46 protein-coding genes and 1 pseudogene (1 of these 47 cut by a window edge) are annotated in these 57,286 nt (G+C 66.6%); 22 read left to right on the top strand and 25 right to left on the bottom strand.

The window, feature by feature from the left end:
• Positions 1-3,197, bottom strand: the start of a protein-coding gene (locus M2395_RS00235) for a non-ribosomal peptide synthetase (RefSeq protein ID WP_123472546.1). The gene continues 7,951 nt to the left of window position 1, outside the view; 3,197 of the gene's 11,148 nt are visible here — the first part of the coding sequence; its start codon is at positions 3,195-3,197; the stop codon falls past the left edge of the window.
• A gap of 212 nt (positions 3,198-3,409) precedes the next feature.
• Here M2395_RS00235 and M2395_RS00230 point away from each other — a divergent pair, with 212 nt between their 5' ends.
• On the top strand, positions 3,410-4,378 hold the full coding sequence (locus tag M2395_RS00230) for a siderophore-interacting protein (RefSeq protein WP_041119262.1): 969 nt from the start codon (positions 3,410-3,412) through the stop codon (positions 4,376-4,378).
• A gap of 181 nt (positions 4,379-4,559) precedes the next feature.
• Here M2395_RS00230 and M2395_RS00225 read toward each other — a convergent pair whose 3' ends face one another.
• Positions 4,560-5,300, bottom strand: a complete 741-nt coding sequence (locus M2395_RS00225; RefSeq protein WP_015636428.1) for a thioesterase II family protein — start codon at positions 5,298-5,300, stop codon at positions 4,560-4,562.
• Between the two features lie 70 nt (positions 5,301-5,370).
• Positions 5,371-6,543 carry an MFS transporter gene (locus M2395_RS00220; RefSeq protein ID WP_011062379.1) on the bottom strand — a complete coding sequence of 391 codons (1,173 nt, stop codon included), beginning with the start codon at positions 6,541-6,543 and terminating at the stop codon, positions 5,371-5,373.
• 135 nt (positions 6,544-6,678) lie between these two features.
• Between M2395_RS00220 and M2395_RS00215 the strand changes: the two genes are divergently transcribed.
• From M2395_RS00215 to M2395_RS00175, 9 genes are all read left to right on the top strand, one after another.
• Positions 6,679-7,266 carry a TetR/AcrR family transcriptional regulator gene (locus M2395_RS00215; RefSeq protein WP_011062380.1) on the top strand — a complete coding sequence of 196 codons (588 nt, stop codon included), beginning with the start codon at positions 6,679-6,681 and terminating at the stop codon, positions 7,264-7,266.
• 112 nt (positions 7,267-7,378) lie between these two features.
• Positions 7,379-8,179 carry a glucose 1-dehydrogenase gene (locus M2395_RS00210; RefSeq protein WP_011062381.1) on the top strand — a complete coding sequence of 267 codons (801 nt, stop codon included), beginning with the start codon at positions 7,379-7,381 and terminating at the stop codon, positions 8,177-8,179.
• Positions 8,172-9,998, top strand: a complete 1,827-nt coding sequence (locus tag M2395_RS00205; protein ID WP_041119264.1) for a glycoside hydrolase family 15 protein — start codon at positions 8,172-8,174, stop codon at positions 9,996-9,998. The genes M2395_RS00210 and M2395_RS00205 overlap by 8 nt, the downstream gene beginning before the upstream one ends.
• A 66-nt stretch (positions 9,999-10,064) precedes the next feature.
• On the top strand, positions 10,065-10,442 hold the full coding sequence (locus M2395_RS00200) for a VOC family protein (protein WP_011062383.1): 378 nt from the start codon (positions 10,065-10,067) through the stop codon (positions 10,440-10,442).
• On the top strand, positions 10,439-10,900 hold the full coding sequence (locus tag M2395_RS00195; protein WP_041119266.1) for a cysteine hydrolase family protein: 462 nt from the start codon (positions 10,439-10,441) through the stop codon (positions 10,898-10,900). The genes M2395_RS00200 and M2395_RS00195 overlap by 4 nt, the downstream gene beginning before the upstream one ends.
• A 426-nt stretch (positions 10,901-11,326) precedes the next feature.
• Positions 11,327-12,232 carry an alpha/beta fold hydrolase gene (locus M2395_RS00190; RefSeq protein WP_015636430.1) on the top strand — a complete coding sequence of 302 codons (906 nt, stop codon included), beginning with the start codon at positions 11,327-11,329 and terminating at the stop codon, positions 12,230-12,232.
• A gap of 76 nt (positions 12,233-12,308) precedes the next feature.
• Positions 12,309-12,782, top strand: coding sequence for a hypothetical protein (locus M2395_RS00185; protein WP_015636431.1), 474 nt, complete (start codon positions 12,309-12,311; stop codon positions 12,780-12,782).
• A 15-nt stretch (positions 12,783-12,797) separates the two neighbouring features.
• Positions 12,798-14,240, top strand: a complete 1,443-nt coding sequence (locus tag M2395_RS00180) for a TIGR01777 family oxidoreductase (RefSeq protein WP_011062387.1) — start codon at positions 12,798-12,800, stop codon at positions 14,238-14,240.
• Positions 14,241-14,254: 14 nt separating this feature from the next.
• Positions 14,255-16,693: an alpha/beta fold hydrolase gene (locus M2395_RS00175; protein ID WP_123431497.1), complete on the top strand. Its 2,439-nt coding sequence runs from the start codon at positions 14,255-14,257 to the stop codon at positions 16,691-16,693.
• A 9-nt stretch (positions 16,694-16,702) separates the two neighbouring features.
• Here the strand turns inward: M2395_RS00175 and M2395_RS00170 are convergent, their stop codons facing one another.
• Positions 16,703-17,686 (bottom strand): GlxA family transcriptional regulator, encoded by a 984-nt coding sequence (locus M2395_RS00170; RefSeq protein WP_019094099.1) that lies wholly within the window; start codon positions 17,684-17,686, stop codon positions 16,703-16,705.
• A gap of 92 nt (positions 17,687-17,778) precedes the next feature.
• On the opposite strand from M2395_RS00170, the gene inhA reads away from it, so the two are divergent.
• A complete protein-coding gene (inhA, locus tag M2395_RS00165; protein ID WP_011062390.1) occupies positions 17,779-18,465 on the top strand; it encodes an isonitrile hydratase in 687 nt (228 codons plus the stop codon).
• Between the two features lie 4 nt (positions 18,466-18,469).
• Here the strand turns inward: inhA and M2395_RS00160 are convergent, their stop codons facing one another.
• A complete protein-coding gene (locus M2395_RS00160) occupies positions 18,470-18,814 on the bottom strand; it encodes an antibiotic biosynthesis monooxygenase (RefSeq protein ID WP_011062391.1) in 345 nt (114 codons plus the stop codon).
• Between the two features lie 24 nt (positions 18,815-18,838).
• Positions 18,839-19,471, bottom strand: a complete 633-nt coding sequence (locus M2395_RS00155) for a LysE family translocator (protein WP_011062392.1) — start codon at positions 19,469-19,471, stop codon at positions 18,839-18,841.
• 87 nt (positions 19,472-19,558) lie between these two features.
• Between M2395_RS00155 and M2395_RS00150 the strand changes: the two genes are divergently transcribed.
• The gene (locus tag M2395_RS00150) at positions 19,559-20,884 is read left to right on the top strand and encodes a PLP-dependent aminotransferase family protein (protein ID WP_015636436.1); all 1,326 of its coding nucleotides are present in this window, start codon (positions 19,559-19,561) and stop codon (positions 20,882-20,884) included.
• A 50-nt stretch (positions 20,885-20,934) separates the two neighbouring features.
• Here the strand turns inward: M2395_RS00150 and M2395_RS00145 are convergent, their stop codons facing one another.
• From M2395_RS00145 to M2395_RS00135, 3 genes are all read right to left on the bottom strand, one after another.
• Positions 20,935-21,252, bottom strand: coding sequence for a hypothetical protein (locus M2395_RS00145; RefSeq protein WP_053152913.1), 318 nt, complete (start codon positions 21,250-21,252; stop codon positions 20,935-20,937).
• 277 nt (positions 21,253-21,529) lie between these two features.
• Positions 21,530-22,333 (bottom strand): aminoglycoside phosphotransferase family protein, encoded by an 804-nt coding sequence (locus M2395_RS00140; RefSeq protein WP_123431496.1) that lies wholly within the window; start codon positions 22,331-22,333, stop codon positions 21,530-21,532.
• A gap of 78 nt (positions 22,334-22,411) precedes the next feature.
• Positions 22,412-22,870: an SRPBCC family protein gene (locus M2395_RS00135; protein ID WP_011062395.1), complete on the bottom strand. Its 459-nt coding sequence runs from the start codon at positions 22,868-22,870 to the stop codon at positions 22,412-22,414.
• Positions 22,871-23,003: 133 nt separating this feature from the next.
• Between M2395_RS00135 and M2395_RS00130 the strand changes: the two are divergent.
• The 3 genes and pseudogenes from M2395_RS00130 to M2395_RS00120 all read left to right on the top strand — a co-directional run.
• Positions 23,004-23,903, top strand: a pseudogene (locus M2395_RS00130) (ADP-ribosylglycohydrolase family protein); the annotation flags it as partial.
• Entirely contained in the window at positions 23,877-24,326 is a 450-nt protein-coding gene (locus M2395_RS00125; RefSeq protein ID WP_225368814.1) for a GFA family protein, read from the top strand. The pseudogene M2395_RS00130 and the gene M2395_RS00125, both read left to right, overlap by 27 nt.
• A gap of 37 nt (positions 24,327-24,363) precedes the next feature.
• On the top strand, positions 24,364-24,765 hold the full coding sequence (locus M2395_RS00120) for a lysozyme inhibitor LprI family protein (protein WP_011062397.1): 402 nt from the start codon (positions 24,364-24,366) through the stop codon (positions 24,763-24,765).
• A 102-nt stretch (positions 24,766-24,867) separates the two neighbouring features.
• Here M2395_RS00120 and peaD read toward each other — a convergent pair whose 3' ends face one another.
• The 4 genes from peaD to peaA all read right to left on the bottom strand — a co-directional run bounded on the left by peaD (position 24,868) and on the right by peaA (position 29,428).
• Entirely contained in the window at positions 24,868-25,986 is a 1,119-nt protein-coding gene (gene peaD, locus M2395_RS00115; protein WP_123431495.1) for a quinohemoprotein amine dehydrogenase subunit beta, read from the bottom strand.
• A gap of 23 nt (positions 25,987-26,009) precedes the next feature.
• Positions 26,010-26,333: a quinohemoprotein amine dehydrogenase subunit gamma gene (gene qhpC / locus M2395_RS00110; RefSeq protein WP_011062399.1), complete on the bottom strand. Its 324-nt coding sequence runs from the start codon at positions 26,331-26,333 to the stop codon at positions 26,010-26,012.
• Position 26,334: 1 nt separating this feature from the next.
• Positions 26,335-27,768, bottom strand: coding sequence for a quinohemoprotein amine dehydrogenase maturation protein (gene peaB, locus M2395_RS00105; RefSeq protein WP_015636440.1), 1,434 nt, complete (start codon positions 27,766-27,768; stop codon positions 26,335-26,337).
• Positions 27,769-27,847: 79 nt separating this feature from the next.
• The gene (peaA, locus tag M2395_RS00100) at positions 27,848-29,428 is read right to left on the bottom strand and encodes a quinohemoprotein amine dehydrogenase subunit alpha (RefSeq protein ID WP_011062401.1); all 1,581 of its coding nucleotides are present in this window, start codon (positions 29,426-29,428) and stop codon (positions 27,848-27,850) included.
• Positions 29,429-29,840: 412 nt separating this feature from the next.
• Here peaA and M2395_RS00095 point away from each other — a divergent pair, with 412 nt between their 5' ends.
• Both M2395_RS00095 and M2395_RS00090 read left to right on the top strand, forming a co-directional pair.
• Positions 29,841-31,496, top strand: a complete 1,656-nt coding sequence (locus M2395_RS00095; RefSeq protein WP_015636442.1) for a WG repeat-containing protein — start codon at positions 29,841-29,843, stop codon at positions 31,494-31,496.
• Positions 31,497-31,597: 101 nt separating this feature from the next.
• Positions 31,598-32,263, top strand: a complete 666-nt coding sequence (locus tag M2395_RS00090) for an HAD family phosphatase (protein WP_077934554.1) — start codon at positions 31,598-31,600, stop codon at positions 32,261-32,263.
• 386 nt (positions 32,264-32,649) lie between these two features.
• On the opposite strand, the gene M2395_RS00085 is transcribed toward M2395_RS00090, so the two are convergent.
• Positions 32,650-34,365, bottom strand: coding sequence for a 2-isopropylmalate synthase (locus tag M2395_RS00085; RefSeq protein ID WP_015636444.1), 1,716 nt, complete (start codon positions 34,363-34,365; stop codon positions 32,650-32,652).
• A 275-nt stretch (positions 34,366-34,640) separates the two neighbouring features.
• On the opposite strand from M2395_RS00085, the gene M2395_RS00080 reads away from it, so the two are divergent.
• Entirely contained in the window at positions 34,641-35,471 is an 831-nt protein-coding gene (locus M2395_RS00080; RefSeq protein ID WP_041119278.1) for a helix-turn-helix transcriptional regulator, read from the top strand.
• A 4-nt stretch (positions 35,472-35,475) separates the two neighbouring features.
• On the opposite strand, the gene M2395_RS00075 is transcribed toward M2395_RS00080, so the two are convergent.
• From M2395_RS00075 to M2395_RS00065, 3 genes are read right to left on the bottom strand one after another with little or no spacing between them, the layout of a single operon-like run.
• Entirely contained in the window at positions 35,476-37,065 is a 1,590-nt protein-coding gene (locus M2395_RS00075) for a DHA2 family efflux MFS transporter permease subunit (protein ID WP_011062406.1), read from the bottom strand.
• Positions 37,058-38,167, bottom strand: coding sequence for an HlyD family secretion protein (locus M2395_RS00070; protein ID WP_077934556.1), 1,110 nt, complete (start codon positions 38,165-38,167; stop codon positions 37,058-37,060). The genes M2395_RS00075 and M2395_RS00070 overlap by 8 nt, the downstream gene beginning before the upstream one ends.
• Positions 38,164-39,642, bottom strand: a complete 1,479-nt coding sequence (locus M2395_RS00065; protein WP_123431494.1) for an efflux transporter outer membrane subunit — start codon at positions 39,640-39,642, stop codon at positions 38,164-38,166. The genes M2395_RS00070 and M2395_RS00065 overlap by 4 nt, the downstream gene beginning before the upstream one ends.
• A 236-nt stretch (positions 39,643-39,878) precedes the next feature.
• On the opposite strand from M2395_RS00065, the gene M2395_RS00060 reads away from it, so the two are divergent.
• The 3 genes from M2395_RS00060 (at position 39,879) to M2395_RS00050 (ending at position 44,252) form a co-directional block, all read left to right on the top strand.
• Entirely contained in the window at positions 39,879-40,457 is a 579-nt protein-coding gene (locus M2395_RS00060; protein WP_015636450.1) for a DUF4337 domain-containing protein, read from the top strand.
• 200 nt (positions 40,458-40,657) lie between these two features.
• Positions 40,658-42,148, top strand: a complete 1,491-nt coding sequence (locus tag M2395_RS00055) for an aldehyde dehydrogenase (protein WP_015636451.1) — start codon at positions 40,658-40,660, stop codon at positions 42,146-42,148.
• A gap of 184 nt (positions 42,149-42,332) precedes the next feature.
• Positions 42,333-44,252 carry an amidohydrolase gene (locus M2395_RS00050; protein ID WP_077934559.1) on the top strand — a complete coding sequence of 640 codons (1,920 nt, stop codon included), beginning with the start codon at positions 42,333-42,335 and terminating at the stop codon, positions 44,250-44,252.
• A 137-nt stretch (positions 44,253-44,389) separates the two neighbouring features.
• On the opposite strand, the gene M2395_RS00045 is transcribed toward M2395_RS00050, so the two are convergent.
• The 7 genes from M2395_RS00045 to M2395_RS00015 form a co-directional block, all read right to left on the bottom strand.
• Positions 44,390-45,709 (bottom strand): NAD(P)/FAD-dependent oxidoreductase, encoded by a 1,320-nt coding sequence (locus M2395_RS00045; protein ID WP_123431493.1) that lies wholly within the window; start codon positions 45,707-45,709, stop codon positions 44,390-44,392.
• Positions 45,694-46,377: a S8 family serine peptidase gene (locus M2395_RS00040; RefSeq protein ID WP_123431492.1), complete on the bottom strand. Its 684-nt coding sequence runs from the start codon at positions 46,375-46,377 to the stop codon at positions 45,694-45,696. The genes M2395_RS00045 and M2395_RS00040 overlap by 16 nt, the downstream gene beginning before the upstream one ends.
• On the bottom strand, positions 46,367-48,085 hold the full coding sequence (locus M2395_RS00035; RefSeq protein ID WP_011062415.1) for an ABC transporter ATP-binding protein: 1,719 nt from the start codon (positions 48,083-48,085) through the stop codon (positions 46,367-46,369). The genes M2395_RS00040 and M2395_RS00035 overlap by 11 nt, the downstream gene beginning before the upstream one ends.
• Positions 48,085-49,989: a sigma-54-dependent Fis family transcriptional regulator gene (locus M2395_RS00030; protein ID WP_053152959.1), complete on the bottom strand. Its 1,905-nt coding sequence runs from the start codon at positions 49,987-49,989 to the stop codon at positions 48,085-48,087. Before M2395_RS00030 ends, M2395_RS00035 begins: the two co-directional genes overlap by 1 nt.
• Positions 49,990-50,357: 368 nt before the next feature.
• Positions 50,358-51,383, bottom strand: coding sequence for a histone deacetylase family protein (locus tag M2395_RS00025; RefSeq protein WP_015636457.1), 1,026 nt, complete (start codon positions 51,381-51,383; stop codon positions 50,358-50,360).
• Positions 51,384-51,393: 10 nt separating this feature from the next.
• Entirely contained in the window at positions 51,394-52,623 is a 1,230-nt protein-coding gene (locus tag M2395_RS00020) for a Zn-dependent hydrolase (protein WP_123431491.1), read from the bottom strand.
• Positions 52,624-52,642: 19 nt separating this feature from the next.
• Positions 52,643-53,956 (bottom strand): MFS transporter, encoded by a 1,314-nt coding sequence (locus tag M2395_RS00015; protein WP_053159600.1) that lies wholly within the window; start codon positions 53,954-53,956, stop codon positions 52,643-52,645.
• Positions 53,957-54,134: 178 nt separating this feature from the next.
• Here M2395_RS00015 and M2395_RS00010 point away from each other — a divergent pair, with 178 nt between their 5' ends.
• Positions 54,135-55,100 (top strand): LysR family transcriptional regulator, encoded by a 966-nt coding sequence (locus M2395_RS00010; RefSeq protein WP_015636460.1) that lies wholly within the window; start codon positions 54,135-54,137, stop codon positions 55,098-55,100.
• Position 55,101: 1 nt separating this feature from the next.
• On the opposite strand, the gene mrdA is transcribed toward M2395_RS00010, so the two are convergent.
• Positions 55,102-56,994 carry a penicillin-binding protein 2 gene (gene mrdA, locus M2395_RS00005; protein WP_011062421.1) on the bottom strand — a complete coding sequence of 631 codons (1,893 nt, stop codon included), beginning with the start codon at positions 56,992-56,994 and terminating at the stop codon, positions 55,102-55,104.
• Positions 56,995-57,286 lie beyond the last annotated feature (292 nt).

Genomic DNA, 57,286 nt, shown 5'->3' with positions numbered 1-57,286 from the left:
CGCACCCGGGACATGATCTGGGTTGCCAGCAATGAATGGCCACCCAGGGCGAAGAAGTTGTCGCCCAGGCCCACCCGCTCGACCTTGAGCACCGCCTGCCAGATCGCCGCGATGCCCTGCTGCAGCTCGCTGACCGGGGCCACAAAGGCTTCCACCGGCGCCTGCTGCTGCAATGGCGGCAGGGCCCGCAGGTCGAGCTTGCCGTTGGGGGTCAAGGGCATGCCGGCCAACGCCAGGAAATGCATGGGCAGCATGTAGTCGGGCAAGGCCACCGCCAGTTGCCGGCGGATCTCCTGCCACGCCGCCTCCGGTTCCTGAGCCTTGGCCAGTACCACATAGGCCGCCACTTGCGACTCGCCCGCCACACTGACCACCTGTGCCACGGCGTCTTCGACCTGGGGCAACTGCTTGAGGGCCGCGGTGATTTCCCCCAGCTCGATACGGTAACCGCGGATCTTCACCTGATGGTCGATGCGGCCCAGGTAGTCGATAACCCCGCCGTCCAGATAGCGCGCCAGGTCACCGGTGCGGTACAGGCGCTGCCCGTCGCCGCTGAAGGGGTCCGGCACAAAGCGCTCGGCGGTCAAGGCCGCGCGCTGGTGGTAACCCCGCGCCAGGCCGGCGCCACCCAGGTACAGCTCGGCCGGAGTGCCGGGCGCCACCGGTTGCAAGGATGCATCCAGCACCCGCGCACGGACGTTGGCCAGCGGCAGGCCCAGGGGCACCACCGCCCGCTCGTCCGCCAGCGTGGCGGCGGCCATGGTCAGGGCGCCGACCGTGGTTTCCGTGGGGCCGTAGTGGTTGAACACCGCGCACTCCGGTGCCAGGGTCGCGATCCTGCGGACCAGAGCCGCCGGGCAGGCCTCGCCGCCCAGCACCAGGCACTGGCGCGGCAGGGAACGGGCCGGTTCTTCGCCACTCATCAGCGCCTGCAAATGCGACGGGACGATCTTCAATACATCAATCTGGTGGGTGTGCAGGTAGGCGCCGAAGGCGTCGGCGTCCAACCCGGTATCCAGGTCGATCACGTGCAGGCAACTGCCGGAGCACAGGGCGCCGAACAGCGTGGTGTGCCCAAGATCCGCGGCGATGGTCGAGACCACGGCCATAGTGCGCGCAGCCCCCAGTGGCAGGCGCTGGATGATCGCCTGCACATAGTTGGCCAGGGCTCCGTGGGTGATGCTCACGCCTTTGGCGGCACCAGTGGAGCCGGAGGTGTAGATCGAATAGGCCAGGTTCCCGGCAGCCATCCCGGGCAAGGCTGCCAGCGGATCGCTGTCCGGCGCCCAGGCCTGTGCCTGATCCAGCAACAGCACCTCGACCCGGGCCGTCACCGGCAGCCGCGGCTGCACCGCCGTCTCGCTCAGCAGCAGGCGTACGCCGCTGTCTTCAAGCATGTAGCTCAAGCGCTGTTCGGGGTATTGCGGGTCCAGGGGCACATAGGCACCGCCGGCCTTGAGCACCGCCAACAGGCCCAGCACCATCTCCAGGGAACGCTCCACAGCGATACCCACCGGCACTTCCGGCCCCACGCCACGCGCCACCAGCGCTGCGGCCAGACGGCTGGCACGCAGGTCCAGCTCGCGGTAGCTCAGGCACTGCCCGGCGAATACCAGGGCCGGTGCTTCGGGCTGCGTGGCGACCTGGCGGGCAAAGAGTTCGAGCACCGATTCGGCGCTGAACACCTCTTCTGCGCCAGCCCCCTGGGCCAGGAAGCCCCGGTGCTGCTGGGCACTGAGCAGCGGCAGTTCGGCAAGCGCCGACTGCGGCTCGCGCACCATCGCCCACAACAGGTTCTGCCAGTGGCCGGCCATGCGCTCGATGGTCTGCGCTTCGAACAACTGGCAGTCGTAGGTGAAGGCGGCCTGCAACTGGCCACCGCGTTCGAAAGTGTCCAGGGTCAAGTCGAACTGCACCGTGCGCTCGTTGCGCGGCAAGGCCTGCACTTGCAGCCCGGAGCGGCTGTGCAAGGTGGTCAGTTCGGTGACCTGGGGCTGGTGGTTGTACAGCACCTGGAACAGCGGGCTGTGGCTCAGGCTGCGCTCCAGGTGCAGGGCTTCCACCAGACGCTCGAAGGGCAGGTCCTGATGGGCCTGGGCGCCCAGGGTAGTCTCGCGGATATCGGCCAGCAGTTGCTGCACTGTCAATTGCGGGCTCAGTTCGGTACGCAGTACCTGGGTGTTGACGAAGAAACCGATCAGCCCCTCGGCTTCCTGGCGCGTGCGGTTGGCGATGGGCACGCCGACCCGGATGTCCTGCTGGCCGCTGTAGCGCGATAGCAGCAGCTTGAAGCCGGCCAACAGCACGGCAAACAGGGTCACCCCCTGCTGGCGCGCCAGGGCGCCCAGTTGCTGGGCCAGGGGTTGTTCCAGGGCAAAATCCAGGCGGCGCCCCTGGCGGCTGGAATGGGCCGGCCGCGGATGGTCGGTGGGCAGTTTCAGCGGCGGATGCTCGTCACCCAGCTTGGCCCGCCAGTAGTCCAGTTGCCGCTCCTGCTCCCCTGCCTCCAGCCAGCTGCGCTGCCACAGTGCGTAGTCGCGGTACTGGATCGGCAGCGCCGGGACGTTCGGCACCTCACCCTGGAGCAGGCTGTCGTAGGCGTGCAGGAATTCTTCGATCAAGACCCCCATCGACCAGCCATCCGCGACGATATGGTGCAGGGTCAGCAGCATCACGTGCTCCTGTTCGCCCAGGCCCAGTACGCAGACCCGCAGCAACGGCCCCTGTTGCAGATCGAAGGGCCGGCGCGCTTCGGCGTCGGCCAGCTGTTGCACCCTGGTTTCGCGCTGCGCCGGGTCGAGGTCGCAGAGCTCCCGATAATCGATGTCGACCCGCGCCTCCTGGATCACCTGCCGAGGCTCATCGTCCTCCAGGGCAAAGACCGTGCGCAGGCTCTCATGCCGCTCCAGCAGCCAGTCGAAGGCCTGCGCCAGCACTGCCCGGTCCAGCGGCCCGCTCAGGCGGACCGCGTTGGGCAGGTTGTAGGCCGCGCTCTGCGGGTCCAGTTGCCAGAGAAACCACATGCGCTGCTGCGCATAGGACAGGGCCTGGCGATCAGGCACCGCAACCCCCGCCGGAATCGGCAGCAGAGAGAAGTCGACGCCTTCCTTGTCCAGAGCCTTCAAGAACAGCCGGCGCTTTTCCAGCGGCAGTTCAATGAATCTGCGGGCGAGCTTCAAGGAGTCTTCTGCATTCATCGGGAGTCATCCGTACTTACTTGTTGGGTATCGAGCATTGGCTCGGTCATCCCTACGGAACGGATGAAGGCCGGGGAAAATTAACCCCGCACAGCGCCAGAACAACCCGCTTGCGGGCCCCTCAGGGTGATTGGGCAGGCGCCGCCAGCAGTAAATCACCCCGCTCATCCTTCGTTCCTTCCTTATCCTCCCCTTGCAGCAGGTACCCGCCCATGTCTTCCGCTCAATCGCTGACCGGCCTCCTCACCCAAGGCTTGCGCAAACTGACCGGCATCGACCGGTCCAGGCCAAAGGGCTACCGGGTAATCAACGTCGAGCTCAAGCAGCGCATCCACCTCAGCCCGTCCATGGCCCGCCTGGTGTTCACCGGCGAGGACATCGCCCAGGCGCGCACCCTGGCACCGGACCAGCGCATCAAGCTGCTGTTTCCCGGGGCCGATGGCATGCCCTCGCAACTGCCGGTGGAAGGCGACTGGCAGGCGGCCCGGCGCAAGCTGCCGGCCGAGCAGCAACCGCCAATGCGCACCTACACCATTCGCGCCCTGCGCCTGCAGCCTGCGCAAATGGATGTGGATTTCGTCCTGCACGGGGTCAACGGCCCGGCCTCCGCCTGGGCCACCCATGCCCGGCCCGGCGACCGCCTGCAGATGGTGGTGCCGAACAAGGCCTACAGCGGCGACCCCGGTGGTTATGAATGGCTGCCGCCGGCGGGGATCCGCAAGGTGCTGTTGATGGGCGATGAAACCGCGCTGCCGGCGATTGCCGGCATTCTGGAAGAACTGCAGGGTTATCCGGACCATCCGGATGTGCAGGCGTTTATCGAAGTGCCCTATGAAAGCGATTGCATCGACCTGCGCTGCCACCCGCTGGCGCGGATCAACTGGCTGCCCCGGGACCTGCTGGGCGCACGCCATGGCGAAACCCTGATCCATGCCGCCCGGGAGCTGGCCGAACTGCCGCCGGCCAACAGCCAGCGCCGGCCGATCAAGGTTTCCGAACGCAACGACGAACAGCGCCTCTGGGAAACCGCCCAACCGGCGGACAACGATTTCTACGCCTGGGTGGCCGGCGAGTCGGCCACGGTGATGAACATTCGCCGCCACCTGATCAACGAGCGCGGCCAGGAGCGTCGCAACCTGACCCTGATGGGCTACTGGCGCCTGGGCAGTTCCCTGGGTTGAGCCCCACCAACCGCCCCACCCTCTTCCCTGTAGCCGCAGCCGAGGCCGCGAAGCTGCACAAAGGCCCGCCGGGCCTTGCTTGGCGATCGCCAGCCGAACCCCTGGCGAGCTCGGGATTTTTGCGCCCCTGCGGGCCGTGCGCAGCCTGCGCCAGCGGCTACAGGAAGCAAGTGTGTAGCCGCTAGGAAACCGCGGCTACCGGTTGCAGGTGGCGGCGGCGATGCACCTCCAGATGGCCCTTGAGCAGGCTCAGCACCTTGGCCTCGTGCTCGTGGATGAAGAAGTGCCCGCCCGCCAGCATGTCCACCGAAAAACTGCCGTGGGTTTCCTTGCTCCAGCCGATCAGTTGCTCGGTGGTGGCGCGATCCGTCTTGCCGCCCAGCACATGCACCGGGCAATTGAGCAGTGGCCGTTGCACCGGGCGAAAGCGCCCGCACAAGAGAAAGTCGGCCCGCAGGATCGGCAAGGTCAGGCTCATCAGTTCCTGGTTGGCCAGCACTTCTTCACTGGTGCCGTTGAGGGTGCGCAACTGTTCGATCAGTTGCTCATCGGTCTTGGGCTCGGCAAACCCCCGGTCGTATTCGGTGCGCAGGGTCGGCGCAGCAGTGCCCGAGGCAAACAGCGCCACCGGCTCCGGGCACCCCAGGGCGCGCAGGGCATGGGCCAGTTCGCAGGCCAGCAAGGCGCCCAGGCTGTGGCCGAACAGGGCGTAAGGGGTGCGCAGCGTGCCCCGGATTTCCAGGGCAAGCTGCCGCGCCAGCTCGCGCATGTCGGTGTGCAGCGGCTCGGCATAACGGGCGCCACGCCCGGGCAGCTCCAGCGGTTGCAGGTGCAGCCACTGCGGCAGCTTGCGGCGCCAGCGGCTGTAGACCATGGCGCTGGCGCCGGAATACGGCAGGCACAGCAGGTTCAACTGAGTCACGGTTATTCCCTCGACGGATGGACGCTAAAGAAACGCAGCACGAGGGGAACAAATTAGTCCACCGATCAGCTCAGCGCATGCGCCGATAGCTCTGCAACGCCGCCCCCAGTACCACCGCGCCGCCCGCCAGGGCCAGCCAGAAGCCGCTGCGGGCGCCGAACTGGTCCACCAGTGCTCCGGACCCCGCGGCCCCCAGGGCCACGCCGATGCTCAGGCCGGTGACCAGCCAGGTCAGGCCCTCGGTGAGCTTGGCCGGCGGCACGCTGCGTTCCACCAGGGCCATCGCGACGATCAGGGTCGGCGAGAAAAACAGCCCGGCAACGAACACCGCCAGGGACAGGCCGAGGATGTTGCTCGCCAGCAGCAGCGGCAAGGTGGTCAGCGCCGTGGCGATGCCGCCGTACATGAACAGCCGGGGCAAGGGCGTGGCCAGTTTCAGGGCGCCAAAGGCGATGCCCGCCAGGCATGAGCCGATCGCGTACACCGAGAGCACGATGCTCGCCGCCGCCGGCTGCCCCTGTTGCTGGGCGAAGGCCACGCTGACCACGTCCACCACCCCGACGATGGTGCCCATGGCGGTCATCAGCAACAGCAGCAGGCGGATTTCCACCGAGCGAATGATCGAGCCAGCGTGCCCTTCCTCATGGGGATGGACCGGCGGCTCGGTGCTCTTCTGCATGACGAACACACTGACCCCCAGCACCAGCATCAGCAGCGCCGCCAGGGGCCCGGCTTCGGGAAACAGGCCGACGCTGAGGCCCACCGACAAGGGCGGGCCGACAATGAAGCAGACCTCATCGAGCACCGACTCCAGGGCATAGGCGGTCTGCAGCTGCGGCTGGCCGCGGTACAGCTCGGTCCAGCGGGCACGGACCATGGCCGACATGCTGGGCATGCAGCCGGCCAGGGCGGCGCAGAGGAACAGGGTCCAGTGCGGGGCCTGCAAGCGGGTGCACAGCAGCAGGGCCAGCAGCGCCCCACCCCCCAGGCCGGCGGCCAGGGGCAATATCCGGCTCTGGCCGTAACGGTCCACCAGGCGCGATACCTGGGGCGCGCAGAACGCCGTGGCCAGGGCGAACGTCGCCGCCACCGAGCCGGCCAGGGCGTACCCGCCGTGCAGTTGAGCCAGCATGGTGATCAGGCCGATGCCGGTCATGGAGATCGGCATGCGCGCGATCATCCCGGCCAGCACAAAGGCCCGGCTGCCGGGGGCCTTGAACAGTTCGCGGTAGGGGTTTGCCATTTACAACGACTCCTTGGGGGGCTGCAACTTGCCACAAAGGGCAGGCACAGTAGAAACACATACGCCTCGTATGTTAAAAATCATGTAAACATACGCCTCGTATGTCAACCCGCCATTTGTTGGAGAACTGTGTCCATGAGCAGCCGCCCACGCGCCGCGATGATCGAGCAAACCCGCGCCAGGCTGATTGCCAGCGCGCGCCAGGCCTTTGCCCGCCTGGGCTACGCCAAGACCTCGATGGACGACCTGACCGCCGAAGCCGGGCTGACCCGGGGCGCGCTGTATCACCACTTCGGTGACAAGCAGGGGTTGCTGGCGGCGGTGGTGGAGCAGATCGACAGTGAAATGGATGAGCGCCTGGAGGCCATTTCCGCAGCGGCCAGTGATCCCTGGCAAGGCTTTGCCCAGCGCTGCCGGGCCTACCTGGAAATGGCCCAGGAAGCCGAAATCCGCCGCATCGTCCTGCAGGATGCCCGGGCCGTACTGGGGCAACGGCAGCCAGCCGAGGAACACTGCATCGACTCCCTCAGCCGCCGCCTGCAAGCGCTGGTCGAAGCCGGGCTGATCACGCCCGCGCCGAGCCAGGCCCTGGCGCGCCTGATCAACGGCAGCCTGGTGGACGCGGCGCTGTGGATCGCCGCCGCCGAGCAGCCCGGGCAACGCCTGCAACAAGCCCTGCAGGCGCTTGAGCTGCTGCTGCGCGGGTTGCAACCACCGCGCTGAACTGAACTCCTGAACCGCGTCCGGGGTCAGCACAACAGGGGCCACTGATGCGTTGCGTGTCGCATGGGCGCATCAGCCCCGGCCTCCGACAGCGGCGACAGGAGTGCAGTGCATGCAGATATCCCTCGACCAGCAGGTAGCCCTGGTCACTGGCGCCAGCTCCGGCATTGGCGCCGCCACCGCAATCGCCCTGGCGGCGGCCGGTGCCAGCGTGGTGCTCAACTACAACTCCCAGGCCGCGCCGGCCGAGCAGTTGGCCGCGCGGATCAATGCCGAAGGCGGCCGGGCCATTGCCATTGGCGCCGATGTGGCCGATGAGGCCCAGGTCGAGGCGCTGTTCGCCCAGGCCATCGAGGCCTTTGGTTTTCTCGACATCCTGGTGGCCAATTCCGGCCTGCAAAAGGATGGGCCGGCCGCCAGCCTGAGCCTGGACGACTGGAACCGGGTGATCGGCGTCAATCTCACCGGGCAGTTCCTCTGTGCTCGCGCGGCGCTGAACATCTTCCAGCGCCAGGGGGTGCGCGCCGGGGTGTCCAAGGCGGCGGGCAAGATCATCCACATGAGTTCGGTGCACCAGTTGATTCCCTGGGCCGGGCACGTGAATTACGCGGCTTCCAAGGGCGGCGTGGACATGCTGATGCGCACCCTGGCCCAGGAAGTCAGCCAGCAGCGGATCCGCATCAACGGCATCGCCCCGGGGGCGATCCGCACCGCCATCAACCGCACCGCCACCGAGGGCGCGGCAGAGCAGGAACTGCTCAAGCTGATTCCCTACGGCCGGGTCGGCGACCCCGAGGATGTGGCCAATGCCGCGCTATGGCTGGCCTCGGACGCCTCCGACTATGTGGTCGGCAGCACCCTGTTCATCGACGGCGGCATGAGCCTCTATCCGGAGTTTCGCGGCAATGGCTGACCAGCATCCCACGGCACAACGCCCCATCGACGCCCACGGCATCATCGGCGACATGCGCAGCGCCGCCCTGGTCGACGACCAGGGCAGCATCGACTTCTTCTGCTGGCCGGAGTTCGACAGCCCGAGCATCTTCTGCTCGCTGCTGGACTCCCCCGCCGCCGGGATCTTCGAACTGGCACCGGTGCTGGCCGACGCCCGGCGCCAGCAGATCTACCTGCCCGACAGCAACGTCCTGCAGACCCGCTGGCTGGGAACCGAGGCGGTGGTGGAAGTCACCGACCTGCTGACCATCGACGACGACCCCGAGCAGCTGCCGCTGCTGATCCGCCGGGTACGGGTGGTCAGCGGCCAGGCCACCCTGCGCCTGCACTGCGCGCCGCGCCTGGACTATGGCCGGGCCGCCACCGGGGCACGACAGGAAGGCGACTCGGTGTGCTTCGAAGCCCCCGGGCAGCCCGGGCTGCGCCTGCTGGGCGACCAGCCGCTTTACCTTGAACGGGACTCGGCCCGGGCCGAGTTCGTGCTGCAACAGGGCCAGGGCGCCGAATTCATCCTCGGTGGCGTCGACGATCTGCGGGTGCGGCACGGCGATAGCGAGCTGCACCTTACGCGCACCCTGAAGTTCTGGCGCGACTGGATCGGCCAGTCCAACTACCGCGGCCGCTGGCGCGAGATGGTCAACCGTTCGGCCCTGGCGCTGAAACTGCTGACCTCCAGGCGCCATGGCGCGATCCTCGCGGCGGCCACCTTCGGCCTGCCGGAAAGCCCCGGCGGCGAACGCAACTGGGACTACCGCTACACCTGGGTACGCGACGCCTCGTTCACCGTCTACGCCTTCATGCGCCTGGGTTTCGTCGAGGAGGCCAACGCCTACATGGGCTGGCTGCGGGGCCGGGTCAGCGACTGCCATGGGCAACCGATGAAGCTCAATATCCTGTACGGCATCGACGGCCGCCAGGAGTTGCCGGAGACCGAGCTTGGGCACCTCTCCGGGCACGGCGGCGCGCAACCGGTGCGCATCGGCAACCAGGCCTACGACCAGGTGCAGCTGGATATCTTCGGCGAGCTGCTGGATGCGGTGTACCTGGTGAACAAGTACGGCGAGGCCATCTCCCACGAAGGCTGGAAACACACGGTACAGGTGGTGGACCAGGTCTGTGACAGCTGGCAGAGCAAGGATGTGGGCATCTGGGAGATGCGCGGCGAGCAGCACCACTTCCTGCACTCGCGGCTGATGTGCTGGGTGGCGGTGGACCGCGCCATCCGCCTGGCCTCCAAGCGTTCGCTGCCGGCCCCCTTCGCCCGCTGGGACCAGACCCGGCAAGCCATCTACGACGATATCTGGAGCCGGTTCTGGAACCAGGAGCACGGGCATTTCGTCCAGCACATCGGCAGTACCGCCCTGGACGGTTCGATGCTGCTGATGCCCCTGGTGCGCTTTGTCAGCGCCAAGGACCCGCGCTGGCTGGCGACCCTGGATGCCATCGAAAAGAGCCTGGTGCGTGACGGCATGGTCTACCGCTACCGCAATGACGACAGCCAGATCGACGGCCTGGCCGGCACCGAAGGCGCCTTCGCCGCCTGCTCGTTCTGGTACGTCGAATGCCTGGCCCGCGCCGGGCGCCTGGAGCAGGCGCACCTGGAGTTCGAGCAACTGCTGCGCTATGCCAACCCCCTGGGCCTGTACGCCGAGGAGTTCGACAGCCACGGCCGTCACCTGGGCAACACGCCCCAGGCCCTGACGCACCTGGCGCTGATCAGCGCGGCAAGTTTTCTCGACCGGCGCTTGAGTGGCGACAAGAGCGTCTGGCAACCTTGAGCCCGGCCCCGGTGCTGAGACCGGGGCGCTCTTCCCTTGGTGCCCGACAGAAATGGAACTCGCCCCATGCCCGACTCGCCGATCATCGCCGTGATGATCCATGCCGCCGACTGGCGTGCCGCCACCCATTGGTACGCCCAGGCCTTTCCCCAGGCCCGCCGGGTCCTGCACGAGCCGGATGATTTCGGCCATTTGCAGCTCGCGGGCCTGTCCCTGGAAATCGTCCCCTGCGACGCCAAGGTCGGCCAGGGGCCCGCGGGCACGGTGGTGTACTGGCAGGTCGCCGATCTGCCCGGCCAGGTGCAGCGCCTGACCGGGCTGGGTGGGCGCCTGTATCGCGGGCCCATGGTCATTGAAGGCGGCGACTCGATCTGCCAGGTGCAGGACCCCTGGGGCAACTGCATCGGCCTGCGCCAGCCGGCCCGTTTGGGGCAAGCGTCATGAACCAGGTGCTGCTGATCATCGACGTGCAACCCTGCTTCAACCCTCCGCAGTGGCTGGTGGACGGCATCAACCGCCTGCTCGGGCGCATGCCCTCGGTGGCCACGGTGGAGCGCCATGATGAAAGCCGCACGCCCTTCGCCCGGCAACTGGGCTGGCAGCCGGCGGTGGATGACCAGAGCCTGGTGGCCGCCGACAAGGTCTTCATCAAGCACGGCTACGGGCCGACGACGGAGATTCTCGAGCACCTCAAAAGCCTCGCCCCCGAGCGCGTGCTGGTGTGCGGTATCCAGACCGACACCTGCGTGCTGGCCGCAGGTTTTGCCCTGTTCGATGCCGGCTTGCAGCCGACCCTGCTCACCGACCTGACCGTGGGTTCGTCCCTGGACCGCAGCGGCGGCCTGGGCATCGACCTGTGGCGGCATCACTTCAGGCACCTGGCCCGCAGCGACGAACTCTAGGGGCCGGCTTGCGGGCCCCTTCGCTGGCAAGCCAGCTCCTACAGCCCTCAGGTGGCAGCGCCGTTGCGTAGGTGCCGGCTTGCCGGCGAAGGCAATCTTGCGGGCCTCTTCGCTGGCAAGCCAGCGCATACAGCCGTCAAGTGGCAGCACCGTTGCGTAGGAGCCGGCTTGCCGGCGAAGGCGATCTTGCGGGCCACACAGCGCTAGAGTCCGCATTCGCGCTCCCTCACCAGGCCCCTCATGAGCTTCAGCGTCGGCCTGCGCTGCTACGTGCACATCAAGGGCCCCGAACCGTAGGGCCACAGTTCCCTGGAAGACATCCGCCGGCTGCTGGCGCGACGCCCACGGGCTGCATGCCGCTGCAGCTTGAGGACAGCACGCAAGTTTTGCGCTAGCTTTTCCCGGCCCACCGGATCCGGAGTCGTCATGCCCAGCCCAGCCTCCCTGCACCAGGTCAGCACCCCCAACCTGCATATCGCCTATGAGGAACATGGCCCGCGCAACGCCGAGCCGGTGATCCTGCTCCACGGGTTTCCCTACGACGTGCGGGCCTACGACGAGATCGCCCCGCCCCTGGCCGAGCGCGGCTATCGGGTCATCGTTCCCTACCTGCGGGGTTACGGCCCGACGCGCTTTGCCAACGAACAGGTGATGCGCTCCGGGCAGCAGGGGGCCCTGGCCCGGGACCTGCTGGAGCTGATGGACGCCCTGCACCTGCCCCAGGCCACCCTCGCCGGCTACGACTGGGGTGGGCGCGCCGCGTGCATCGTCGCGGCGCTATGGCCGCAGCGGGTCAAGGGCCTGATGAGCGCCGACGGCTACAACATCCAGGACATTCCCCGGGCCATCGAGCCCCGGGCGCCGGAGACCGAGCTGCGGCTGTGGTACCAGTACTACTTCAATACCCAGCGCGGGGTGGACGGCCTGACGGCCAACCGCCGGGAATTCTGCGAGCTGTTGTGGCGCCTGTGGTCGCCAACCTGGAAACAAGGGCCCGGGCTCTATGGCCTGAGCGCACCCTCCTTCGACAACCCGGACTTCGTCGCGGTGGTGATCCATTCCTACCGCCATCGCTTCGGCTATGTGCCGGGCGACCCGGGCCTGGAAAGCATCGAGCGGGCGCTGGAGGCGCAACCGCCGATCCGGGTGCCGACCATCGCCCTGTGTGGCGCTGACGACGGCGTCGGCCCGGCCACCGAACCGGACCCCGATGTCGGCCTGTTCAGTGGGCCCTATCAGCGGCGGATCCTCCCGGGGATCGGCCACAACCTGCCCCAGGAAGCGCCGCAAGCCACCCTCGACGCGCTGCTGGAGTTGCTCGGCAAGCCCTGAGATGGGCGCCGGCGCACGCCATGGGCCGGAAAAAATCGGTACACTTCGCGGCCTCGATCCCCCCACAGGACATGGAATGTTATCCGTCGCCGCTTCTCCCCGACCCGGCCTGCGCCGGGCCCTGGTGCTCTGGCTGTATGCCGTCGGCGCCGGCCACCTGCTGGCCGGGCTGCTGCTGACCTGGGCCGGCCACAGTGGCCTGTTCAACGATTACCTCGCGGGCATCGAACAGGCCTTCTGGGGCGCCGCCGCGCCGGCACCGGCCCGGGCCCAGCAGATCTGGTGGCTGGGGCTGTTCGGCGCCACCCTGCAAAGCTATTCGCTGTTCCTGCTGGGGCTGGTGCACCTGGGCAACCGCCTGCGGGCCCCTGCCGCCTGGGCCTGGCTGATGGCCGGGATTGTGCTGTGGGCGCCCCAAGACATGTGGCTGTCCTGGCAGATGAACATGACCGCCCACCTGTGGATCGACAGCTTCGCCCTGCTGGTGCTGCTGCCGCCGTTACTGTGGCTGCAGCGCCACGACCGCCGTACCTCTCGTCTTCCCTCGTAAAAGGACTTCACCATCGTGGCTGATTTGCCAATCCTGCAGTGGGCTATCGCCCTGTTGCTCGCCCAGGGCGTGCTCGGCGCCCTGGATACTCTCTACCATCACGAACTCACCGTGGCCCTGCCGCAGCGTCACAGCGCCCGCAAGGAACTCAGCATCCATGCCCTGCGCTCGTGCTTCTACGGCGTGCTGTTCATGGGCATCGCCCACCTGGCGTTCCAAGGCATCTGGGCCCTGGTGATCGCCCTGCTGTTCGCCCTGGAAATCGGCCTGACCCTGTGGGACTTCGTGGTCGAGGATCGCAGCCGCAAGCTGCCGGCCATCGAACGCATCATGCACACCGTGCTGGCGATCAACGCCGGGGCCTTCTTCGCCCTGTACGGCCTGCAACTGCTGGAATGGTCACGCCTGCCCAGTGCCTTGAATCCCATCGACCTGGGCTGGCAGGGCTGGGCCCTGAGCCTGTTCGCCGTGGGCGTCACCGCCTCGGGCATCCGCGACGGCCTGGCGGCGCTGCGCCTGCAACGCCAGGGCCAGGGCGCCAACCCCTTTGCCGGTGGCAGCGGCAAGCGGGTGCTGGTCACCGGTGGCACCGGTTTTATCGGCGAGACCCTGGTCAACCAACTGCTGGATGCCGGGCACACGGTCAGCGTGCTGGCCCGGGACCCGCTGCGCGCCGCCTACCTGTTCGACGGTCGCGCCCGTTGCCTGCGCTCGCTGAGCAAGCTGGGCCACGGCGAAGCCTTCGACGTGATCATCAACCTGGCCGGTGCCCCGGTGGCCGGGCCGCGCTGGTCGGCCAAGCGCCAGGCGCAACTGCTGGCCAGCCGGGTCGGCACCACCGAAGCCCTGCTCAACTGGCTGCAACACGCCCAGCACAAGCCGGAGCTGTGGATCCAGGCTTCGGCCATCGGCTTCTATGGCGTGCGCGACGCCAGCCAGAGCCTGGATGAAAACGCCGAGCGCGGCGAAGGCTTCATGGCCGACCTGTGCGCGCGCTGGGAATCCTCCGCCGAACCGGCCACCCGCTTCGGCGTGCGCCAGGTGGTGCTGCGCCTGGGGATCGTCTTCGGTCCCGGCGGCGCCCTGAAGCCATTGCTGATGCCCTTCCATTTCGGCTTTGGCGGACGCATGGGCGATGGCCGGCAGATCATGAGCTGGGTGCACCGCGACGACGTGTTGCAGGTGATGGCCCGGGCCATGAACGACCCGTCCCTGTCCGGCACCTACAACATGGTGGCGCCGGAAGCGGTGAGCCAGGGCACCTTCGCCACTACTGTCGGCAAGGTGCTCAAGCGCCCGGTGTGGCTGCACGTGCCGGCTGCGCCGGTACGGGCCCTGGCCGGGGAGATGGCCGAGCTGTTCTTCGATGGCCAGAAGGTAGTGCCGGCGCGCCTGCTGCAGGCCGGCTACCGCTTCCGTTACCCGACCCTGGACGCCGCCCTGCGCGACCTGACCTGAGCTGAGGAATGCCCATGAGCAAGCCCCTGTTGTACCTGCTGGCGGGCAATGGCAGCGCCGCCGACTGGTGGGACGATGCCCTGCCGCACTTCCAGCGCTATCAGGTGCAGCCCCTGGAGCTGCCGGGGTTTGGCGACAACCCGCTGCCGCCCTGCCAGGACCTGGGTGAATACGCCGAGGCCCTGCTGGGCATGACCGAGCCGGGCCAGGGGATTGTCGCGGTGGGGGTCAGCGCGCTGATCGTGCTGCACGCCTTGCAGCGCCGCCCGGGGCACTTCTGCCGCAGTGTGCTGTTGTCGCCCGTGGGGGCCTTTCTCTGGCAACGGCGCTTGCCGGCGCTGATGTCGCCGCTGCCCGCGCGCTTGCTGATTCACGGCTTGCTCAGCCATAAACCGACGTGGTTTGCCGGCAAGTTCTCGCGCCAGCCGTGGAGCCAGGAGCAGTACCGGCGCATGGGCGCCGGCTATGGTCGGTGCCGGGCCTTCGTACCGCTGTGGGAGCAACTGCGGGCCGATACCGCGCTGCCGCTGCTGGAGTGGATCAAGGACCCGGTGCAACTGGTCTGGGGCGACCAGGACCGGCTGCTGGGGATTGCCCAGGCCGCAGCCTGGTCGGCCATCCTGGCCCGGGCCGACCTGCGGGTCAGCCTGCGGCCGGGCTGGGGCCATTACCCCTGGATCGACCACCCCGCCGAGTTCGTCGCCTGGCTGGAATCCGCCGACAACGGCTTCGTCGCCCACACCAAGGGCGGCCGCCTGCGCCTGGCGGAGCTGGCCGGCCAGCCGGTGCCCAGCGCCCTGTCCCTGGACAGCGCCAGCGACCCGCAGCTGCCGGCCCTGCTCGCCAGCCAGCCTGCGGCGCTGTGGGCGGTGCGTTCCTCCAGCTACGGCGAGGATCAGGCCGACTCGGCCAATGCCGGCTTGAGCACCACTTACCTGCGGGTGGCCAGCGAGCAAGTGCCCGGGCGCATCAGCGAACTGCGCGATGCCGGGGTCGAGGAAGTGGTGGTGCAGCGCTTTATCCAGCCGACCCTGTCGGGGATCGCCTTCGTCCGTCACCTGGCGGTGGAACTGGAGTGGGTCGAGGGCCATCTGGAAAGCCTTGCCGACGGTCAGGTCAGCCCGCAGCGGGCGATCCTTTCACGCCTGGGCGCGGCCTGGGAAAGCGGCCATTTCGCCACCACCCGGGGCCTGAGCGCCAGCGCCCTGTGGGATTTCCTGCAAGGGGTGCTCAAGACCTTCCACTACGTGCCCGGTGATGTGGAATGGGCCTGGGACGGCCAGCAACTGTGGCTGCTGCAGTACCGGCCCATCAGCGACTACGGCTGGCGCCGGCACCTGACCGCAGCCAATATCGCCGAGATCCTGCCACCGCAACCCAGCCGTTTCGTCGAGTACGGCCAGCGCCGGGCGGCGGCGAGCATTCCGGCGATCATGGCGCGCTGGGACGCCCGTGTACTGCAGGACAATGAACCCTTCACCGCGGTGTTCGGCGGCGCCTCCTATATCAACAACGACCTGTTCCTGGCGCGCCTGGCCGACTGGGGCCTGCCCTCCTCCAGCTATGCCGGCGAGGTGGGCGGCGCCACCCCGCAGCTGCCCTTGCGGCCCCTGCGCCTGTTGCGCTCGCTGCCACGGTTCCTGCGCATGCAGCACATCGCCCGCGGCCACCTGCTGAGCCTGGAGCCGGGCCTGCGGCGCTTCGACCGGGAGCTGGCGCAGTTGCGCGCCGCCGGGGCCGACGGCCAGCAACTGGCAGACTGGTTCAGCCGCTTCTATGTGTTCGTGGTGCAGGGCAACCTGTGCATCGCCACCGCCCTGGCCAGCAGTGGCGGCGCGCTGCTGGGGCGTCCGCCCACCGCCTACGACAACCTGGACAACAGCCCCCATCGCCTGCCCTGGGAAACCGACCCAGGCACCCCGCGTCCGCAGTGCGCCGAGTTGCCGTTGCAAGCCTTCCCGCACTGGAGCCCGGCCATCACCCTGGCCCACCGCCTGGGCTTGCCGGGCATGCGCGGCTATTACCTGCAAGTGCGCGAGTGGTACCGGGACAACCTGATGCGGATCTTCTTCCGCCTGCACCACGCCGTGCCCGAGGCTGATCGCGGCTACTGGTTCGCCCCCCATGAGCAGGTGCGCAACCGTGGCGGCAGCTTCTGGCAGGACGGCCGCGAAGGCAGCGAGCAGGCGGCGGGGTTCATGATCTACCCGGGCCAGGTCCAGGGCGTGCTGGGGGTCGACATTCTGCTGGAGGACACCCTCGACCCCGGGCGCCATGCCCACTATCAGCAGGCCCGGGCAGTGATCGCACGCATGGGCGGGCGCCTGTCCCACGGTTCGACCCTGTTGCGCGAACTGCGCAAGCCCTCGGCGGTACTGCCCCAGGTAGACCCGGCCTGGATCGGCCGCGAAGTGCTGTATGCCGACGGCCAACTGAGCCTGGTAGAAGGCTGAAACCCGCGCTCAAGGCTGCGCAATGCTGGCGAAGCGTTCGCGGTAGGCCTGGGGCGTCACGCCCAGGGCCCGCAGCACGCTGCGACGCAGGGTTTCCTCGCTACCGAAACCGCACTGGGCGGCGATGCGCTTGATCGGCAGGGTGCTGTCGGCCAGCAGGCGCCGGGCGCTTTCCACACGGATCAGTTCAATGGCCCGGGCCGGGGTCTGGCCGGTGTCGGCGCGGTAGTGACGGACGAAACTGCGCTCGCTCATTCCCGCCTGCTCGGCCAGCACCGGCACCGTCAGTTCGCGGTCCAGGTGCTCGGCGATCCAGGCGTGCAGCCGGTCGAAACGCCCACCCTGGTTCTGCAGCGACAGGGTTACGCTGAACTGCGATTGGCCCCCCGGGCGCTTGAGAAACACCACCAGTTGCCGCGCCACTTCCAGCGCCACTGCGCGCCCCAGGTCGGCCTCCACCAGGGCCAGGGCCAGATCGATGCCGGCGGTGACCCCGGCCGAGGTCCACACCGGGCCATCGTTGATGAAGATCGGATTGGCCTCCACCTGCAGTTGCGGATACTGCTCGGCCAACTGCTCGCAGCGGGTCCAGTGGGTGACCACCCGGCGCCCGTCCAGCCAGCCGCTGGCGGCCAGCAGAAAGGCCCCGGTGCAGACCGACGCCACCCGCCGTGACGCCGCAGCCCGGGCCGCCACCCAGGCCACCAGTTCAGGATCACGGGCCGCCTCGTAGACGCCCCAGCCACCGGCAACGATCAGGGTGTCGCAGGGCTCTTGCGGCAGCGGCAGCGGCTCGGCCAGCAGCGCCAGCCCCGAGGAGCTCAGGGTCGCCCCGCCCGGGCTGGCAATCACCCGCGGGTGGTAGGGCAAGGGCAGGCCCAGGCCGCGGGCCCGGTCATTGGCCGAGGCGAATACCTGCAGCGGCCCGCTGACATCCAGCAACTGGGCATTGGCGAAGGCCAGGACAAACACGTTTTTCGGCGCAGTGGGCATGGTTGGCGTAAATCGAGGGCTGGTTGGCGTATGCGCCAAATCCTAGAGCGCTAGAGTCAAGCCGTCCACTTCATCGACACAAGGAACAGGCAATGGCAGTGCAGATAGGTTTTCTGTTGTTCCCCGAGGTCCAGCAACTGGATCTGACCGGCCCCCATGACGTACTGGCCTCGCTGCCGGATGTGCAGGTGCACCTGATCTGGAAGGAGCCGGGGCCGGTGGTGGCCAGCTCGGGGCTGGTGCTGCAGGCCACCACAAGCTTCGCCGACTGCCCGCCGCTGGATGTGATCTGCATCCCCGGCGGTACCGGGGTCGGGGCGCTGATGGAAGACCCGCAGGCCCTGGCGTTCATCCGCCAGCAGGCCGCCCGGGCGCGCTACGTGACCTCGGTGTGCACCGGCTCCCTGGTGCTCGGCGCTGCGGGCCTGCTCCAGGGCAAGCGCGCCACCACCCACTGGGCCTACCACGAACTGCTGGCGCCGCTGGGGGCGATACCGGTGCATGAGCGGGTGGTGCGTGACGGCAACCTGCTGACCGGCGGCGGTATCACCGCCGGCATCGACTTCGCCCTGACCCTGGCCGCCGAACTGTTCGACGCCGCCACCGCGCAGCGGGTACAGCTGCAACTGGAGTACGCCCCGGCGCCACCGTTCAATGCCGGCAGCCCGGACACGGCCCCCGCCAGCGTGGTGCAGCAGGCCCGCCAGCGCGCCGCGGATTCGCTGCACAAGCGCCGGGAAATCACCCTGCGCGCGGCCGCGCGGCTGGCAGCCGGCTGAGCCTTCAGGCACGGCGCACCGGGCCCTGGCGGGCATTGCCCAGCAACTGGGTGATGGCGCCATCGCCATAGGTGCGCTCGACCCTGGAAATCACCACCTGATAACCGGCGTACCAGCGCCGGTACTGGCGCTTGGCTTCGATGTGCCTGGGGTGACTGGCAAAGGCCTGGATCGAGGCTTCGTCCTCCCAGTAATAGCTGGCGTTGATCAGCCCCTGGTCGGCGCTGGTCCAGGATTGGGCGCCGACGAAGCCCGGCAGGCTGATGGCAATTTCGTCGATCAGCGCACTGAGGCGGTGGAACTCCTCGTCGCGCTGGCCCGGCTGGTAGATAAAGGCGGCGATGTACATGGTCAAACTCCATTGGCTGATGAATCAGAGCGGACGCGCCAGCAGCGCCAGGCGCAGGGCCAGGGCCAGCAGCACCGCCGCCAGCAGCCAGGATTGCCAGCGGGCCAGCCGCGAATCGCTGCCGGGCAAGCCACGGCGCAAGGCCGCGCCGAAGATCCCCAGGCTGGTATGGAAGACCCCGCTGACCAGGGTCAGCAGCAAGCCCAGGACCACCAGTTGCACAGCGATGCTGCCGTGCTCGGGGCGCACGAACTGCGGCAGGAACACCATGAAGAACAGCAGCGCCTTGGGGTTCAGCAGGCTGTTGCACAGGGCCCGGACAAACACCGTGGCCAGCGGCACCCGGGGTGTATCGGCAAGGTCCAGGCCCCCCCGCTGGCCCAGGGCCTTCCAGGCCAGCCACAACAGGTAGGCAACCCCGGCATAGCGGATCAGGTCGAACGCCGGCGGCCAGCTGGCCACCACGGCGGTGACGCCCGTGGCCGTGAGCAGGGTCAGGCCGATATCCGCTGCGCCGATCCCCAGCCCCGATGCCACCCCACCGCGCCAGCCATAGGCTGCGCCGTGGCTGATGACGAAGGCCATGTTGGGTCCCGGCGACAGCAGCAACAGCAGCACGGCGCCGAGGAAGATCGACAGGGTGGAAAGGTCCGGCATGTGAGCGCTCCTGCGCAAAAGCCGCTAGATTAGGACGCCTGTCTGATACAAACAAAAAAGTGTTCTAGATACATGAGGTGGCCGAGCATGCGCCGTACCCGTTACAAAACCATCGTCGATCACTTCGCCCAGCGCATCCGCGCCGGCCAGCTGTGCCCAGGCACTCAGCTACCGACGGTGCGGGCGCTGATGGCCAGCGAGCAGGTGGCGCTGGCCACGGCGCTGCGGGTGTATCACGAGCTGGAAGCCATCGGCCTGGTGGTGGGCGAGCCCGGGCGCGGCACCTTTGTCCGCGACACCAGCCTGCCCCGGGGCATGGGCCTGGAACAGCACCCGGCCAGCGCCGCCTCGGTGGACCTGGCGTTCAACTACCCGTCCCTGCCCGGCCAGGCGGAAAGCCTGCGCGAGGGGCTGCGGGCGATAGCCGCCTCCGGCGACCTGGATGCCCTGCTGCATTCCGCCCCCCAGGGCGGCCGCCCCCATGAGCGCCAGACCGCGGCGCGGCACCTGCGCAACCGCGAGATCCGCGTCGCCGCCGAGCAGGTGCTGATCGTCAACGGCGCCCAGCAGGGGCTGGCGGTGAGCCTGCTGGCGCTGCTCCAGCCCGGGGACATCCTGGCAGTGGACGCCCTGACCTACCCCGGCCTCAAGACCCTGGCCCAGGTCCATCGCCTGGACCTCGAAGCGCTGCCCCAGCACAACGGCCAGATGGACCTCGACGCCCTGCAGGCCCTGTGCCGCCGGCGCCCGGTGCGGGCGCTGTACTGCATGCCGACCCTGCACAACCCCCTGGGCACGGTGATGCCCCTGGCCGAACGCCGGCGCCTGGCGCAACTGGCCCGCGAGCATGACCTGCTGCTGATCGAGGACGGCGCCTACGCCTTCCTCGCCGAACCGGCCCCGCCGCCGCTGCAGACCCTGGCCCCGGAGCGCACGTTGTATATTTCCGGGCTGTCGAAAAGCGTCGCCTCGGGCTTGCGCCTGGGGTTTATCGTCGCGCCCCTGGAGATGATCCCGGCCCTGGAACGGGCGATCCGCGTGTCCACCTGGAGCACCCCGTCGCTGACCGTGACCCTGGGCTGCCGCTGGATCGAGTCGGGGCTGGTGGACAGCCTGGAAGAACAGAAGCGCAACGATGCCCGCAGCCGCCAGCAACTGGCCCGGAGGGTGCTCAAGGGCTGCGATTACCAGGCCTATGGCTCATCGTATTTTCTCTGGCTGAAACTGCCGGAAGGACGGCGGGCCGATGCCGTGGTGGCGGCCCTGGAACATCAGGGGGTAACGGTGACCTCGGCCGAGCCCTTCGCCACCACCGCCCATGTGCCCCAGGCCTTGCGCCTGGCCCTGGGCTCCATCGGCCTGCCGCTGCTGGAGCAGGCCCTGGAAAAGGTCCGCAACGAAATCACTCGTTGACCACACCTGCAGGAGCCGGCTTGCCGGCGAAGAGCGCCTGCTCACCGGCGTCAATGGCCGGGGGCATCATCCGTGGCCGGCGGCTCGCACGCCTCACGGCCATTCGGATCACGCCAGCGCCGCCAGACCGACTTGATCTTCCGGCCAATCATCCACAGTGCGCCAAGTATATTGGCCAGGACAAAGGCCCCCAGGAAAAATGCCAGCATCGTCAGAATGCCGGGGCAATCCGGCCCTTGGCACGACATTCCCCCCCAGCTCAAGGTGGGCAGCAGCGCCGCACCCACTACAACGATCTGCCGCAACCACGGCCATTTGCACAGAAGCCCGCGCTTAGCGTCGGGCTGAAAAAAACCTGCCACGTTCATGTTCCACTGCGTGAAGTATCAAAGCGGCCACCGCACCCAGGCTGCAGGCACGAAATGCCGGACGAAAAAAAACCCGCCGAAGCGGGTTTTTTCCAAGACCATTATGACTTCCTGTCTGCAGCATCCGTGCTAATGGTCGACCTTCCCTGATCCTGAGCGCTTCCTGCGCTGCAGTTGTGGGAAAGAAGATTAAACACAAAGCCCGGTGCGCAGAAGGCGCATTGAATTACAGCGCGTGTAGGAAATTCGCTATACCGCACTTACGCAAACCCCTAGTTCACCCCTCCAGTGCCTGGGCGGCCAAAGCCGCGAGCTTGAGCTGGTGCTGCGCCCCGGGCTGATGATCGTCCTGGAGAAACCAGGCAGCGGACAAACCACTGAAGGCCAGCATCCACTGCACCAGCCGGCGCGGCTCCAGCTGCGCCGCCCGGGCAATCACCTGCACCTGGCGGGCAAAGCGCACAGGGTCGGTGGCGCTGGGCAGGTCCGGGTTGCAGATCAGGTTGGCGAAATCGAAGGTGCGCTCGCCATGGACCCGCTTGGGGTCGATCACCCGCCAGCCGCGCTCGGCGAAGTCCAGCACATTGTCGTGGTGTATATCGCCATGCAGCACCACCGGTTCCCGGGGCGTGGCCAACAGGTGCTCGGCTTCGGCCAGGCAGCGCAGGAACAACCCGCCCTGCTGCGGCGCCGCCTCGCGCAGGTCGGCAAACCAGCGATCCAGCGACACCAGCGGCGGCCGCGGTTGTGCCCGAGGCCGGTGCAACTGTTGCAGGGTGGCGCAGACGATATGGCTGACCTCATCGTGCTGGCCCGCCAGGGCCATGCGCATCAGCGAACCCTTGCCCATGGCGCGCTCCATCAGCAGGGCATCGCCTTGCTGGGCATGAACCCGCGCCGCCCCCTCCCCGGCCCACCAGGCCATCAGCCGGTTGCCGACCTGCTCGTGTTCATCCAGGGCAATCTTCAACATGGCCGGCGCACCGTCTTGCAGACGCACCGGCAACAGGCGGCTGCCCGGGGTGACGATGGGATCGCCATCGGGCGTCAGGCGCCAGCGTTTCATATAGGTTTCGAACAAGGGGCTGCTCCAGACGGGAAGCGGCCAGTTTCAGGCGACAGGCCTGGCTCTGCAACGTGCCGCTTGCAACTGCCTGTTTCAACCCTGCTGCAGGTAGTTCTCGATATTGCTCATCTGCTCGTCCCAACCCCGGCTGTTCATGCGAAAGGCCTTGAGCCGGCGCTCGGCGGGAATGCCGTCGAAGCCCGACTCGGTGACCCGCAGCAAGGTACCACCGGCGTGCTCTTCCAGTTCGAACCGGACCAGGGTGCTGGGCTCTGCCGAATAGTCCTGCGCGGGATCGATGGCGTAGGGGTGCCAGCGGAAGGAGAACAGCTCCTGGGGCAGCATCTGCTCCACCAGGACATCCCAGGTCAGGTGCTCATAGCCTGGGTAGGTCACCGCGCCCCGGGCCCGCTGGCCGGGTATGAACTGCTGGCCGGCCAGGGCCACGCCAAACCAGCGGCCGAAGCGTTCGGCCTCGCTCAGCGCCTGCCAGACCTGGGCCGGGTCGGCCTTGAGCAGGATCTTGCGTTCGATGCGATCTGAAGAATTCATGGGCCACCTCCAGTGATGAACACTAGACCTCTCTGAATCGAGCGCAACCTTTATCTGGCCGAAGGCCCCACTGATTGCCCAGAACGAAAAATGCTACTGTCGCCGGCGCCAATACCTCTGCAAAGGACCTGCCATGCCCCTCACCCTCACCGACCGTTACCGTGGCAGCCTGCTGGGCCTGGCCTGTGGCGATGCCCTGGGCACCAGTGTGGAATTCAAGCCACGGGGCAGTTTCCCCCCGGTCACCGATCTCTTGGGCGGCGGCCCGTTCAACCTCAAGGCCGGACAATGGACCGACGACACCTCCATGGCCCTGTGCCTGGGGGAAAGCCTGTTGCGCAAGGACGGTTTCGACCCCGCCGACCAGATGGGCCGCTACCTCAACTGGTGGCAATGGGGCTACCTGAGCGCCACCGGCGAATGCTTCGATATCGGCATGACGGTGCGCCAGGCCCTGGCCGACTATCAGGAACACGGCCAGCCCTTGGCGGGCTCCAGCGACCCGCAGACCGCCGGCAATGGCTCGCTGATGCGCCTGGCGCCGGTGGTGCTGTTCCATTACCCCGACCTGGCCCAGGTCCGCGAGTTTGCCGGGGCCAGTTCGCGTACCACCCACGGCGCCGCCGAAGCCATCGAATGCTGCCAGCTGTTGGCCGGGCTGATCGCCAAGGCCCTGGACGGTGCCAGCAAGCAGCAACTGCAACGGCTCGACGCCCAGGGCTTTCGCGAGAGCAAGGTCGCGGCCCTGGCCCAGGGCAATTACCTGGATAAAACCCGCGACCAGATTCGCGGCAACGGCTATTGCGTCGACTCCCTGGAGGCCGCGCTCTGGTGCTTCCAGCACAGCGACAGCTATGCCGAAGCAGTGCTGGCCGCCGCCAACCTGGGGGACGACGCCGACACCACCGCCGCCATCGTCGGCCAGTTGGCCGGAGCCTTCTACGGGGCCCAGGGCATACCGCCGCACTGGCTGGCCAAGCTGCACATGGGCGAGGAGATCCAGGCCATGGCCGACGACCTGCTGGCCGCCGCCCGGCGTCGCGCGCCTGCCCGGCCGCTGCATGGCAGTTGCCTGTGCAAGGCGGTGCAATACCGGGTCGACCGCCTGGACATGCCCATCGGCCACTGCCATTGCCAGACCTGCCGCAAGGCCCACGCCGCGGCCTTTGCCTCGACCGCCGGAGTCATGCGCGAACACTTCCAGTGGACCCAGGGCCAGGAACGCCTGAGCACCTACGAATCGTCCCCGGGCAAGCTGCGGCACTTCTGCTCGGTCTGCGGTTCTCACCTGCTGGCGGAGCGCCCGGGGCAGCCCCACGTGATCCTGCGGGTGGCGACCCTGGACGATGATCCGGGGCAGACGCCACAGGTGCATATCTGGACCTCCCACGATGTGCCCTGGCTGGCCGACGAAGCGCTGCAACGCTGGCCCGAGTGGCAACCCAGCCGCGGCTAGACTGTTTCTTCCTCATTGACCGATTGCGAGACTTTCCATGCGTCCGATCCTGTTGCTGGCCCTTGCGCCGCTGCTGCTGCTTGCTCCACTGGCCCAGGCCTATGAGTGCAACAACACCACCCAGACCGATATGAGCCTGTGCGCCAACTTCCAGCACAAGGCCGCGGACAAGGAGCTGAACGCCCTTTACCAACAGATCAACCAGCGCCTGAAAGACCAGCCACACAGCAAAAAGCTGCTGGTCAGCGCCCAGCGCGCCTGGGTGGCGTTCCGCGATGCCGAGTGCAGTTTTTCCACCTCGGGCGTGGAAGGTGGCAGCCTGTATCCGGTGGCCTACAGCAACTGCATCACGGCCTTGACCAAGACCCGCGTGGAGAGTTTCAAACAGTACCTGCAGTGCAAGGAAGGCGACTTGAGCTGCCCGGTCCCCGCACGGTAGGAGCGGGCTTGCCCGCGAAGGCGTCGGCGAGGGCCCTGCACGGCTTGCCGGCCTGTTCGCCGGCAAGCCGGCTCCTACAGGAGCCGGTGGCTGGCGGCGGGGTCAGCGGACGAAGATCTGCGCCGTGGTGATGGCCATGTCGCCGCCCGGCAGGGTGATCTTGCCGATCTGCTTCATGCTCTGCACATCGAAGATCGCCACGTCGTTGAAGGTCCCCGCCAGGTAGATCTTGGTCCCGGCCCGGTTGAACGAGATGCAGTAGTAGGAGTGTTCCAGGGTCGCGGCCTGGAGCAGTTTCTTCTGCTTGATGTCGTACTTGGCCAGGCGGTTGAGCACGCCGAACATCAGGTTGGGGTCCGTGGGCGAGCGCATACCGCTGAAGTAGATCTCGGTCAGCGGGCCGAAGTCGGTGGTCTCGGTCTTGCCGGTTGCAAGATCGACGCTGAACAGCCCGTACAGCGGCTCGGCGGTAGCCGGGTCCTGCTTCTTGTCCTTGAACTTCGCCGCGGTGTAGAGCAGCGAAAAGTCATGGCGGAAGGTCTGCTGGTTCCACACGTAGAGCACGTCCGGCGCGCTGTAGTTGGGGCGTTTCCAGTGGCGGCTGGGGATCAGTACCTCGAACTTGCCGGTCTTGACGTCGACCTTGTACAGGTCCGGCCCGGCCACATACAGGGTGCCGTCGTCGCCACTCTGCATGATGGTCAGCTGGCGCGGCGCGGGGAAACTGCGCAGCGGCTTGGCGTCGAGCCCGGCATCGGTGGCGTAGACATCCAGACGCGGCTCCTTGACCTCATAGCGGTCATTGAGCAACAGGGTCGGGTTGGCCACGGTGTACAGCTCCTTGCCGTCGTGGCTGACGGTGAAGGCGAACATCGAGCGCGCCCTCTCCCCCGGATGCTGGGTGATGCTGGCGTGGAACACCTGCTTGCAGCTGTCGAGCTCGACGCCGTAGACATCCGCATAGTGGTTGTTCAGCACGTAGGCGATCTTGCGGTCCGGCGACAGTTGCACGGTGCCGGGGCCGAAGGCGTCGGGCATCTTGCAGGTCTTGTACAGGCTGTCGGTGGCCAGATCGAGAACGTGCAAGTTGTTCGGGTAATTGGTGGTCACCATGTACTCGTGACCGCTGTTGAGGGCCAGGCCCTCGTCGGCCAGGGCGGTGAAAGAACAGGCGCTGAGAACCGCGCCGGCGGCCAGGCCGCACACTGTGATAGCTCGCATGCTGGAATCCTTGTGCTGTCCGGTTACTTGTCTTTGGGGAAGACGGTGCCGAGGTTGCGCCAGTTGTCGTTGGAGGCCTGGGCGTCCTTGTTCCAGTCGGGGTAGGTGCTCATCATGTCCGGCACCTGGGCCGGCCACCAGCAAGGGTCGGAGCAGCCGTAGAGGTCGGCTTCCATCGGCTGGCACAGCGACGACACGCCGCCAAAGGCATCGATTTCCCAGCCCGGGTCGGTGGTCGAGGCGCATCCGGCCACGGAGTTCATCGCCAGCACTTCTTCGATACGGTCCTGGGCCGCGGCCTCGGTCAGTTTCTGAGCTTTGTTGTTGATCGGCTTGAGATGTTTCATGTCAGTGAGCCTTGCGCGGAGTGATGTAGCTGCTGATGAACGCAGGGTTGTGCGCCATGATCCGGCTGTAGACTTCGATGCCGAAATCCACCCAGTCACGCATCAGTTCGCAATAGTGATAAGTCGGGTGCGCCGGGTCGCCGTAGCGGGCATAGCTCTCGTGGTAGCAGCCGCCGGAACACAGGTTGCGGATGCGGCAGCTGTCGCAGCCGGTGTTGGTGCGGTCCAGGCGCTGGGACAGGAAGTCATTGAGCTCCATCTGCTTGACCCCACCGTCATGCACATTGCCGAAGGTCGGCAGGGATGAGCCGGTGAAGCGGTGGCACAGGTTCAGCTCGCCCTTGTGGTCCACCGCCAGCATCTTCAGCCCGGCGCCGCAGGGCAGCGCCTTCTTGTGGCCCTCGTGGATATCGGTGATCAGCTGGTGCAGGTTGGAGAAGCCGATATTGCGGTGCTCCAGTGCCGCCGCCAGGTAACGCCGGCCCAGGCGCTTCATGCTGGCGAAGACTTCGATCAGCTCCTCGCTGCTGAGGTTGAAGCTGCTGATGTCCCCCGAGGTCACCGGGGCGAACCCCACTTCGGCAAACCCCAGCTCGTTGAACAGGTGATCCCAGATGGTCTCAAGGTCGGTGACCCCGGTGGTCAGGGTCACCCGCGCCCCCACCGGCCGGCTGTCGTAGCGCTCCAGAAGCATCTGCGCCTTGCGCCGCACCACGTCATAGGTGCCCTGCCCGCCCACGGTGATGCGGTTGCGGTCGTGCACGGTCTTGGGCCCGTCGATGCTCACCGAAAGCCCGAAGCGGTGGGCGTTGAGGTAGTCCACCACCTCTTCGGTGAGCAGGGTGGCGTTGGTGGTCATGACGAACTCGACGAACTTGCCGGCAGCGGCAAAGCGCTGTTCGCAGTAGTCCACCATGGCCTCGATCAGCGGCCGGTTGCTCAAAGGTTCGCCGCCGAAGAACACCACGGTGTAGCGCTCCTCGTCCGGGGACTCCTGGAGCAGCATTTCCACCGAGGCAATGGCCGTGTCCAGGCCCATCTTCTTGCCCGCCGAGGGCTTGTCCAGGTCTTCCTTGTAGCAGTAGGTGCAGCTCAGGTTGCAGCCGGTATTGACGTTGAGCACCACGGTATTGATCGCCGTGCGTTCGACCCGTTTGACGCCGATTTCCGGGGTCAGGGGCGAGCCGTCGCTGACCAGTTCCAGGGCCATCAGCTCACGCAGGGTGTCGCTGACGTCGGCACCGTCATAGGCGCCGGCCAGACGCTGGATCAAGTCTTCCGGGGTACAGCCCGGGCCGCGCAGCGCATCGATGATGCTGCCGGTCAAGGCATCGCTGGCAAACAGCGAACTGCTGGGGATATGGAACAGCATGCGGTTGGCGTCCACCTGCACTTCATGCAGGTTGCGCTCCACCAGATTCAGAATTGCGCCCATTACAACCTCCTGTGCCTGCCCCGCGTTCGGGGCCTGCGGTCATTGCCTGAAAGTGTCTGTCGGTATCGCTCGACGCCCCTCAGGGAATGGGTGGATTGTTCCAGCGTTGCACGGTGACGATCAGCTGGCCTTCACCGGTCAGGGCCTTGCCCCCCTCCTCCACCGCAGCGATCACCTTGAGGTTGCCGGCGTTGTTGGTGGACATCTTGCGCAGCGGGTTGGGCCCGGCATCCCCTGGGGTGAACACGCCGCTGTCGGCCTGCATGCTGCCGGCGTACTTGACGTCTTCATCCTTGGCCGCCTGGGCGTCGAAGGCCTCGACCTTCCACTGCGCCGGCATCACGCCGATGCGGTAGGCCTTGCCGTCGGCCCCCTTGCCCCAGGCTTCGGCATCGAAGCGGCCCTGTACCTTGGGCGTCGAACCGCCGCCGTCACCGATCCGCGCCACGGCAAATGCCGGCACCACCTTGACCTCGGCGATGCGCTGGTACACCGCCAGCGTCGCGCCCTTGAGGCTGCCGACGCTGACTTCCCGCAGCCCCGGCTGGGCGCTGGCCGCCGCCTTGAGCCTGACGCGGATGCGTTCGGGGCTCTGCTCCAGCACCTGCACGACCTCCACCCCTTTGCCGAAGCTCGGAGTGCCCGCAAGGCCCGCGCCCACCAGGGTCACCTCGGCCTCCTCACCGGCCTTCAGGTAACCCGGCTGCACCGCCAGCAACCGCTGGCTGCCTTGCCGGGCGGCGATGAAGTCCAGGCCGCGCTCGTCGTGCTCGGCCTCGAACATCCGCCCTTGCAGTGCATTGCCCTGTGCCGCCAGCACCTGGCGCATGACCACGCCATCCACGGTGACATTGCCGCGCCATTCATAGCCGTTGTAGAGGATCGCGCTGCCCTCGCCATTGAACGGGCTGCCATCGGCGTACTGGCCCTTGACGCTGAGCTTGAACTGATCGCCTTCCCCGGCGCTGACGCTCATCACCCCGGCCAGTTCACCCTTGCCCGGCAGGTGGCCGCTGAAGCTCCAGTCCCCCGCCAGCGCCGCCGCTTGCGGGCGGGCCTGTTGCCAGGCTGTCCAGGCGGGATTGTCGAGGGGATAACGCTTGGCCAGCAGCGGCACCATTTCCTTGAGGGCGGTGGGCAGCCATTCCCGGTCCCGGGACAGCGCCTGGTACTCCAGGGATGGCCATTGCCCAAGGTGGAAATTCACCAGCCGCTCCCATTCCTGGGCCGGCCGGCGTTGCAGGGCGATCCGCGCGCCGGAGTGGCAGCGGGCGCACATCTGGGTGGTCTGTTCGTCGAAATGCTCGACAGTGTTCAGCCGTCGCTCCAGGGCGTAGCGCACGCCGTCGGTCTCGCTGGGCGCCAGGCCCTGGGTATCGGCCAGGTACTTGACCAGGGTGCGGCGGTCGTCATCGCTGATTTGCAGCCCGTGCATGGTCTGCATGCGGGCAATGCTCATCAGCCAGCCTTCCGGGGTCTTGCGCTGGTGGCTGATGCGGCTCAGGGCTTCCCCGGCCTCGGGGGTGTGGCAACCCTGGCAGGTTTCCTTGAGGATGCTCTGCGCATCCCGAGCGGCAAAACTCGAAGGGGCATGCAAGGCGGTACAGGTGGCAATGGCCAGCAGGCTGGCACTGAGCCTCAGGCGCAGTCTTCTCTTCATCAACGTCAAACCTCCCACGGTGCTTTCTTATTTTTAGCGAGTCGTTTTTATGGTTTCTGCCATGCCCGGCACGCCCGGTCATGGAGGCAAGAGAAACGTCTGCTGATATGCAATACACGGAGCGTGCCAGCTTATAAAAGAACCCGGAATCAACGACTTGGGCGAAGACGCCGGTCCCTGGCGGGCTTGCGGGTGTTACCCGACGTTCAATTTCGAGACAAACGTCTCAGTCTGAGACAGCGATTAGCCAGCGCCAGAACAGCTCTCAAGGCCGGCGACGAGGCTGTACCGCTGGTTTTCTTTGCAATTGGATCTTGCATTTATCCGGCGGCGCCGCAGAATCACCCCCGCTTTGCCTGCCCCGTCCCATGGGGTGTGCCGCACCTCCCCTCTTACAAGGAACCTGAAGTTCATGGATAGAAGCGCCTGTGCCCGTCTCGGCTCGCTGATCCTCTCGTTGTCTGCCCTGACCCTGGTCGGATGCAAGGAAGAAACCAGTCCCAAGACTGCAGCCGTCGCTGCGGCCCCCGCTCCGGCGGCCATGGTCATGCCGATCTGCGCCAATGGCGAATGCGCGGTGCTGGACCAGGACGGCAAGGTGCTGGTCAGCGCCGACAACGACTACGACGCCGTGGTCGCCCTGCCCCTGGACAAGACCTTCCTGTTCGCCAAGGACGGTACCTGGAACCTCAGCAGCGCCGATGGCAAGCAGACCCTCAAGGCCGCCTTCACCGATGACCTGCGGCTGCTGACCCCGGGCTACTTCGGCTTCGGCCAGGACGGCAAGCTGGGCATCATCGACCAGAGCGGCAAACAGATTCAGCCACCGCGCTTCGACGATCTGTACGTGGGCGGCAACGACGACTTCATCGTCTACGAGATCGGCGGCAAGCGCGGCATTCTCAGTGCCAAGGGCGAGGTGGTGACCGAAGCCCTGTATGACAGCAGCATGGTCCGCGATGACTTCGCCAAGCGCGGCTGGTGGATGATCGCCGAACGCGGCAACGACAAGTGGGCGCTGAACCTCAAGACCGGCGAGCAGAAGAAGATCGACTTCGACAGCATCGACTACTTTGCCAACCAGCATCTGGTGGTCAGCACCGAACAGGGCAAGGCCCTGGCCGATGCCCAGGCCCAGCTGATCAGCGCCGCCACCTACAACTGGATGGGCGAACCGGGTGACGGCCTGGTGGCCTTCCGGGAAAAATACGACAGCCCCTGCGGCTACATGGATTTCCAGGGCAAGACCGTGATCCAGGCCCAGTTCGGTACCTGCCAGGTATTCGGCAAGCAGGGCGCGCTGGTCACCGCCAAGAACGCCGACGGCAGCTCCGGCAAGGCCGGGCTGATCGACCGCCAGGGCCAATGGAAGGTGCAGCCGGTCTACGACTCGGCGGACCCGGCCGGCTTCAGCCCCCTGGGAATGTTCCGGCAGGTACCGGGGCTGAACCAGGTCGCCGTGCTGCAGAACGTGTTCAGCGCCACCTTCGGTATCTTCGATGTGGACAAGGGCGTCGAGCTGTTCAAGCCCACCTACGCCCAGATCGGCGCGATCAATGCCGACCTGTTCGTCTTCAGCACCGCCAACAGCCCGACCAAGCAGGCCACCCTGTTCGGCCAAGCCACCCAGGTGCGTACCGTGGGCCTGATGGACGCCAGCGGCAAGGTGCTGCTGGAGCCGGGCCAGTACGTCGACATCCGCCTGGACAACAGCGGCCACTACCTGCTGGCCACCGACGACACCTCGGCCCTGGCCACCTCGGCGCTGTACGACCTCAAGGGCAAGCGGCTGATCCCCGGCAAGTGGCAGGAACTGGTGGTGGACGAAACCCGTGGCGCCATCTTCGGCTATGCCGTGGAAGGCATGGGCGACGACCAGTCCCGCAGCCTCAAGGCCCTGTATCGCCTGGACGGCACTCCGAGCTTCCAGGTCAGCCAGGTCGATTGCGGCGCCGAACAGGTGCACGACGGCCATGACCAGGTGCTGTGGCCGGCCAACCCCCAGGACTACTGCCCGCAGCCTGACGAAGTGGAAGACCAGGGCGAAGGCGACAACGCACAGGGCTGAGGCCCCGAGCGAACCGGTCACGGTTGGGATCAAGCCTGCTAGGATGCGGGCTTGATCGATTCAGCCAACCGGCCCGGATGGGGGCCGACAGGAACTGTCCCATGCTCAATGCTCTGCTCTTCGACCTTGATGGCACCCTGACCGACACTGACGCCCTGCACCTGCTGGCCCTGCAGCAACTGCTGCTGGAAGAGGATGGCCGGACCTTCACCCAGGAAGAATTCGAAGCCCATGTCAGCGGCCAGGCCAATGCCAACATGTGCCGCTACCTGTTCCCCGAGCGCAGCGTGGCGGAACATGAAGCCTTTGCCGAGCGCAAGGAAGTGCGCTTTCGCCAACTCTCCCCGCAACTGATGCCCATGCCCGGCCTGCTGCGCCTGCTGGATTTTGCCCAGGAGCACGGCATCGGCGTGTGCGTGGTCACCAACGCGCCCCGGGCCAATGCCGAGCACATGCTCGAGGTGCTGGGCCTGCGGCAGCGCTTCCAGACGGTGCTGGTGGCCGAGGAGTTGCCTCGGGCCAAGCCCGATCCCCTGCCTTACTTGAGCGGCCTGGAATGCCTGCGGGCCACCGCCGACCAGGCCCTGGCCTTCGAAGACTCGGTACCCGGGCTGACAGCCGCGGTAAAAGCCGGGATCTGCACGTTCGGCCTGGCCACCAGCCAACGCCCGCAAACCCTGCTGGATGCCGGCGCCCACCGCGTGATCAACGACTTCGACGACCCGCAACTGTGGGCCGAGATCCGGCGCCGGCTCGATCTGCCCTGAAGAAGATGGGATGAGGATATTGGTCAGGCCAAGCGGGAAGGAAACAGCCAGGGAGAAAGAAACGGCAGGAGGGAAAAAGGTGCTCGCCCATCACTTCGGCAGTGGCATCCAGACCGAAGTACCCCCTTTGGCTGGGCGAGCAGGAGGGAATATACGCGGGCTCCAGGGGCAGTAATATCGGACATATCCGAAAACACCCTACGACTTGGGCAAAGATGCTGGAGGTTTATCCCTGCACGACTTTTTTTTCACGGTGCTTTCACCTCGCCGCCCCTATATTGCCAATCACTCCTTAACGAATCCCATTTGGCCCGCGCTACAGCGGGCTTTTTTTGCCCGGGCTCCAGCGGCCGGCCCCTGGGGCGCCGACTGCTGGTGCGGGTCACTCAGGGAGCCGCCCGCTCCGCAAGCGATGCCTGGGTGGGAACGAATGCCGGCGCCTGCTCGGGATAAAACCGCGCCGCGGCATTGATCACGGCCTGCACCGAGGCGGTGACGATATTGGCGTGACAGCCGGCGCCAAAACGTGACCCGGCAACGCCCGGCCACACCGCTTCGACAATTGCCAGCGCCTGCGCATCGGCCCCCGCCCCCAGGTTGCGCTCTTCAAAACTGTCGATGCGCAGCGGCAAGCCCAGGGCGGCCAGGGCCGCCGCGACAGGTCCGTTGCCCACGCCATGCAAGCACGCCTCCTGGTTCCCGGGGGTGGCGACCCGCAGCTCGATCCCCTGCCCCTCGGGGGCATCGAACAACCGATGAGCGAGATACCGCAGGCCGGCCGTGCCCTCTGCGCACGCCAGATAGGTGCGCTGGAACACCTCCCATAAAGCGTCGCTGCTCAACTCGGCGTCACTGGCATCAGCCAGCTTCTGCACAATGGCGCTGAACTCGATCTGCATGCGCCGGGGCATGACGATGCCGTGGTCACGCTGCAGCAGGAAAGCGATCCCGCCTTTGCCGGACTGGCTGTTGACCCGCACGATGCTGTCGTAGGTCCGCCCCAGGTCCTGCGGATCGATGGGCAGGTAGGGCACCTCCCAGAAACCGTCGGCCGCCTGGGCGGCAAAGCCCTTGGCGATGGCGTCCTGGTGCGAGCCGGAAAAGGCGGTGAACACCAGGTCGCCGACATAGGGATGGCGCGGATGGATCGGTAGCGCCGTGCATTCCTCGGCAACCCGGGCCACTGCCGCGATATCGGAGAAGTCCAGCCCGGGGCTGATGCCCTGGGTATAGAGATTCAGGGCCAGGGTCACCAGGTCCAGGTTGCCACTGCGCTCGCCATTGCCGAACAGGCAGCCCTCCACCCGCTGGGCGCCCGCCAGCAACGCCTGTTCGGCACAGGCCACGCCGGTGCCCCGGTCGTTGTGCGGGTGCACTGACAGCGTGACCTGGTCACGGCGCTCCAGGCGCTTGTGCATCCATTCGATCTGGTCGGCAAAGACGTTGGCGGTGGCCACCTCGACGGTGGTCGGCAGGTTGATGATGATCGGGCGCCCCGGGCCGGCGTCCCAGGTACGGATCGCGGTATTGCACATGCGCAGGGACACCTCGAGCTCCGCCATGCAGAAGGTTTCGGGGGAGTACTGCAACACCCATTCGGTTTCCGGGTGCTGGTCGGTCAACTCGCGCAACAGCCTGACATGGCGCTCCACCAGGGCCTCGACCTCGTCCACCGAAAGCCCGAAGACCACGCGCCGCCAGACCGGGGCGATGGCGTTGTACAGGTGGACGATGACCCGGCGCGCACCCTGCACACTGCGTACGGTTTCGCGGATCAGGTCCTCGCGCAGTTGGGTCATCACCATGGGCGTGACGTCGGCGGGAATCCGCTGCTGTTCCACAAGCTCGCGGACCACCTCGAAATCGGTGCGCGAGGCGGCGGGGAATCCCACTTCGATTTCCTTGAAGCCCAGGCGCACCAGTTCCTCGAACAGGCGCAGCTTGCGCTCGCGGTTCATCGGCTCGAACAGCGCCTGGTTGCCATCGCGCAGGTCGGTGGACAGCCAGATCGGAGCCTGGGTGATGGTACGTGACGGCCACTGGCGCGAGTCCAGGTCCACGGGGGTAAAGGGGCGGTATTTGGTATGGGGATGGGCGAGCATACTGACCTCGAAAGCACAATGGAGAACGCGATGGATCTCCCCTGCTTTCATCATGGAAAGCGCTTCGAGGCCGGAGTCTGGGGGAGATCAGCCTGGGTGCCAGGTTCCTGGCAGCACCGGCAGACCCCGGCCGTAAGGCAGGGGTAGCGCTAGTAGCAGGGTCAGGAACAGGGGGTTCATGGGCGGTTGCAACCGTCGGCGGGCAAGGAGTGATCTGTAGTCTAGGTAGCGATCTTCTGAATGTAATGCGCTAAACGCCCTTTGATTATCGCAAAATGGACATTTTCACCTATGATAAGCGCCCCATGATCCCTTCCGGGGCGGAGGCGCTGCGCTGCATGTCCGATCTGCTGGTTGTCTCGTCCATCGACTGCCTGTCCATGCCGGTTACCAGCATCGCCGTGGATTACCCCAACGGCCATGAAATACCTGCCCACAGCCATCCACGCTCGCAGCTGGCCTATGCCATCGAGGGCGTGCTGGTGATCGACACCGAGTCCGGCCGCTGGGTGGTGCCGCCCAGCCGCGGGGTGTGGTTGCAGGCCGGCGTCGAGCACCGGGTACGCATGCGCGGCGCGGTGCGCATGCGCAGCCTGTTCATCAATGTCGATGCCATTGCCGGCCTGCCCGAACATGACTGCGTGATCGAGGTCTCGCCGTTGCTGCGCGAGCTGATCCTGGCCGCCGCCCAGGTCGGCACGCACTATTCGCCGGACAGCCGCGACGGCCGCCTGATGCGCCTGATCCTCGATGAGATGCGCTCGCTGCCGGTGCTGCCGTTCAGCCTGCCCTGGCCCCATGAGCCGCGCATGCTGCGGGTGTGCCAGGCGCTGGCGGACGACCCTTCGGACAACCGCACCGCCGAACAATGGGGCGACTGCCTGGCCATGAGCGCCAAGACCTTCCATCGCCAGTTCCAGCGCCACACCGGCATCACCTTTGGCCGTTGGCGCCAGCAGGCGCGGTTGCTGATGTCCCTGGAGTGCCTGGCCGAGGGCATGCCGGTGGTGCAAGTGGCGCTGCAGCACGGCTACGACAGCCAGAGCGCCTTCGCCGCCGCCTTCAAGCGCCAGTTCGGCACGCCGCCTTCGGAGTTCTACCGCTGAGGGCTCAGGCCCGGCGCAGCAGCACACCGGCCACCACGCACAACAGCATGGCCAGCCCCGCCAGCAAGAAGGCATCGCTGTAGGCCAGCAGCAGGGCGTCGCGGTGCAGCACCTTGTCCACCATGCCCAGGGCTTGCTGGCGCAGGGGCGCCAGCGCCGCCGAATGCAGGGCCGTTGCGTACTCCACCGGTGCCTGGGCCAACAGGCGCACCAGTTCCACCAGGCGCTCCTGGGTGGCCTGGGCGAACAGGCTGACGGATTCGCCAATGCGCTGGGCGTGGAGTTTCTCGCGCTCCACCACGATCTGGCTGGACAGCGCGATACCGATGGCCCCGCCGACGTTACGCACCATGGAGAACAGTCCGGAGGCCGAGCCCACCTGGTCCTTTTCCAGCCCCTGGATCGCCATCACCCCCAGCGCCACCACCACCAGCGACTGGCCGATACCACGCACCACCAGCGAGGGCACGATGACGTTCACCGAGGCATCGGGGTTGAGGTGGATGTTCATCAGGCAGCCGATGCCAGTGATGGCGAACCCGGCAATGATGATGGTGCGGGCGCTGGTCCAGCGCATCAGCCGCGGGGTGGCGAACGACATGACGAACTGGATCAGGCCGTAGGGAATCATCATCAGGCCGATCTGCCGGGCGTTGTAGCCGTGGATCTGGGCAAAGTAGTTGGGCACCAGGAACACCACGCCGAACACCACCGCACCGAAGGTGAATTGCATCAGGCTGGCAATGCCGAAGTTGTAGCGCCCCAAGAGGCGCAGGTTGATCAACGGCTGCTCGCGACGCAGTTCGATGGCCACGAAGGCCAGCAGGCCGACCGTGGCCAGGATCGCGCAATGGCTGATGAAGCTTGAGGCGAACCAGTCGTAACGGCCACCCTCCTCCAGCATGATCTGCAACGCCGAGAGGCCCACGGCCATGCTGGCGATGCCGCCCCAGTCACCCTGGCGCAGCTTTGCCAGGACCATGGGCTGGGGCCGCACCGACCAGCCGATGGCCGCCAGCAGCAACAGCCCCGGCGGCACTTGCAGGTAGAAGATCCAGCGCCACGAATAGGCATCGGTGAGCCAGCCGCCCAGGGACGGTCCCGCGGCCTGGGCGACATTGTTGGCCACGGCGAACAGGGCCATGCCCATGGGATGCCGGGCCGCCGGCAGCTCGGTGACAATCAGCTGGAACGACAGGGGAATCAGCACCCCGCCAAAGGCCCCTTGCAGCACCCGGGCAAAGATCAGGCTGTGGATGTTCGGCGCCAGGGAACAGGCGATCGAAAACAGCACGAAACCGGCGGTGCCGACCATCAGCACCCGGCGCATGGAAAACACCGAAACCAGCCAGCCAGTCATGGGAATGATGATGATCTCCGCCACCAGGTAGGCGGTGGTGATCCACGACCCCTCCTCGAAAGTCGCCCCCAGGGAGCCACGCACGTCCGGCAGGGAAGCGTTGGTCACGTGCACGTTCATCCCGGCCATGAAGCAGCCCACCACGCTGCCCAGCACCGCCACCCAGGTGCGCAGGGAGATTGCCTGTGCGGCGGCCTCGCCGGTGCCTTCCGATACGGCCTGGGCACTAGTCATGACGGGTGTCCACGGTCACCACCACCGACATCCCGGGGCGCAGCTGCGCCTGTCGCGGCTGCCCCGGATCGAGGCGGATGCGCACCGGCATGCGCTGCACGATCTTGGTGAAGTTGCCGGTGGCGTTGTCCGCCGGCAACAGGGCGAATTCGGCGCCGGAAGCCGGGGCGAAACTCTCCACCCGTCCCTCCAGTACATGGCCGCCCAAGGCGTCGACCTCGACCCGCGCCGCTTGCCCGGGGCGCATGCCGTCGACCTGGGTTTCCTTGTAGTTGGCCACCACATAGGCGTCCTCAGGCACCACCGCCAACAGCGGCGCGCCGACTTCGACGTACTGCCCCAGGCGCAGGCGCCGCTGGCCGGCGATACCGTCCACCGGGCTGCGGATCAAGGTGCGAGCCAGATTGATGCGGGCCAGTTGCCGCTGGGCCGTGACCCGGGCCACGCCCGCTTCGAGCTTGTCCAGTTGCGCCCGGGCGCTTTGCTGTTCGGTATCGAGCACCTGTACCTGCTGGCGCCGCGCGGCCAGGCTGGCGCGGGCCGCGCCCAGGGCGGCATCGGCCTGACGGGCCAGGGCGGCGGCGTTTTCCAGTTGCTGCACGCTGCTGACTTGCTGGCTGGCCAGGTGCTGCTGCCGCCGCCCTTCCTGGCCGGCCCGTTGTGCCTCGGCCTCGGCGGCGCCGACCCGGGCCTGGGCTTCGGCGATCAGGCTCTGCTGCTGTTGCTGGCGGGCGGCCAGATTGGCCAGCCGCGCCTGCCCGGCACGCTGTTCGGCCTGGGCCTCGCGCAGCGCCGCTTCCGCCTGTTCGACCCGGGCCCGGTAGTCGCTGTCGTCGATCCGCGCCAGCAGGTCGCCAGCCTTGAGCGGCTGGTTGTCCCGGACCTCGACCGCCACCAGGTAGCCGGCGACCCGGGGCGCGATGGTGACGATGTCCGAGCGCAGGTAGGCATCGTCGGTCTCCACCAGGAAACGCCCGTTGAACCACCAGCGCAGGCCCCAGGCCAGAACCAGCAGCAACACCAGCGCCAGCCCGGCATAACCGAGTAAGCGACGGCGGGTGACGGCTTGCGCCGGGAAAGCGGGAACAGGGGTCTGGGTCATTGCAAAGGCTCGTTGGGGGTTCGCGGGAAAGGGTTGGCCGCAGCCCGGCTCGGCTGCGGCAGGACAATCGGCGGCGCGCTGCGCCAGCCGCCGCCCAGGGCCTTGAACACCAGCACCTGGGTATCGATGACGGCGGCATCGGCCTGCGCTGCCGCGGCCCGGGTACGTACATCGGTGCGCTGGGCATCGAGGTAATCCAGGGCCGTGGAGGCACCGGCGGCCCTGGCTAGCCCGGCCAGGCGCAAGGCCTGGTGGTCACGTTCGGCTGCCAGGTGCAGGGCTTGCTGGCGCTGCAACGCGGCCTGGTAGTCGCTCAGGGCCTGTTGCTGCTCCTTCAGGGCCGCCAGGATGCTGCGGTCGAAATCCGCCAGTGCCGCGCTTTCTCCGGCGCTGGCCTGGGCGATGCGGGCGCGGGCGGCATTGAGGTTGGGCAAGCTCCAGGACAACAGCGGCCCCAGTTGCCAGACCGACGCATCACGGTCATCGAAACCCGCGGGGTGGTGCGCCGACGTGAAGACCCCGGCCCCCAGGCTGACCCTTGGATAGAGATCGGCCCGAGCCACGCCGATGCGCGCCGTGGCCGCCGCCAGCCGGCGCTCGGCCTGGCTCACGTCGGGACGCCGACGCAGCATGGCCAGGGCATCGCTCTGGGGCATGGGCGAACCCAGGCGCGGGGCCTGGTGACAAGCCTGGGCCGCCGCCGGTGCATCACCCGGGGGGCGCCCCAGCAAGACGGCCAGTTCGGCCAGGGCCCGCTGCCGCCCGGCCTGCAGCGGCGGCAGGCTGGCCTGCACCTGGCCCACCAGGCCTTCGGCGCGCACCACATCCAGGGTCACCGCGGCGCCGGCCCGATACAGCCGGGCGCTCAGGGTGCGGCCCTGCTCCACCAGCGCCAGGGACTCGCCCGCCACCTGCAGGCGCTGGCCGTAGCTGCAAGCCTGCAACCAGGCGCGGGTGGTTTCTGCGGCCACCACCACCCGCAGGCCATCTTCGGCGGCCCGGGCCGCCTCGGCATCGGCCCGGGCGGCATCGGCCAGGCCGTGCAGGCGGCCGAACAGGTCGGCCTCCCACTGCACATCCAGGCCGACCCCATAGCGGCTGCCGGTGCGGATGTGCTGGCTGTCCTGCAAGGCGGCTTCCAGCTGGTCGTCGGCGGTACTGCCGTAGCCGGCGCGGGCCGTCACCTGGGTGGAAGGCTGGCGCAGGGTATCGGTTTCGCGCAGCAGCGCCCGGGCTTGCAGCAGGTTGGCCGCGGCCATCCGCAAGTCGCGGTTCTGGCTCAGGGCTTCCTGTACCGCGGCATTGAGCCCAGGGTCACGGTAGAGCTGCCACCACTGGTCGAGCCCCTGCTCGGCCATTGCGTCCAGGTGGCTCACGGGCAGGGGCACAGTGCTGCCGGGCGGCCGTTCCGGCCCCAGGGTGCAACCGGCCAACAGGGCGCACAGGGCCCATGCAGGCCTCGGGTAAATGGGCATGGGAAGTACTCACGGATTCGAAGCGCCTACTTTAGAAAGGCCAGCTGGCGACCGTCTAACGAGAACTTCTTTTCGATTATCGCGAAATGGTCAACCTTGATCCCAAGCGCGGCCCTTCCGGCCTGGGCCCACAGCCCCAGGCTGTCGGCCAGCTGAACGAACTCACACTGGCCCTGCTGGCGCCAGTGGCCATGGATACAATTTGAAACACCCCCTACCCAGCCGATCGGATCGCCATGACCGAAGACTTCGATGTGCCCAGCCCCCACGAAAAGCACCTGGAACACGTGAGCGAACATGCCCACGCGCGCAGTGACCGCTTCGCCAGCAAGATCGCGGTGATGACGGCGATCATGGCCACCCTGGGAGCGCTCCTGAGCTATCAGGCCGGCTCCTCGGAAAGCCTGGCGGCGATGGACAAGAACAATGCCGCGATGAAAAAGACTGAAGCCGCCAACCAGTGGAGCTACTACCAGGCCAAATCCAGCCGGCAGAACCTGGCGGAGCTGGCGACCCACATTCCCGGAGTCGATGCCGCGCACTACGGCATCGAAGCCCAGCGCTACCAGAAGGAAAAGGAAGCGGTGCGCCTCAAGGCCGAGGCCCTGGAAGCCGAGGCCCGGGACTGGGACGAGCAATCGGAAGCCGCGCTGCACCAGCACCATCGCTGGGCCCAGGCGATGATGGCGATCCAGATCGCCATCTCGATGGCGGCCATCACCCTGCTGACCCGCAAGGAATGGCTGAAGAAGCTCGCCTACGGCGCGGCCGGCGGCAGCGTGCTGCTGGGCACCCTGGCCTGGCTGCACATCTAGAGCCCCCTGCCGGCCCCCGGAACCTGCCAGCCGATGCGTCTCTTGAATCTCACCGGGCTGTCGCAGTTTGCGAAAAACTGCCGCCGCGCAAGCCCCGGTGCTGCGCCCCAGGCCCCGCCATAGTGGGGCCGCGGCGCCTGGGTGGAACTGGCACAGCCATTGCGAAAGCCCCTGCCTCACCTACAACAAGAGGCTTCGCCATGGCTATTGCCCCACTGCTCGCCGCTACCACGGCCTTTATCCAGCGCGCCCCGCGCATGCTGATCGGTGCCCACTGGACCGAGGCCGGCGACGGCCAGACCATGCCCCTGCGCAACCCCGCCACCGGCGAACAGCTGTGCCTGGTGCCCCGGGCCACGGTGGACGATGTCGATCGCGCAGTGCTCGCCGCACGCCAGGCCTTCGACGATTCGCCCTGGACCCGCACCCGCCCCCGGGAGCGGCAGAACCTGCTGTGGAAACTCGCCGACCTGATGCAGCGCGACGCCGAACTGCTGGCCCAGCTGGAATGCCTGAACAACGGCAAGAGCGCCGCCGTGGCCCAGGCCATGGACGTGCAACTGTCCATCGATTTCTTGCGCTACATGGCCGGCTGGGCGACCAAGATCGAGGGTTCAAGCGTCGAGGTCTCGCTGCCCCTGATGCCTGACGATCAGTTCCACAGTTTCATCCGCCGCGAAGCCGTGGGCGTGGTCGGCGCCATCGTCGCCTGGAACTTCCCGCTGCTGCTGGCCTGCTGGAAACTCGGCCCGGCCCTGGCCACCGGTTGCACCCTGGTGCTCAAGCCCGCCGATGAAACTCCGCTCAGCGCCCTGAAACTGGCCGAGCTGGTGCAGGAAGCCGGCTACCCCGACGGCGTGTTCAACGTAGTCACCGGCACCGGCATCACCGCCGGCAGCGCCCTGACCCGCAACCCCCTGGTGGACAAGCTGACCTTCACCGGCTCCACCGCCGTGGGCAAGGAAATCGGCAAGATCGCCATGGACTCCATGACCCGGGTGACCCTGGAACTGGGGGGCAAGTCGCCAACCATCGTCATGGCCGACGCCGATCTGGCCAGCGCCGCGGCCGGGGCTGCCAGCGCGATCTTCTTCAACCAGGGCCAGGTGTGCTGCGCCGGTTCCCGGCTGTATGTGCAGCGCAAGCATTTCGACAAGGTGGTAGCCGACATCGCCGGCATCGCCAATGCCATGAAGCTGGGCAATGGCCTGGACGCCAGCGTCGAGATGGGCCCGCTGATTTCCGCGCGCCAACAGGAGCGGGTCTATCGCTACATCGAGATGGGCCGCGAAAGCGGCGCCACCATCGCCTGCGGCGGCGAACAGTTCGGCCCGGGGTATTTCGTCAAGCCGACGGTGATAGTGGATGTGGACCAGAAGCATTCGCTGGTGCAGGAAGAGATCTTCGGCCCGGTGCTGGTGGCCATTCCTTTCGACGATGAGGCCGACGCCCTGCGCATGGCCAACGACAGCCCCTACGGCCTGGGCGCGAGCATCTGGTCCAACGACCTGGCGGCGGTGCACCGGATGATTCCGCGGATCAAGTCCGGTTCGGTGTGGGTCAACTGCCACAGTGCCCTGGACCCGGCACTGCCGTTTGGCGGCTACAAGATGTCCGGGCTTGGCCGGGAAATGGGCCACGCGGCCATCGAGCACTACACCGAGTTGAAATCAGTGCTGATCAAGCTCTGATCCGCCCCGCGCCAACCGCCCCACCCGGGGCGCCGGAGGTGGTCCGGCGCCCCCCGACGACCGCCCTGTTCGCCGTGCAAAGCACTGCTACGCTCAGCCCGAGCCGGCTGGCCACCTCGTTTGAAGAGCCTGGGCTCATCCCCCCACAACGCCTCATCACCACCGAAAACCCGAGGAAAGCATCATGGGATCAAATGGAAATGATCACGATTACATCCAGTGCGGCTGCCACAACCCCGTCTGGGAAGCCTTGAAAGACACCCTCGACCCCGCCAGCTATATCGCCAGCCACCCCAACGCAGCACAGGGCCCGGCCAGGGACGCGAACGGCGAGTCCCTGGTGTTTCATGACGGCATCATCTACCCCTTGCGCGACGGCAACATGGATGAGCGGGTCGAAGCCCTGGGCATCCATGCCGGCGACGTGGTCGCCGCGGGCACCCTGGCCGCCGTCGAAGCCCGCATGCAGGCCCTGGGCATCGACTACAAGAAGCAGTCGCTGCACGGCAAGACCCTGCTGCCCGGCCTGGTCGAGCCCCACGCCCACATCGTGCAGAGCTGCGCCATGGATGGCTGGCTGAACCTGGGCGCCATCGAGCCCGACGACGGCGATAGCCAGCAGGCGCCAGAGAAAAACAGCCAGCGCCTGCGGCCGCTCTATACCTGGGGCTGGCTGAAGCAAACCATCCAGAACAACCTCCCCGAAGACAGCACGAGTTGGGTCCTCGGGCACCTGGTCGATCCGGCGCTGATGCCGTTCAAGGTGGTGCCGGGCGGCCTGAACCAACTCATGACCCTGCAATGTGGCGACACGCCCGAAGAGGGCTACCTGGACACCATCGAGGCCAAGCGGCCGATGCTGCTGATCAGTGCCTCCATGCACACCGCCTACATGAACACGGCGGCTCGGGATCTGGTGCATGAAAGAACCGGGGTCATGGTGGAGAACGGCGTGCTGCAGGAAACCCAGATAGTGGCCGGGATCCTGTCGATTCCCGCCAGGCAGAAGCTTGCAATGCTGAAGATCTTCGAGCGGCTGGACACCTTCTTCGCCACCGCGGCCAGCCGCGGGATCACCCTGCTGTACGACGCGATGATGGACCCCTTGTCGAAGCTGGTATTGAACGCCTACTTCCTGTCCCACCCCAGAACGCTGCGGATCGGCTACGCCGCCGCCTGCAACAACTCGCTCGAAGCCCTCAAGCTGCTGCCGGACTATCGGCCGGCCACGCGGGAAGAGGCCAGGCACATGTATCAGGGCTCGATCAAGGTGATCTCGGACGGGTCCAACCAGGGGTTGACCGGCTATCAGGTCGCGCCCTACTGCTGCGAGACCGCCCGCCCGGTGGGCAACTTCAATCTGTGCGACAAGGGCGAGGACACCCCGAAAACACTCCCGGTCAAATACCAGGAATTTATCCACGCGGCGGTGAAAAAAGGTTGGCCGCTGATGATCCATGCCAACGGCGACCAGGCCATCGAATTCACTCTGCAGGCCTATGACCTGGCCCTGCAGGGCCAGAGCGGCCTGGACAAGCGCCATCGCATCGAACATTGCTCGCTGCTGAGCAAAAGCACCCTGGAAACCATGCAGCGCCTGGGCCTGTCACCGAGCTTTTTGATTGGCCATGTCGGCTACTGGGGCTACGCCTTCGATAAAGCCATTTTCGAAAAGAAGGCACACAACATGCTCGACCTCTGCAAATCGGCCCTGGACCACGAGCTGCGGATTTCCCTGCACAGCGACTATTCCGTGACCCCACTGGGGCCCCTGCGTTCGATGGAGCAGGCGGTGACCCGCAAGATGGAAGGCATCCGCAATCATGACAACCTGTTCGTCCATGACCCGCGCCTGCAACCCATCCTCAATGAGGGCCAGTGCCTGACCCGCAAGCAGGCGCTGAAAGCCATCACCTACGACGCTGCCTGGCAGTGCCATGCCGAGGCCTGGACCGGCTCCCTGCAGGACCAGAACTTCGCCGACTTCGTGATCCTCGAGCAGGACCCACTGGACGAGAAGTTCCCGGCCACCCGGATTCGCGACATCAAGGTCTGCGAAACCTGGAAAGGCGGCCAGCGGGTGTACCTCAACCCCCGTAGCTGACCAGTGCAAGCCCGGGGGCTGCGCCAGCTCCCGGTGCCCCCTGTAGGAGCCGGCTTGCCGGCGAAAAAGACCGCAGGTTCACTCCGGTGGATGGCCGCTGCGCGGTTCGCGAGCAAGCTCGCTCCTACGATCCCCGTTCAGGGGCGGTAGCCTTGGGCCAGCAACCAGCTGCGTATCAGCCGATTCTGGTCCGGTCTCAGTTGCGCCAGGGCCTGGGCCGCCCCCTGGCTGCGCAAACGGCGCAACAGCGGCGCCAGTTCCACGCCCTGTACATGCCAGATGCCCAGGGGCTGGTCCGGGGTGATCACCACTTCGGCTTCATCCACCAGGCCGTCGCGCAGCACCGGGGCGCGCTCGATGCGCAAGGCCGAAAAGTCCACGGCACGGTGCGCCGGCTGGCAATCCGGCCACTGCCGGCGGGCCTGCCAGAACGGCTGCTCGGGCCAGCGTTGCTCGTCGGCGTAGAAGTCCCGGCCGATGCGCGCAAAACGCAGGAACAACTGTTCCACCCGCTGCCCGTGAAAACGCTGCGCCAGCGCTGCACGTTGCGGCTGCTGCAGCAAGGTGTTGATCACCGCCGGGGCCTGCAACGCCGAGGACAGGGATTGGAAAATGCCGTTGCCGGATAAAGGGTCCACGGCCATGGCCGCATCGCCGACCCGCAGCCAGTTCGCGCCACAGGCCTGGGGGTTGAGGATCGCCGTGCTGCTGCGGGCATGCAGGTGCAATTGCTGCTCCTGGCCACCGGCAAAGAATTCCCGGGCCATGGCCGAGCCCAGACGGCGCTGGCGACAGTACTCCAGCAACTGCGCCTTGCCCGGCAGCCCGGCGCTCTCCACATCCAGGGTCAGTTGCCAGTAGCACTGGCCGTCCTCGCGCCGGGCCATCCAGGCCCAGCCGTCCTCCAGGCTGTGCACCGCGCTGGCGGCGCTGCCGCCAGGGCCCTGCCAGCGGTTGAGCAGGCTGACGGTTTCCGGGCCGCGCAGGCCCTTGCCGCCCCCCTGGCGCAAGGCTTTGTCCAGCACCGGCGCCTGCCGGCCACGGGCCTCCACCAGGAACTCGCCGCGCACCTCGCCCTGCCCTTGCACCTGGACCCGATGCCCGGCCTCGCTGGACTGCACCCCCAGCACCCGGCCCTCGATCAGCTTGACCTGCGCTTCGCGCAAGGCCTCCCGCAGGCCGCGGTCGAAGGCCGGGCGATCCAGCAGGTATTCGATGTTCTGCGCATGTTCTGCACCGTTCCATGCCACCCGCCGCTGGGACGGTTGCAGGGCCTGGGCCAGCGCCTGTTCCAGGCCGGCACCGCGCAAGGCTTCAAGCACCCGCTGCGAGGCCCCTTCCAGGGCCGGAAAGCGTCGCCAGTCGCTGACCAGGGTCACCGGGTAGCCGAGGCGGCGCAGCCCCAGGGCCACTGCGGCCCCGGCCGGCCCCGCGCCGAGGATCAGGATGGTGTGCATGGCTGTTGCCGGCGTTCCGGCCCCTGGTAGTGGGCGTTGTCCTGCAGCCACTGCCGGACCTGGGCCTTGTCGGCTTGCGGGTGGGTACCCAGGTAGGCCGCGATATGCCCGCTCAGGGCCGCGCACCCCAGGCTGGCGCCGGATTGCCCCGGGCTGCTGCCGCGCACGCAGGCGGCGAAATCAGCCTGGGCGGTGTTCAGCCATGACCACTGCTGCGCGCTGCATCGCGCATCGCCGGTGACGCGCAGCACCCCGGGGTAACTGGCCGGAAACACCGCCTCGCCCTGGGCCGGGCTGGATGCGCACAACAGCACCCCGCGGGCCTCGGCCGCGGCACAGGCCTGGCGCAGCAGATCGCGATCCTGGCGCAGGCCCAGGCTCAGGTTGATCAGGCGCACGTCCTGCGCAAGCAACCAGTGCAGCGCGGCGCTGACTTGCGCGGCGCTGGTGACTGCGCGCCGGTCGAACACCTGGGCCACATAGACCTGCGCCGTCGGCGCGCGCTGGCCGATGGCCTCGATGATCGCGCTGCCATGGCCCAGGGCATCTTCCTGCAAGGGGCCATGGCCTATCCCTTCGGGCTGCAGGAAGAAGCGTCGTCCGCCCGCCACCCGCTGATGGGCGGCATGGCCGCTGTCGATCACGCCGATGCGCAGCTCAGGCTTCATGGGCCACCTCCAGCGCATGCAGTACGCCATCGCGCAATTCGAAGCGCAGTTCGGCATCGGCCAGGGTCGAGGGTCGGTGGCTGATGAGGATCCGCGTGCGCCCGGCGAACAGGTGGTCGATGGCCTCGATCACCTCGCGCTCGGTGGCCTCGTCCACCGCCGAAGTGGCTTCGTCCAGCACCAGGATCATCGGGTCCTGGAGCAGCGCCCGGGCAATGGCGATGCGTTGTTTCTGGCCGCCGGACAATTGCTGGCCGCGCTCCCCCAGGGGGCTGTCCAGGCCTTCGGGCAGGGACTCGATCAGCCCTTGCAACTGCGCCAGCCGCGCCACCTCGGCCACGGCTTCGCGGCTGGCATCGGGCACGCTGTAGGCCAGGTTGTCCGCCAGGCTGCCGCGAAACAGCACGATGTCCTGGCTGACCACCGCCACCCGCCGGCGCAACTGCGCCAGGTCCAGCTGGCGCAGGTCGACGCCGCCCAGCAGCACCTGCCCGGACTGGGGGTCGTGATGGCGCTGCAACAGGTCGATGAGCGTGCTTTTGCCTGCGCCCGAGGTGCCGCTGAGGGCCACTTTGCGGCCGTAGGGAATACGCGCCTCGATGCCCTGCAGGGTCGAGCCGCGGCCCGGGTGGCAAAAGTGCACTGCGTGAAAATGCAGCTCGCCCTGCTCCGGCACCGGCAGCGGCGCCTCGGGGTTGCTGATGCCCGGTTCCTCGCCACGCAGTTCCATGACCCGGCCGAGGCTCACGGTCATGCGCTGGATTGCCACATACAGGCCCAACAGGCTCTGCACCGGGCCCACCGCCATGCCCAGGTAGGTGGAAAAGGCAATCAGCGCCCCCAGTTGCCAGGTGCCCTGTACCACCCAGTAGCCGCCGATCAGGAAGGCGCAGGCCCGGGACAACGAGGTCAGGGTACCGGGCACCGCCTGGGTGAAGAACTCGGTGACTTGCAGTTTCAGCAGCTGTTGCAGGTAGCCCTGGCCAAGGCCATCCAGGCGCCGGGCCTCGCGCTGCTGCTGGCCGGCGCTCTGGATGAACTTCATCACCGGCAGGGTTTCCACCATGAACGAGGACATGTCCGCGGAACGCTCGCGCAACTGACGTACATCGCGCTCCACCTTGCGCCGCATCCAGCGCAGCCAGAGCACATCCAGGGGAATCAACACCAGGGCCAGCAGCGAGAGTTGCCAGGACAGGGTCAGGAGCATGGCCAGGGCGACGACAAGACCGATCACGCTGGACACTGCGGAGAACAGCGAGTCCACAGCAAAGCGCTGGATCTCCGCCACATCGCCATCCAGGCGCGACATCAGGTCGCCGATTCGCCGTTGACCGTAGAAGCTTGGCGACAGCCGTTGCAGATGGCGGTAGAGATCGTCGCGCAGGGCAAACAGGATGCGTCCGGACAGGCGCGTATGCAGGTAGCGATTGACCCCGGACAGCAGCGTGCCCAGCAGACCGGCGAGGATCATCAAGCCGGCGATCAGCACCAGTCTGGAGAAGTCCCGGGCCAGCAGGCCGTCGTCGATCAGCAGCTTGGTCAGCCAGGGCTGCACCAGCACCAGCAATGAGGCGCACACCGACAGCCCCAGCAGGCCGCCGATGGCCAGTCGATGGGGCCGCACGAAGCTGTAGAGCCAGCCCAGGGCGGCACTCAGGGCCTGAGGGTCGCGGCTGTCCACCAGCCGGGTGATCAGGCGCCGCATCAGGCGCGCAACTGTTTGAGCTTGCGGTACAGGGTCGCGCGGCTGATGCCCAGAGCGTCCGCTGCCGCCGAGACATTGCCCTGGTGGTTGTCCAGGGCACTGCGGATCAGCTCCAGCTCGTTCTCGCGGATGCTCCCGGTCTGCGGTCGGGCACTGGCATTGAGGTCATCGAGCATGCTGTCGGGCAGGTGCTCCAGGCCGATGTGGCACTCACCGTCTTCGCGCAGGGCCAGGGCTGTGCGCAGGACCATCTCCAGCTGGCGGATATTGCCCGGCCAGTGGTAGTCCGCCAGCAGCCGACGCAGCTCATCGCTAAGGCTCACCTGGGCGCCACCGAGCTTGGCCAGCAAGCTGTCCACCAGGGGCTGCAGGTCTTCGCGTTCGCGCAGGGCCGGCAACAGCACGCTGATGCCATTGACCCGGTAGAACAGGTCTTCGCGAAAAGCCTTGTCCTGCACCTGCTGCTTGAGGTCGCGGTGGGTGGCGCAGATCAGGGCGATGTCGATGTCCTGTTCTTCGCCGGCCCCCAGGGGCGCCACCTTGCGGTCCTGCAGCACGCGCAGCAGGCGGGCTTGCAGGGCCAGGGGCATGTCGCCGATCTCATCGAGGAACAGGGTGCCGCCGTGGGCCTGTTGCAGGCGCCCGATCATGCCGCCACGACGCGAGCCGGTGAAGGCGCCTTCGCGATAGCCGAACAGTTCCGACTCGATCAGGCCTTCGGGGATCGCCGCGCAGTTGACTGCGACAAAGGGTTTCTCGGCGCGGCTGCCGGCGCGGTGCAGGGCCCGGGCCAGGACTTCCTTGCCGGTGCCCGTTTCGCCCAGTAGCAACACCGGCAGGTCATTGGCCAGGCCCTGACGGGCCATGCGCAAGGTGCGGGCGTAACGGCTGTTGCCCCCGGCCAGGGCTTCCAGGTCCTGGGGCATGGCTGCGGCTTTCGGAGCGCTGCGTGGCGCGCGGTGCAGGTTGAGCGCTGGCTGCGGCGCCCGCAGGGCCTTGTAGAACAGCTCGCCCTTGGCGGTTTGCAGGCTACCCACGGCGCCCTGTTGCAGGCGTGCGAGCAGTTGCAGGCCATCGACCCCGAGGAACTCTTCGCAGCGCCGGCCCACCAGGGCTGCGCGCGAGGTGTTGAGCAACTGGCAGGCCTGGCCGCTGACCGCGAGGATCTGCCCGCCCAGGCTCAGGGCCAGCAGCCCCTGCCACGGTGATTCGAGGTATTGCCGGCGGCTGTGGAAGGCCAGGACGATCTGCTCCGGGTAGGTGGCATGGAACACCCGGGCTTCGATCTGGCTGACCGCCATGGCCAGCAGCGCGGTGCTGTCCTGGGCCCGGCCCAGGGGGCCTTCGCGGGTCAGGTCGAGCACCCCGAGAATCTCGCCCTGGGGGCACTGGATGGGCACCGAGGTGCAGGAGAAATGGCTGAGACGGTCCAGGTAGTGCTCGCCGCAGTCGATCAGGGTCGGCCGGGCCTCCACCAGGGCCGTGCCCAGGGCGTTGGTGCCGCGGGTGGCTTCGCTCCAGCAGGCGCCAAGGGTGATGTCCTGCACGCCGCTGTCCTTGAGACGGTCGGCGCGGCCTTCGATGGCCAGGATGGTGGCGTCGGCATTGGCCAGGATGATCATCCCGTCCTTGCCCTGATGCTGGCTCAGGTAGTCGATGGCCGGGATCGCCGCGTCCAGCAACAGGCGGTTGCTGGCCAGCAGCACTTCGAGGCTGGCGCTGGATTCCAGGGTCAGTTGGTGCTGGCTGCCAAAGTGCACGCCATGGCTGAGGCTGCGCCGCCATGAGGCATCGATTTCCGCACGCAGAACCCCGTCGGGGATCTGGCCTTCCAGGTGCAGCCGTTCCCGGGCCAGCCGGGCTTCGTGTTGCTGCTCACCCTTTATTGTTTTTATAAGAGTCATCAAGCGCTCCGAATCGGTCCGCCCGCTGCATCCCGCTCCACTCCCTTGGATTGCGCGAAGCACGCAAGCCGTGGTCAATGTCTACACCGGGTTCAGGGGGCAGTAAAGGGGCTTTGCCCGAATCATCGGGCAGCCCTGAATTGCTTACCCTGTCATTGGAGATCAAGCAAAACCTGCGCCAGTGGTACGGGCGCCCGAGCATCTTGACGTTAACGTAAAGCAAATGGCAAGTACCGCACGCCCCCTCCCGTTGGCACTGGCCTGCCAGCGAAGAAGGCCCCGAGACGAGCGCAGGACTTGAGACCCCTTAGCCGGCAGGCCGGCTCCTAAGACGAATGCATGCCAGCTTGTGCAGGAGCTGGTGGTGCCTACAGGGCCCAGGCGCCAGAGTCTGCGAAGAAGGCGCGGGCGTTGTCTTCCAGGCTTTCCAGGTGATAGCCGCCTTCCTGGACGATCAGGCACGGCAGGCCCAGGCTGCGGATTCGCTGGCCAAGGATGGCGAAGCCGTCCCGGGTCACTGCCACCTTGCTCTGCGGGTCGAGTTCATAGATATCGAACCCCAAAGACAGCACCAGCACCTCGGCATCGAACGCCTTCACCGCCACCAGGGCCTGTTCCAGACGGGCGAGGAAATCCCCTTCGCTGGCGCCATGGGCCATCGGCAGGTTGAGGTTGTAGCCCTCCCCCGCCCCGGCGCCACGCTCCTCGGCGAACCCGGCCACCCCCGGGTAGAAGTTGGTCGGGTCGCCGTGCACCGAGACATACAGCACATCGGCGCGCTCGTAGAAGATTTCCTGGATGCCCTGGCCGTGGTGCATGTCGGTGTCCAGCACCGCCACCCGGGCGTATTTGTCCCGCAGGACCTGGGCGGCGATCGCCGCATTGTTCAGGTAGCAGAAGCCCCCGGCCGCCTCGGACCGGGCGTGGTGGCCCGGCGGGCGGCACAAGGCGTAGGCCGCCGGCTCACCGTCGAGCAACGCCTGGGCCCCGGCGACGGCACTTTGCGCTGACCAGTAGGCTGCACGCCAAGTCGACTCACCCACCGGACAACTGCCATCGGCCAGGTAGCACGCGGCCTGGGCCAGGACCCCGCGCAGGGCATTGGGCTCACGCACGAAGATGTTGGACATCACCTCATCACCCCAGTCTTCGGGGATGTCCTTCCAGCCCTGGTGCGCATCCTGCAGGAACGCCAAGTACGGCGCGCCGTGTACCGCCAGCAACGGTGCCATCCCGGCATCCCGTGGCTGCTCGACGGCAAAACCCAGGGAGTGTGCGGCCTGCACCAGGCGCTGGGCGCGCTCCGGCACCTCCTGGGGTATGCGCATCTGGCCGCGCGAGTAGTAGCTGCGTGGATGGTGGAGCAACTGTTCGGGGTGGAAAAAACTGCGCATGACCTTCTCCTTATTCAACCTGGCCAGCACGGGCCAGCACGGCGTTAAGCAATACATCGGCGCCCTGGCGCACGTCCTCGGGCAACACGTCTTCGGCTTCGTTGTGGCTCAGGCCACCGACACAGGGAATGAACACCATAGCCGTCGGGCAGTAGCGGGCCAGCAAGATGGCGTCATGGCCAGCGCCGCTGACGATGGACTGCTGAGGGTAGCCCAGGCCATCCACCGCCTGCTGCACCGCCGCCACGCACTCGGCATCAAATGGCGTGGCCGGGCTGACCCAGTGCCGGCTGATACTGACCTTGAGCCCGCGCTGGCTGGCGATGGCCAGCAGGCGTTCCTCCACCTGCTGCTCCATGGCGGCGATCTGCCGATCCTGGTGGTGGCGCAGGTCGACGGTGAAGTTCACCAAGCCGGGAATGGTGTTGCGCGACGACTTGGCGATGCTCAGCTCACCCACGGTGGTCAGGCCCTGGGGGGCAAAATCCGCTGCCAACTGCTCCACCGCAAGAATCATCTGCGCCGCGCCGTACAGCGCATCCTTGCGTAGCGGCATCGGCGTGGTGCCGGCGTGGGCCGCCAGGCCTTCGACCTGCACATCGAGCCAGCGGATGGCCTGGCCGCCGCTGACCACGCCGATGCTCTTGGCGTTGTCTTCAAGGATCGGGCCCTGTTCGATATGGGCTTCGAAGTAGGCATCCACCGCTGCGCCCAGGGGCCGGCTGCCGGCATAACCGGTGCGCTGCAGGGCCTGGGCGACGCTGATGCCATCGGCGTCACGCACCGCCAGGGCGGCGTCCAGGGCCATGACCCCGGTGAACACCGCCGAGCCGAACATCGCCGGGGTGAAACGCGCGCCCTCCTCGTTGGTCCAGACCGCCACTTCCAGGGGTTTGCGGGTCTGGATCCCGAGGTCATTGAGCGTGCGTACCACTTCCAATCCGGCCAGCACACCGTAGACCCCATCAAAGCGCCCGCCTTCGGGCTGAGTGTCCAGGTGGCTGCCCATCATTACCGGGGCAGCGTCCGGGTCGCTACCTGGGCGCCGGGCAAACAGGTTGCCAATGGGGTCGACGCTCAGGCTCATGCCGGCCTCGGTGCACCAGTGGGCAAACAGTTCGCGACCGGCCCGGTCTTCATCGCTCAAGGCCAGGCGGCAGCTGCCGCCACGGGCCGTGGCACCGATTTCGGCCATGGCCATCAGGCTCGCCCAGAGGCGCTGGCCATTGATTTTCAACATCTTCAGATTCTCCAGACAATCAGGCGTGGGATGCCATTTCCAGGCGATGGGCGTGAGCGTGCCGGCGTGCCAGGGCCAGCACGCAGATCAGCGAAACGGCAGCGATCAGGCTGTAGAACACCGCCATCGGCCACCATTGGCCAATAAACCGATGGGCCAGCCAGGTGCCGATCAGCGGGGTCAGGCCGCCGGCCAGGGCACCGCAGACCTGATAGGCCAGGGAGATCGCGGTGTAGCGCACCCGGGTCTCGAACATGCCGCTGACGTAACCGGCGATCACCGCATAGAAGGAAGCCATGCACACCACCGCCAGGGCGATGCCGAGGATCATCAGCGGCGCCTGCCCGGAACTCACCAGCACGAACATCGGATAGGGCGAGGCCATGGCCAACAGCGACACCAGGCAGAGAAAGCGCGTGGCGCCGATTTTCTCGGCGGTCCAGGCGGCCAGGGGCTGGATGCAGAACTGGATGAGCGCCACTACGAACAGGCATTCAAGGATCAGTGAACGGGGTATCTCCAACTGCTGGGTGGTGTAGGCAATCATGAAGGTGTTGGTGAAATACACCCCGGCGATTCCCAGGGTATTGGCGCCGATGCACAGCAGCAGCGGGCGCCAGGCTGTGCGCAGCACTTCCATCACCGGTGCCTGTTCCTTGCGCACCGATTTGGCCGCCTGCTCGCGGCTGGCGAGAAACTCCGGTGACTCGTTGACCCCCAGGCGAATCGCCAGGCCTACCAGCAGCAGCAACGCACTGGCGAGGAACGGCAGGCGCCAGCCCCAACTCATCAACGCGTCCTCGGGCAGGCGGGTCACGGCGCTGAAGGCCAGTAGCGAGAGGATCAATCCCGCCGGGCTGCCCAATTGGGCGAAGGAGGCGAAGAAGTTGCGCCGGCCCTTGGGCGCATGTTCACCGGCCATCAGCACCGCACCGCCCCACTCGCCTCCCACGGCAATGCCCTGGACGATGCGCAGCAGGATCAACAGCACCGGGGCCAGGGCGCCGATCTGTGCATAAGTTGGCAGCAGGCCGATGCAGACCGTGACCACGCCCATCATCAGCAGGGTGATGACCAGGGATTTCTTGCGGCCGATGCGGTCGCCGATATGGCCAAAGATGATGCCCCCCAAAGGTCGGGCGAAGAAGCCCACGGCAAAGGTGCCGAAGGCGGCCATGGTGCTGAACAGCTTGTCGTCGGAGGGGAAGAACAAGGCACCGAACACCAGCGCCGCGGCGGTGGCGTAGATATAGAAGTCGTACCATTCGATCATGGTGCCGATAAAGGCGGCGGCCGCAGCCCGGCGAGGCTGAGGCGAAGCGGAAGGCTTCATGGTTGGCTCCCTTGATTATTTTTTTGGCAGGAGGAAGGGTCGGGCGCAGGGGCTTCTGCTGGCACCTGTCTGGGGTGGATTTATCCGTTCCGGGGGATAATTAGTCAATTTTCTATTGGTTATCTCGATTATTATCCTGGCTTATTATTCAGCTACAGCCCGAACCAGAGCCCCTGCCATGTCCGACCGCGATGCCCGCCGCCTGCTCAATGACCGCCTCGACTGGAACCTGTTGCGCACCTTTCGGGTGATTGGCCAGGAGCTGAGCATCAGCCGTGCAGCGGCGCGCCTGCACTTGACCCAGCCGGCGGTCAGCCAGGCCCTCAAGCGCCTGGAAGAACAACTGGGCCGGCAGTTGATTGCCCGGCGCGGCCCACGCTTTGCCCTGACCGAAGTGGGTGAGCAGATTTTCGCACTGGCCGGAGAGATCTACGGCCAGATGTCCCAGGTCAGCAGCATGCTGGAACAGCCCGCCGACGAAGTGATCGGCAAAGTGCGGCTGTTGATCATCAGCCGGATCTTCAGCGAACGTTTCGACGACTTCCTGGCCGACTTCCATCGTCAGCACCCGCGGGTCGATCTGGAGGTGGAAGTGATGCGCAGCTCGGATATCGTCAGCGCCCTGCAGGAAAAGACCGCGACCCTGGGCTTGAGCCTTAACCGCCGGCCACAGCCGCGCCTGGAACAGCGGCTGTTCCTGCGTCAGCGCTATGCGTTTTTCTGCGGCAAGCACCACCCGCTGTTCGGCCGCGGGGATGTGGCCGAGGGCGATCTGCAACGGGAGAACTTCGTCAGTTTCACCAGCGACCAGATCGGCGGCATGCTCTCGCCGCTGACCATCTTCCGTGACCAGCAGGGCTTCAGCGGACGCATCGTCGCCTCATCCCCGAGCCTGGAGGAAGTACGGCGCCTGGTGATCGCCGGGTTTGGCATCGGCTGCCTGCCGGAGCATGTGGTGGCCGCCGATGTCGACGCCAGGCTGCTGTGGCGCCTGCCGCCACACGAAGGCATTGCCGATGTCGACATTCACCTGCTGTGGAACCGCGAGCAGCGCATGAGCCGGGCCGAGGTACTGTTTTTGCAGAGCATCCAGCACATGCTCAGTCAGCATGAGCCGGCGCCGGGTAGCCTGATGTTGAAATGATTCAGACGTGGGGATCGCCAGGGGCCTTGGCCGGGGCTGCGTACTGCGGCTTGAGGTGGCCGTTCTGGTCCAGTAGCCAGGCGTCCATGATCTGCCGCACCACGGGGCCGGCCACCCGACCACCGGCTTCGCCGTTCTCGATCATCACCGAAATCACGATCTGTGGATGCTCCGCCGGGGCGAAGCCCACGAACAGGGCGTTGTCACGGTTGCGCTCGCGGGTCTTGAGACGGTCATAGCGCTCGCCCTGCTTGATCGCCACCACCTGGGCCGTACCACTCTTGCCGGCGATGCGGTACTGCGCCCCTGCTGCCGCGGCGCGGGCGATACCGCGGGGATCGTGCATCACCATCTGCATGCCGTGGTTGACCTGATCCCAGTCACGGGGATTCTTCAGCAGGATGTTGGGCATCGGATGCTCATCCACCGGGGCCACGCCATCGATGGTCTTGGCCAGGTGCGGACGGTTCCACACGCCCTTGTTGGCAATCAGCGCGGTGGCCTGGGCCAGTTGCAGCGGCGTGACTTGCATATAGCCCTGGCCGATGCCGAGGATCACGGTTTCCCCCGGGAACCATGGCTGGCGACGGGTGGCGCGTTTCCAGGCCTGGGAGGGCATCAGGCCGGGAGACTCTTCGAACATGTCCAGAGAGACCTTCTCGCCCAGACCGAACATCGCCATGTAGTCGTGCAGGCGGTCGATGCCGAGCTTGTGCGCCAGGTCATAGAAGTAGGTGTCGTTGGAACGCATGATCGCTGCGTCCATGTCCACCCAGCCATCGCCGCTGTGGTTCCAGTTGCGGTACTTGTGGTCGAAGTCCGGCAGTTGGTAATAGCCCGGATCGAAGACCCGGGTCGAAGCGGTAACCACGCCGCTATCGAGGCCGGCAATCGCCACTTCCGGCTTGATGGTGGAGCCCGGCGCGTAGAGGCCCCGCAGCACTCGGTTGAACAGGGGCCGGTCGATGGAGTCGTGCAGCGCAGCGTATTCCTTGAAGCTGATGCCGGTGACGAACAGGTTGGGGTCGAAACTTGGCTTGCTGACCATGGCCAGGACTTCGCCGGTGGCCGGGTCCAGGGCCACCACGGAACCACGGCGATCGCCCAGGGCCTCCTCAGCGGCTTCCTGGAGCTTGATGTCCAGGCTCAGGACGATGCTCTTCCCGGGGATCGGATCGGTGTGCTTGAGCACTCGCATCACCCGGCCCTGGGCGTTGGTTTCTACTTCCTCATAGCCGACATGACCGTGCAGTTCGGCTTCGTAGAATTTCTCGATGCCGGTCTTGCCGATGGATTGGGTGCCACGGTACTCCACCGAGTCCAGGGTCTTGGCTTCTTTCTCGTTGATCCGCCCGACGTAACCGATGGAGTGGGCAAAGTGTGCGCCCAGGGGATAGTGGCGGACGAACTGGGCTTCCACGTCCAGGCCGGGCAACCGGTATTCGTTGACCGCGAGCACGGCGATCTGCTCTTCGGTGAGCTCATAGAACAGGGTCACGGGGACGAAGGGATGACGGGCCTGCTTCATCTCCTTGTCGAACAGCGTGCGGTCTTCCGGGGGCAAGTGCAGCAGATCGACCACGGTGTCCAGCTCGCCCTTGAGGTCGGTGGTGCGTTCGCGAGTGATCGTCAGGTTGAAGCTGGGGCGGTTGTCCGCCAGGACCACGCCGTTGCGATCGTAGATCAGCCCCCGGGTGGGAGTGATCGGCAGCACATGGACGCGGTTGTTCTCGGAAACGGTGGAGTGGTAGTCGAACTCCACCACTTGCAGAAAATACATCCGCGCCACCAGGGCGCAGGTGATGGCCACCACCAATACGGCACAGGCCAGCAGCCGTTTGTTGACCAGGCGGCTTTCTTTCTCGTGGTCCTTGATCGGAATCGCTTCGGGCATTGCTACAGCTTCTCGGTGAATAGAGGTCGACGCTGTTCCGTGCGGATGAACTCAAGTCCTTTAAAAAGAGCTGCACCATACCAAAAACCACCCACGGACTTTGAGGGGATTTCCATCGCGGCTGATCAATGGCGCCTTGGCGGCTACTTGGATAGCGCAAGTTTTTCCACGCGCAAAAACAAAACCCCAACTGCATGTGCAGTTGGGGTTTCGGAATTTAATCTTGACGATGACCTACTCTCACATGGGGAAACCCCACACTACCATCGGCGATGCATCGTTTCACTTCTGA

Source organism: Pseudomonas sp. BIGb0176, from assembly GCF_024810175.1.
In the GTDB taxonomy this organism is placed as follows: domain Bacteria; phylum Pseudomonadota; class Gammaproteobacteria; order Pseudomonadales; family Pseudomonadaceae; genus Aquipseudomonas; species Aquipseudomonas protegens.
Note: the sequence above shows the minus strand (reverse complement) of the source record. Positions and strands in the feature narration are given on the sequence as shown.

What these genes read in the sequence shown, in the direction of transcription:
- M2395_RS00045 (WP_123431493.1), bottom strand. Translation starts at nt 45,709, where the DNA reads ATGCACACCATCCTGATCCTCGGCGCGGGGCCGGCCGGGGCCGCAGTG.
- M2395_RS00205 (WP_041119264.1), top strand. Translation starts at nt 8,172, where the DNA reads ATGGCTGACCAGCATCCCACGGCACAACGCCCCATCGACGCCCACGGC.
- M2395_RS00035 (WP_011062415.1), bottom strand. Translation starts at nt 48,085, where the DNA reads ATGCGGCGCCTGATCACCCGGCTGGTGGACAGCCGCGACCCTCAGGCC.
- M2395_RS00155 (WP_011062392.1), bottom strand. Translation starts at nt 19,471, where the DNA reads ATGCCGGACCTTTCCACCCTGTCGATCTTCCTCGGCGCCGTGCTGCTG.
- M2395_RS00120 (WP_011062397.1), top strand. Translation starts at nt 24,364, where the DNA reads ATGCGTCCGATCCTGTTGCTGGCCCTTGCGCCGCTGCTGCTGCTTGCT.
- M2395_RS00210 (WP_011062381.1), top strand. Translation starts at nt 7,379, where the DNA reads ATGCAGATATCCCTCGACCAGCAGGTAGCCCTGGTCACTGGCGCCAGC.
- M2395_RS00125 (WP_225368814.1), top strand. Translation starts at nt 23,877, where the DNA reads ATGGCCGACGACCTGCTGGCCGCCGCCCGGCGTCGCGCGCCTGCCCGG.
- M2395_RS00065 (WP_123431494.1), bottom strand. Translation starts at nt 39,642, where the DNA reads ATGCCCATTTACCCGAGGCCTGCATGGGCCCTGTGCGCCCTGTTGGCC.
- M2395_RS00070 (WP_077934556.1), bottom strand. Translation starts at nt 38,167, where the DNA reads ATGACCCAGACCCCTGTTCCCGCTTTCCCGGCGCAAGCCGTCACCCGC.
- peaD (WP_123431495.1), bottom strand. Translation starts at nt 25,986, where the DNA reads ATGCGAGCTATCACAGTGTGCGGCCTGGCCGCCGGCGCGGTTCTCAGC.
- M2395_RS00160 (WP_011062391.1), bottom strand. Translation starts at nt 18,814, where the DNA reads ATGTACATCGCCGCCTTTATCTACCAGCCGGGCCAGCGCGACGAGGAG.
- M2395_RS00190 (WP_015636430.1), top strand. Translation starts at nt 11,327, where the DNA reads ATGCCCAGCCCAGCCTCCCTGCACCAGGTCAGCACCCCCAACCTGCAT.
- inhA (WP_011062390.1), top strand. Translation starts at nt 17,779, where the DNA reads ATGGCAGTGCAGATAGGTTTTCTGTTGTTCCCCGAGGTCCAGCAACTG.
- peaA (WP_011062401.1), bottom strand. Translation starts at nt 29,428, where the DNA reads ATGAAGAGAAGACTGCGCCTGAGGCTCAGTGCCAGCCTGCTGGCCATT.
- M2395_RS00175 (WP_123431497.1), top strand. Translation starts at nt 14,255, where the DNA reads ATGAGCAAGCCCCTGTTGTACCTGCTGGCGGGCAATGGCAGCGCCGCC.
- M2395_RS00145 (WP_053152913.1), bottom strand. Translation starts at nt 21,252, where the DNA reads ATGAACGTGGCAGGTTTTTTTCAGCCCGACGCTAAGCGCGGGCTTCTG.
- M2395_RS00215 (WP_011062380.1), top strand. Translation starts at nt 6,679, where the DNA reads ATGAGCAGCCGCCCACGCGCCGCGATGATCGAGCAAACCCGCGCCAGG.
- M2395_RS00055 (WP_015636451.1), top strand. Translation starts at nt 40,658, where the DNA reads ATGGCTATTGCCCCACTGCTCGCCGCTACCACGGCCTTTATCCAGCGC.
- qhpC (WP_011062399.1), bottom strand. Translation starts at nt 26,333, where the DNA reads ATGAAACATCTCAAGCCGATCAACAACAAAGCTCAGAAACTGACCGAG.
- M2395_RS00060 (WP_015636450.1), top strand. Translation starts at nt 39,879, where the DNA reads ATGACCGAAGACTTCGATGTGCCCAGCCCCCACGAAAAGCACCTGGAA.
- M2395_RS00150 (WP_015636436.1), top strand. Translation starts at nt 19,559, where the DNA reads ATGCGCCGTACCCGTTACAAAACCATCGTCGATCACTTCGCCCAGCGC.
- M2395_RS00030 (WP_053152959.1), bottom strand. Translation starts at nt 49,989, where the DNA reads ATGACTCTTATAAAAACAATAAAGGGTGAGCAGCAACACGAAGCCCGG.
- M2395_RS00040 (WP_123431492.1), bottom strand. Translation starts at nt 46,377, where the DNA reads ATGAAGCCTGAGCTGCGCATCGGCGTGATCGACAGCGGCCATGCCGCC.
- M2395_RS00200 (WP_011062383.1), top strand. Translation starts at nt 10,065, where the DNA reads ATGCCCGACTCGCCGATCATCGCCGTGATGATCCATGCCGCCGACTGG.
- M2395_RS00095 (WP_015636442.1), top strand. Translation starts at nt 29,841, where the DNA reads ATGGATAGAAGCGCCTGTGCCCGTCTCGGCTCGCTGATCCTCTCGTTG.
- M2395_RS00230 (WP_041119262.1), top strand. Translation starts at nt 3,410, where the DNA reads ATGTCTTCCGCTCAATCGCTGACCGGCCTCCTCACCCAAGGCTTGCGC.
- M2395_RS00020 (WP_123431491.1), bottom strand. Translation starts at nt 52,623, where the DNA reads ATGTTGAAAATCAATGGCCAGCGCCTCTGGGCGAGCCTGATGGCCATG.
- M2395_RS00015 (WP_053159600.1), bottom strand. Translation starts at nt 53,956, where the DNA reads ATGAAGCCTTCCGCTTCGCCTCAGCCTCGCCGGGCTGCGGCCGCCGCC.
- M2395_RS00195 (WP_041119266.1), top strand. Translation starts at nt 10,439, where the DNA reads ATGAACCAGGTGCTGCTGATCATCGACGTGCAACCCTGCTTCAACCCT.
- M2395_RS00085 (WP_015636444.1), bottom strand. Translation starts at nt 34,365, where the DNA reads ATGCTCGCCCATCCCCATACCAAATACCGCCCCTTTACCCCCGTGGAC.
- M2395_RS00170 (WP_019094099.1), bottom strand. Translation starts at nt 17,686, where the DNA reads ATGCCCACTGCGCCGAAAAACGTGTTTGTCCTGGCCTTCGCCAATGCC.
- M2395_RS00220 (WP_011062379.1), bottom strand. Translation starts at nt 6,543, where the DNA reads ATGGCAAACCCCTACCGCGAACTGTTCAAGGCCCCCGGCAGCCGGGCC.
- M2395_RS00025 (WP_015636457.1), bottom strand. Translation starts at nt 51,383, where the DNA reads ATGCGCAGTTTTTTCCACCCCGAACAGTTGCTCCACCATCCACGCAGC.
- mrdA (WP_011062421.1), bottom strand. Translation starts at nt 56,994, where the DNA reads ATGCCCGAAGCGATTCCGATCAAGGACCACGAGAAAGAAAGCCGCCTG.
- M2395_RS00090 (WP_077934554.1), top strand. Translation starts at nt 31,598, where the DNA reads ATGCTCAATGCTCTGCTCTTCGACCTTGATGGCACCCTGACCGACACT.
- M2395_RS00075 (WP_011062406.1), bottom strand. Translation starts at nt 37,065, where the DNA reads ATGACTAGTGCCCAGGCCGTATCGGAAGGCACCGGCGAGGCCGCCGCA.
- M2395_RS00135 (WP_011062395.1), bottom strand. Translation starts at nt 22,870, where the DNA reads ATGAATTCTTCAGATCGCATCGAACGCAAGATCCTGCTCAAGGCCGAC.
- M2395_RS00010 (WP_015636460.1), top strand. Translation starts at nt 54,135, where the DNA reads ATGTCCGACCGCGATGCCCGCCGCCTGCTCAATGACCGCCTCGACTGG.
- M2395_RS00050 (WP_077934559.1), top strand. Translation starts at nt 42,333, where the DNA reads ATGGGATCAAATGGAAATGATCACGATTACATCCAGTGCGGCTGCCAC.
- M2395_RS00185 (WP_015636431.1), top strand. Translation starts at nt 12,309, where the DNA reads ATGTTATCCGTCGCCGCTTCTCCCCGACCCGGCCTGCGCCGGGCCCTG.
- peaB (WP_015636440.1), bottom strand. Translation starts at nt 27,768, where the DNA reads ATGGGCGCAATTCTGAATCTGGTGGAGCGCAACCTGCATGAAGTGCAG.
- M2395_RS00080 (WP_041119278.1), top strand. Translation starts at nt 34,641, where the DNA reads ATGGACATTTTCACCTATGATAAGCGCCCCATGATCCCTTCCGGGGCG.